This window comes from Actinoplanes sp. NPDC049598, from assembly GCF_040675435.1.
Taxonomy (GTDB): domain Bacteria; phylum Actinomycetota; class Actinomycetes; order Mycobacteriales; family Micromonosporaceae; genus Actinoplanes.
On sequence record NZ_JBFAOX010000042.1, the window covers coordinates 1 to 57276 of the forward strand.

A 57276-nucleotide genomic window follows, 5' to 3' on the forward strand; every position below is an offset into this window, starting at 1 on the left:
TGCAGCAACGTGTTGAACACATCCGGGTGGGCCTTCTCGATCTCATCGAACAGCACCACGCTGAACGGCTTACGCCGCACCTTCTCCGTCAGCTGGCCACCCTCGTCATACCCGACGTAACCGGGAGGGGCACCGACGAGGCGGGACACGGTGTAGCGGTCGTGGAACTCCGACATGTCCAGCTGGATCAGCGCGTCCTCCGACCCGAAGAGGAACTGCGCCAAACTGCGCGACAATTCGGTCTTACCCACCCCTGAGGGCCCCGCGAAGATGAACGAGCCGGCGGGCCGTTTCGGATCCTTCAGGCCGGCCCGCGTACGCCTGATCGCCTTGGAGACGGCCTTGACCGCCTCCTCCTGTCCGATCACGCGCTTGTGCAGCTCGTCCTCCATCCGGAGCAGCCGAGTGGTCTCCTCCTCGGTGAGCCGGTAGACCGGGATGCCGGTCCAGTTGCCCAGCACTTCGGCGATCTGCTCGTCGTCGACTTCAGCGACGACGTCGAGGTCGCCGGCCTTCCACTCCTTCTCCCGCTGCGCCTTCTGGCCCAGCAGCTGCTTCTCCTTGTCGCGCAGCTGTGCGGCCCGCTCGAAGTCCTGCGCGTCGATCGCGGACTCCTTGTCCCGGCGGACCTGAGCGATGCGCTCGTCGAAGTCCCGCAAATCCGGCGGAGCGGTCATCCGGCGGATGCGCATCCGCGCGCCCGCCTCGTCGATCAGGTCGATCGCCTTGTCCGGCAGGAACCGGTCCGAGATGTACCGGTCGGCCAGCGTCGCCGCGGCCACCAGGGCGGCATCGGTGATGGAGACGCGATGATGGGCCTCGTACGCGTCCCGCAGGCCCTTGAGGATCTCGATGGTGTGCGCGAGCGTCGGCTCCCCGACCTGGATCGGCTGGAGGCGGCGCTCCAGGGCCTTGTCCTTCTCGATGAACTTGCGGTACTCGTCGAGGGTGGTCGCGCCGATCAGCTGGAGCTCACCACGGGCCAGCATCGGCTTGAGGATCGAGGCGGCGTCGATCGCGCCCTCGGCCGCCCCGGCCCCGACCAGAGTGTGGATCTCGTCGACGAACAGGATGATGTCACCGCGTACGGCCACTTCTTTAAGGACCTTTTTCAGTCGCTCCTCGAAGTCGCCCCGGTAGCGGGAGCCGGCGACCATGGACGCCATGTCCAGGGTGTAGATCTGCTTGTCCTTCAGCGTCTCGGGCACGTCACCCTTGACCACGGCCTGGGCGAGGCCCTCCACCGCGGCCGTCTTGCCGACGCCCGGCTCGCCCGTGAGCACCGGGTTGTTCTTCATCCGGCGCGACAGCACCTGCATGATCCGCTCGATCTCGTGCTCCCGCCCGATGACCGGGTCGAGCTTGCCGTCGCGGGCCCGCTGCGTCAGATTCGTACCGTATTGGTCGAGGATGGCGGAGGTCACCGGGGCAGCCGGAGTCTCGCTGGGCGTGCTCTCGCCACCGGAGACCCGCTGCAGGACCTCGCGGCGTACCCGGTTGAGGTCGAGCTGGGTCAGGATCTGGGCGGCGACGCCCTCGGTCTCCCGGATCAGGCCGAGCAGGATGTGCTCGGTGCCGATGTAGTTGTGGCCGAGCTGCAGCGCCTCCCGCAGCGACAGCTCCAGTACCTTCTTGGCGCGGGGCGTGAACGGGATGTGCCCGCCCGGCGCCTCCTGGCCCTGGCCGATGACCTGCTCGACCTGCTGCCGCACCCCTTCCAGGGACACGCCCAGACTCTCCAGGGCCTTGGCCGCGGCCCCCTCGCCCTCGTGGATCAGGCCGAGCAGGATGTGCTCGGTCCCGATGTAGTTGTGGTTGAGCATCCGGGCCTCTTCCTGAGCCAGGACGACAACCCGCCGCGCACGGTCGGTGAACCGCTCGAACATGCCACTCACGTCCTCGTGGCGAAGCCCCACGCGCCCCGCCCCAGGAGAAGTGGGCACAGGGAAACGACGTGCGCTGAGTCAGAGCCTCTTGGCGTCGGCGCGTGGCCCGCGTGGGCGGCCTCGCTACGCTCGTGCATGCGCGGTGCGTTTCCCAACGTACAACGGGAGGACCACGATGAGCGACACCCGAAGCCGGCGATCCGTCCCCGACCGAGCCCGCAGGCGGGCCGTCCGCGCCCTGGCCGCCGAGCTGGGCGTGGCCTATTCGGTCGCCGCCCGCCTGCTCGCGGCCCAGGCCACGGTCTCGCCGCCGGCCGCCATGTTGTCCGCGGGCGCCGTCGCGCCGAGCTCCGATGATCACCGGGCCTGGATGTTCGCTGCTCGCGAACACCGCCCCTTCGCCTCCCGGGTCCGCGACGCCCACCTCGCCGCGCAACTCCCGCTGGGCCGGGCCGCGCACCTGGTCACCCGCTTCCCGAGGCTGCGGGCGGCCGCGCTCTACGACGGCGACGGCCGGGAGACCGCCCTGGCCATGCTGTACGCGGTGGTCGAGCACGAGTCGCCCCAGCTGCTCGCGGCCGCCGATGAGCTGACCTGGGCCGCCGAGCTGGGCGAGGACGCCGGCGTGGACATCGCCTGCACGGCCGTCGACCGGGCCGCCCGCCTCCTGCTCGATCAGGACCGGTGGCAGCTCTGGGTGCGGATCGAGGCGGCCTTGACGGCCGGGGAGACCAGTCAGGACCGGCGGGTACGCGACGCCGCCATCACGCTCGGCCGGGAGCTCCGGTCGACCAGCCTGCGGAGCTCGCTGGACGGCGCCCGGCACACCCTGGACGCGTTGCTCGTGGAGGCGTACGGCGGCCTCCCACCCGGAATCAGAACCCAGGCGGAAGGCCGGCCCGGCACGGTCGTCGGTGTCGTCTGGGAGCCGGCCGGCCCGCCCACCGGCTATCAGGTCCGCCTCGACGGCGAGCCCGAGCCCTACTTCTTGAGCCAGTCCAGGATGTCCTGATCGAGCTGCTCCTGGTAGTCGCCCTGGATGCCGTGCGGGGCGCCCGGGTAGACCTTGAGCGTGCCGTCCTTCACCAGCTTGATCGACTTGAGGGCGGCGTCGCCGATGGGGACGATCTGGTCGTCGTCGCCCTGGGCGATCAGGATCGGCACGGTCAGGGCCTGGAGGTCTTCGGTGAAGTCGGTCTCGGAGAACGCCTTCACGCAGTCGTAGGCGGCGGCCAGGTTGACCAGCATGCCCTGACGCCAGAAGTCCTGCTTGTCGCCGGTGGAGACGGCGCGGCCGTGGTTGGCGCCGAAGAAGCTTTCGGACAGGTCGAGCCAGAACTGTGAGCGGTCCTTGAGCACGTTGGCCCGGATGCCGTCGAAGACGTCGATGGGCAGGCCGTCGGGGTTGGCCTCGGTGCGGACCATGAGCGGGGGCACGGCGCCGGCGGTGACGATCCGGGCCACGCGGCCCTGGGCCTGGCCGTGCTGGGCGGCGTACCGGACGACCTCGCCCCCGCCGGTGGAGTGACCGATCAGGATGACGTCGCGCAGGTCCAGCGCCTCGATCACGGCGGCCAGGTCCCGGGCGTACGTGTCCATGTCGTTGCCGTTGTAGGTCTTCTGCGACCGGCCGTGGCCGCGGCGGTCGTGCGCGATGGTCCGGTAGCCGGCGTCGGCGAACTTCTTGAGCTCGACCTGCCAGGCGTCCGAGCTCAGCGGCCAGCCGTGGCTGAGCACGATCGGCTGCCCGCTGCCCTGCTCGGTGTAGTAGATCTCGACGCCGTCGGGGGTGGTGATGTACGGCATGGCCGGCCCTCTTTCCTCGTGGGGTGACGCGCTGCGGATGCTTCTTGGTTGCCCCTCGTGGACTCGGCCCCAACCCTTTCTTGCCCCTCCTCACAATCGCGTTTTGCCTGCTCAACGGTAGGGTTAGCCGCCATGCGGGGTGGGGGACAGCCCTACCCTGGGCTTGGCGAAGCAGTTGGCGCCGGGCAGGCCCACGTACGGGTCGTAGACCGGGATCGGCTGGTAGCCGTGCCGGGTGTACCGGGCGACGGCGTCGGGCTGGCGGTCGCCGGTGTGCAGGATGACGCGGGGCGCCCCGAGCCGCCGGGCCTCGACGTCGACGGCGTCGAGCAGGGCGGTGGCGACACCGCGGCCGCGCCAGGCGGGTGCCACGTACATCCGCTTGAGCTCCAGGTCGGGGCCGTGCCGGCGCAGCAGGGCGTGCCCGATCGCGTCGCCGTCGGCGGTGACGGCGAGGCCCACCCAGACCACGGTGTCACCCGTGACGCCGACGCGCGGCTCGTCGCGGCCGGGTGGCATCCGGTCGGCATAGCGCTCGCGCAGCCCGGCGTCCGCATCGGCGGCCAGCACGCGGACCCTGCCGCCGTAGCCGGCCTCGTCGAGCAACCGGGCGGCGCGGTCGACGACTTCGGCGTCGATGTCCACGCTGACAACGCGGCCTTTCTCGCCGACGATCTCGGCGATCATGGCGGCGTTCAGGCCCCCGCTGCCGATCTCCAACACTGTCGCGCCCGGTTGCAGGTCGGCCTGTTCCAGCATCCTGGCCTGGATGTAGGCCGCCGAGACCGACGAGATCGGTCGCCCGTGCTCGTCGCGTTTGGTGACCACGGAGTTGTCGACGCCGTAGGCAATCTCCAGCGGCGTGTCCGCCGGCAGGAAACGCTCCCTTGCCACCGTCGAGACGGCTGCCTCCACCGCGGCCGTGGTGATCTTCCCGTCGGCGCGGAGCTGGGCGACCAGGTCAGCCCGTAGCCGCGCAGCGCGATCGGCGGTATTCGCGGTGCCGTCTCCGGGCGGTTCCTCCGTCTGGACGGGGCGGGAGAACTCGGCGGTGGAGTCGCTCACGGGTGTTTCCCTTCGTAGAGATCATCAGACGGCGTTAATCCTGGTCAGACTGTCTTGCAGCCGATTCCGACCCAATAGAAGGCGGAATCGAGGTCGCCGGCCGGGACGTCGTCGGGACGCCAGGCGAGTACGGGAGCGAGCCCGGGCTCGATCAGGTCCAGCCCAGCGAAGAAGCGAGCGACCTCGGTCTTGGGGCGCGGCACGAAGGTGAATCCGGCCGCGCTGGTGACCGCGACGATCTGCGCCATCGCGTCGGGGCTCATGTCCGCGGTCGGGTGGCTGATGACGAGATGGCTTCCCCGGGGCATCGCGTCCATCAAGTCGGCGACCTTTGTCCACGGGGCCGCTTCATCGTCGATGAGCATGAGTAGCGAGCCCAGGGTCACTGCCACCGGCTGACTGAGGTCGAGTGTGTCGGCGACCTCATGGCTCGACAGAATCGCCTCGGGATCGCGTAGATCAGCGTCGAGGTAAGCGCACTGGCCTTCCTGGCTGCTGATCAGCAGAGCGCGAGCATGCACCAGCACCAGCGGATCGTTGTCGATTTACACCACCCGCGTCTCGTCGGCGATCTCCTGCGCGATTTCGTGCAGGTTCGGCTGGGTCGGGATACCCGTGCCCACGTCCAGAAACTGCCTGATCTTCGCCTCACCGACCAGGTAACGGATGGCGCGCTGCACGAACGCGCGGTTGGCGCGCGCCATCATCGGCACCTCGGGCACAGCCGCCTCGATCTGCTCCGCGAGCAACCGGTCGGCGGCGAAGTTGTCCTTGCCGCCCAGCCAGTAGTCGTACACACGAGCAGAGTGCGCGACGTCGGTCCGCAGTCTCTGGTCTTGCGCCACCGTCACCTGCGCAGACGCCATGACACCCCTTTAGAGAACGGAGCCCCGCCGATCTCGGCGACGTCGCTCGACTAGGAGTGATCGGCCATCGCGTCAGCGAACGACCCGTTGATCACTCATGCCACCACGATGTCCTAATCGTCTGCCAAGGAGAAGGCCTATATGAGGACTTTAAGAGGACTTTTCCACGATGCAGCCTCGATTGGTTCGAGGAAGTGTCCCAATTAAGTCCTTCATGTTCTACGCTTGCGGACGATCGCCACGCTGGAGGTGTGCCATGTCGCCCGGATCGCCCGGAAATGCTCGGCTCAAGGCGGCTCGGCAGGTCGCGGGTTACGCGTCCCAGCAGGCGTTTGCCAACGCGTTGACGCAAGCCGCACCGCGCATCGGACTGGGGCAGATTGAGGTCAGCGTCCGTCAGATCCGCCGTTGGGAGTCGCCCACGCCGCCCTGGCCTCGGGCCGATCATCAGCGGCTACTCACGCACGTACTCAAGATGCCGATTGAGGAACTCGGATTCACCCCACCGTGGCGAGACGCCGACACATCGGCCTCGGACCCGGCGCAGCGATCCTCTCAGGCCACACCGTCGAGCGGCCTGCCCCTGCCGCAGGCCACCGCGTCCGTGCAGCCGCCCACGATCGGCGCTGACTACACAACCATCACGGTGGCGCATCGACGCCTCTACTGGACGGTCCAGCCCGCGCAACTGCACCCCACGGTCGTCGAGCACACCCGCCTTGGCCTCCACCTGCTTTCCGAAACCAACGGCGTCGCCCGCCGGCTGCTGGCCACCGCGTTGGCCGAGTCGCTCCTGCTCGCCGGCCGGATCGAATTCTTCGACCTTCGCAAACCCGAGGAGGCCGACGCCACCTTTGCCCGCGCACTCCAAGCAGCGGGCGAGGCCGACGACGCCCTCCTCGGTGCCGCGATCCTCGCCCACGCCGCCTTCATCCCTGGCTGGGCGCAACGCCGGACCGAAGCCGCCGAACGCCTCCGAGCCGCTCGTACCTATGCTCGCCGGGGAAGCGCCTCCGCCGACTTCCTCGCCTGGATCGACGCCGTCGAAGCCGAATGCGACACCATCTGCGGCCACCCGAACGACGCGCTCCGCGTCATCGCACACGCGGAAGAGATCCTCGCCGCCAGTTCCGAGCACTACGTGCCGGAGTGGTGCACCTGGTTCTCCGCAGCCCGGCTGGCCGCGTTCAAAGGCAACACCCAACTGAAAGCCGGCCGCTTCGCCCAAGCCCGCGACACGCTCACGACGGCCCTATCCGGGCTGCTCGACGACGAGGGCAAGCAACGCACCGTCATTCTCGCCGACCTTGCGGCGGTCGACGTCGCCCAGGACAAGCCCGAGGACGCCTGCGCGCGCCTTCACGAGGCGCTCGACCAACTGGCCACCACCTGGTACGCCACTGGCATGGAACGCATCCGCGAGGTCCGGCACACCCTGCAACCCTGGGCAGACACCGACTTCGTCCGCGAGATCGACGACCGGCTCTACAGTTGGCGAACCACCCTCAGCGCTCTGCAGCGTTAAGGGCCGAGATCCGCTCCGGCAGTTCCGCCAGCGAGTCGATCCGCAGAGTCGGCACCCGCTCGGCATCGGGCTCATGCTGCTGGATGGTCGCCCACGGTCCGCGCCGGATCAACGCCGTTTTGAAGCCCGCACGGGAAGCCGGGATCACGTCGTTGTCGAGACGGTCGCCGACGTAGATCGTCTCCTCCGGCAATGCGGGCATCTCCTTGGCCAACGCCTCGAAGAAACCTAGATCCGGCTTCGACACGCCCCAGTCGTCCGAGGTCGCGATCAGGTCAGACGGGAGGTCCAGCGACCGTAGGATGCCTCCAGCGCGAACCGTTTGGTTACCCGCGATGCCGACCCAGAAGCCGGCCGTACGCAGAGCGCTCAGGGCCGAACGTACGTCAGGGTAGAGATCGTCCTCGCCGAACCACTCCGGCTTCCCCGCCGCGGCCCGCTTCTCCCGCTCCTCCGTCAATTCGAAGCCCGGCCGGAACACCTGGAACGTCTCGCGATAGTCGCGGCCCTGCGCGATGACCGCGCCGAACATCGCCGAGAAGGTGTGCCGCGGCACGCCAAGCCAGTCAGCCCAAGTCCCATACTCCCGGGTCTCATTGACCAGACACTCACCGACGTCGAACGCTACGGCACGGATCATGGGCTGAGCCTAACCCGACGGCTTCCGATGCCTCGGCCGGCAACCCGGCTTGGTTACCGGCCAAGCGAGTACGGCGCGTTCAACCGCCGGGAGTGATGTGCGGGCAGACACCGCGGACGATAGCCGCCAGGCACGTCAGAGCCGACGGCGTCCCAGAACGCCGAAGAGCCGTTGATATGGCCACCGAGCGTATGCCACGCGAATCCAGGGTGCTCAGACCGCAAAGCAGCGAGACCGGCTGCCGCCAGGCCATGCCGCCTGACGGAAGGTGGCGTGTACGGCTGCTCCACCCAACCGATCCGGCAACGTCCGCAGACTTCGTAGTCCACCGCGAAGGCGTGATCACCCTGGCAGAGCCCTTCACAGCTCTGATCCCGGAGATTCGCCGCGCGTGTGCGCCAGCCTGGTCGCTCCGCCGAGATGGTGCCCTGCCAAGGCGTATCGAGGCGTGGCACGGCCGGCCTTCCGGATCGGCGTCCCCAGCGCCCTCTAGTCAGCCAGATGACCGCATCTCGCCAGGGCTCGCGGCCTGACACCCAGCGCTTCGGGAGGTCGGTCGCGTACGTGCAGGCGGCGTGCAAGAGGAGGTCGGCTCCGGGTCCAACACGCTGGTTCGCCGGAGCAGAAAGGTAGTCGCGGATAGCGGTGAGGTTCTCAGCCGTCAGGTTGAGCGTCGTGCTGGTATACGCGGTCACCTTAAAGTGACGCTGTGACGAGTGTTCGCGAGGTGTGAGGCGTTCATCGGGGTTCCATCGGCCTGGACGGTTGTTGCTTCGCCTCCATTCTCGGCACCCGCCAGGCTGATGTTGACCGTGACAGAAACGTGCACGGCTGTGGACTGCACGAAGACGAGGTTCCCCGGTTCGATCGTGCGACTGCCGAGGACGTACGGGTCCTGACCCGTCCGATCCGCGGAGTACCCGATGGCCACCTCGAAGACCAAGGCCCAGCCCAAGCCGCCCTCCACCGAGCCGCAGTTGTCCACCGCCCGTATGGCGCAGGTCCTCGAAGCGGTCCGCCAGGCGGAGGCCCCGCCCATGGGACCCCAGTGCCTTGAACGGACGGTCCGCCGGTTTGCCGAGTTCGCGTAATCCTGAGCCCAGTGAGCCCCGCACCCACCCGGGGTGCGGGGCTCACTGTGTCTCTCAGTCGGTGCGCCAGATGATGTCGTAGTCGCCGGTGCAGAACTGATTGCCCCGGGATGCCGGCTTCACGATCACGCTCACGATGTGGTCTGCCAGGAACTCCTGACGCCACCCCAGACCATCATGGTCGTCCCACTCGGCGCGGGGATTCTTCGGCAGGATCGTCGGCCGACGTTGGGACAGTGACCACCGGTCACGTTCCAGCCTGGCCTCCCTGACCCGCCGCTCCGCACCTGGCAGGAGAACGCCGTAGAACGTCTCCGCTGCAATCGGACCGCGACCGTCGTCAAACGCTGACAGGAGCGCAGCCCGCGCTGCCAGGGCGGCCTCCAACTCCCCGGCTCCAGGCGATTCGGCCGGCGGCTCCACCGCGCCGGCGTGCTGGCTCGCCAGTTTGGGTGCACGACCATTAAGCCGTCCGATTTATGCGGCGCATCCCGGACATCTTCGGGTTCCGTAACCAGGAGCGAACGGCCGGCAGCCTCCGCTCGCCGCCGGTGCTGGTTTTCACGCCCGCGTTCTGCAACCAGCGGGTGATCGAGCTGAGCGAGTCACCACGGACGGCCCGTTTGATCATCTCCTCGGCGTAGGTCGCTTCCTTGGGATGCTTGTACTTACCATCCTCCCGGTAGCCGAACAGGCGGCGTCCTGGGACAGGCTCCCCGGCGAGAGCACGGCTCATGTGCTCTCGGGCGACGCGGATGCTCGTCTTCTTCGGCTCCCTCTTGTTGCCGACCATCTCCAGGGCACCCATCATTTCGAACCCCTCGCCGTAGGGGTCGAGCAGCGAGGTGGTCTGGATGTACACGCGGTCCGGCACTGACGTGAGGTTGTCAGTGAATCGTTCCCAATGCCAGAACTTCCTGGCAAGACGACTCTGCTCAACGACGATGACGCCGCGGATGACGTGATCGTGGCCCGGCCTGCGGCACTTGCCACCATGCGCGAGCGCCCAGATCAGATCCTCGAACCCTTCGCGGTAATCGTCCTTCGAGGCGCTCTTGTTGTTGTCCGTGATCTCACAGACCACCTGGCACCCGAAGCGCTGGGCGATCTCTCCGTTCTCGCGATGCTGGTTGTTGACGCCCATCTCGAAGTGCCGGAACTTGCCCTTCCGGTTCTTCTTCGCGACGCTGATGCGGGCGTATGAGACCAGGAGGACTGGCTCAGCCGGGATGCCCGCGCCGTGTCTGTCGGTCGCGTGACCGGATGCTGGAGAGAAACCCCTGATCAGACCCGATTTGCTACCTAGTCACACCGTTGGACGTGGTAGCGAGACAATCTGGTCCCAGTTGAACAGGATGTCGGCGCCCAGATCCTCCGCCTCCGCCGCCGCCCGCCGAATGGCCTTTTAGTCCGCATGCTGCGGCTGCAGCTGCACCCCGATACGCACAGGTCGAGAAGTCATGATCAAACCCTAGAAGCCAGCGGCCCTCCTGACCGCGGCCGCGCCAGGCGGGTGCGACGTACATCCGCTTGAGCTCCAGGTCGGGGCCGTGCCGGCGCAGCAGGGCGTGCCCGATCGCGTCGCCGTCGGCGGTGACGGCGAGGCCCACCCAGACCACGGTGTCGCCCGTGACGCCGACCCGCGGCGCGACCGAACGTCTGCCCGCCGACCCGGCCGGGGCCGGCGCGCAGGCAATTGTCCTAGGAGCTCGTTCCTCAGCTCGACCGGAGTCCGTCGCGCCAGGCGATCCAGGCGCGGAGCTCACTGAGGTCGTAGTTGGGGCCGCCGGTGCCTACGGTGAACAGCGTGACGCCCAGGTCGAGCAGGGCCTGACCCTTCTCGGCCGGGTCACCGTCGACACCCGCGGAAAGCTCGATCTCGGCCGGGTCGCGGCCCACGGTGGCGCAGTGCTCCCGCAGGATCCCAGTCTTACGCTCGATCGTCTCGGCGTCGCCGAAGCTGTGCCAGATGTCGGCGTGCTTGGCCACCAGCCGCAGCGTCTTCTTCTCGCCGCCACCCCCGATCAGCACCGGGATCTTGCGGGTCGGCGCCGGGTTCAGCTTGGCGAACCGCGACTCGATCCGCGGCAGCGCCTCGGCCAGGTCGTCCAGCCGCCCGCCGGCGGTGCCGAACTCGTACCCGTACTCCTGGTAGTCCTTCTCGAACCAGCCGGAACCGATGCCCAGAATGAGACGCCCGTCGCTGATGTGGTCGACGGTGCGGGCCATGTCGGCCAGCAACTCCGGATTGCGGTACGTGTTGCAGGTGACCAGCGCCCCGATCTCGGCCCGCGACGTCTGCTCGGCCCACGCGGCCAGCATCGTCCAGCACTCGAAGTGCTGCCCGTCCGGCTCGCCGTACAACGGATAGAAGTGATCCCAGTTTGTTCGTCTACCGCATCCAGTCACACGACAAGTCCCCGAGGGCGAGGGCTCAGTAGCAGATCTTAGCGGTGACGTGGAGTTAGAACCGGCGCGAGACGATGCCCGTGTCGAGCGGGACATGGACGAGCTGGCGCTGTCTTGCCGGCAGAGCGGATTCGTAGTCAGGTTAAGAAAGCGGGCGAGCCGTAGTCGAAGATATTGTCCAGCTCTCCACCTTCAGGGGCGAGCAGATCGACGTCTCCAGTTGCGCACCCGCGGTCGATCAGCGCTGACCTGATGTCTGACCATGGCCGGCGGATGAACCCCAGCGTGCCGCTGAATGCCGACCTGGAGTCGGCCATGTTGTCCATCAAATGGAGCGCCAGGGCCGCCCCGAAGAGAGCGGCGGACTTTTCGGCGACTGCCCATTGGTGGGCGACCACAGCCTGTGAACCGGATGCTACCGCCGCAGCGAGCCCGCGCTGTGAAGGGCTTCCGGAGACGGCCGTGACGCCGGCGTCGCAAGTGTTGACGACCAGCAGCCGTCGGCCTTCCGATGAAGGGCGCTCTTGCAGGTCTCGCGCGTAGATCTTGTCCCCGTTGGGAAGGACTAGGTGAGCATCGCCCGGCCGGAAAACTGGAGCTAAGCCGTGACCCGCTATCCAGATCGCGTCGAACGAGTCGTCACCACAGATTCTCCGCAGAGTGTCCGCGGTGAAATCCGCGGTCGGCACATGCGTGATGTTGCACCCCACCTGCCCAAGAAGTGACGAGACGAGGCGGAACTCGGTACTCGCCAGCCTCGTCTCCCCTTCTAGGAACACCAACCGGTCGATCCATCTGTCCGGACGCGGTGCCATCAGGCTCGACCAGAGGCTCGGTGGATTCCAGCGTTCCCGGATCAACGCCTGATACGGCAGCCAGTGCGGCGACAACGGAAGCAGCAGTGACTTGGACGCGAGAACGCCGAGGGCCTGGTCGGGCAGATTGACGTCGAGGTACTGGCGCGCTGCGGCGGCTAGTGCGAGCCCGGCAGAACGATCCTGATCGCCGGTGGCGACCCGGCGAGAGGGCCTGCCGGCAGAACCTGAAGTGACCAGCGATGAACCCCGCGCGGCGTTGATGACATCGGTGATGGTGGTTAGCGATGACATCTGCGGCATGAGGTGACTGCCGCCCTCCCAGCACCAGCGCATTCCCTCATCCGTGTCGAGCAGGAGCACCGTAGTCTCGACAAGCGCAGCGTCTGGTTCGCCAGGCACTCCAAACCACGCTCGGGCCATCCGTATGCAGTCCCCGGCGTGTCCCGATTCGGCCAAACTCCGCAACGCTGGCGACACCAGGTTGAACATGCGCTCACGCCGAAGCCCGAGCGCAGTGGGATCGAGAAACCGCGCTTCTTCAGCCCACATCGCCTGAATACCGGCGAGCACGTCGGCAAACACCACTGCCAGCCGGATAGGGTCGCCTTCGCATCCGCCGAGCAGAACCTCCAAGCGGATCAGCGGGGGTACGCCCGTCGGTAGCGCCTCGTACAACGAAACGAAAGCCTTGCGCCGCTCTGGACCAGCGGGTAGGGCGAAATACGCCGCGTAGAGCAGCTCGATTCGTAGATCGCCCGACAATGCCCGGGACTTCGCCGCCTGCCAGCACCACTGAGCGGCAACAGCCACTATCGAGTGCTTGCCCTGCTGGCGCATCCACGTTAGTCCCTGAACTACAGCCCACCCAACGGCATCTGAAGGGCTCGCGCGCAGTAGCGCCAGCAACATGGGCTCATCGCATCGCCGCAGGATATCGGTGAGATAGCCAGCATGGACTGCGATGTTGAACCAAGGCGCGGAGAAATACCCGAGGAGGTCTTCTGCCGTAACGTTTCCGGATACAGAATCCTCAAGGAGAACCTGCAGGCCGGTGAGGTCGACCGTGGCGGACGCGCCATCAGCGTCGCCACCCATGCCTGCGACGAGCCAGTACCACACCCCGTCGAAGTCGCCGTGCACTAGCGCAATCTGGGCAGCCTCCTGGACTGCCACTACACGCCACACCGCAAGTAGGCGCGGCGACAACCGAACCCGGTTGGCATCGAGGTCACGAAGGGCTGTACGCGTCAGCTCCTCGATGACCTGCTTTTGGCCGTGGCCTGCCCGTGCGATGGCCATCGCTACTACTACGGCACCCTCAGTAGACAAGGGAACGTCTTGTCCGTCCAGCGGATCGGACACGACCAACGCCAACTGTGGCATCAGCTCTGACAAGGTCGGCACTGCCCCTTCACCCGCCTCCGGCTCGCGCTTGCTCGAACGGCAACGCCGGTCAACCTAGCCGAGTCTGGGCGGCGGAAAGGCCCGGAACCCTTAGGAGGCTTTACTGGACAGCGTCGTGGGCTCGCCTTTACGGCCCGTGAGGGGGCGAACCCGTGGGTTTCGTCGTTCCGCGGGACGGTTGCGTACGCCGTCCGGGTAGGGCTTCGTCCGGCTGCAAACGGCCAGTAAGGTCGCATGAGGGTTAAAACTAGCGAGAGCGAACACGATGGCGAACGATCCTCTGAACCTCGACGAGTCCGCCGAGTGGGCAGGTCTCTGGTGGTTGTCGGACGACCCTGACGAGCAAATTCCCGGTGTGCTCCGGTACGAGCCGGGGAACGGCCTGGTGCTGTCGTTGATCGGCGCGTTCGAGGACCGCATTACTTCGAGCCCTTCGCCTGGCGTCGAGATGGTCCATGAGGGACACCGGACATGGGATGTGATTCATGGTGCGGCCGAGCAACGCGAGATAACCCTTCTGGCCTGTGTCCCGAGCGGCAGCAAGCGAACTTTTGGTGCGCGAGTGAAGAGCCCGAACAAGCAAACCGTGAAGGCGGGGACGGCGCTCATCGGAGCACACGTCAGCGGCGAAGACGACGCAGCGTTTGCTGCGGCCGAGGTGTCGGTCGAGGATCTTGGGATCTGGGGAGCCTCGTCGGTGTTCCAGGGCTTTCTCGGGGCCCCCGATGGCAAACCGGACGGAAGCGGAAACATCTCCGTGAAGCCGCCGGAGGCCCAGTCGGTCATGGTCGATGGCACTGAGTTTCGCCTCTCGCACCGGCACACGCTGCCGTTCTTCGACCAGCGGAGGGGCGAGACCATCGGCCGCATGCGAGATACCACGTTCGTGCGAACCGTACCTGCGGACCCGTTCTCGTTGAAGGGCGCACTGGACGCGGCCAGCCTGGTACAAGATCTGATCGCTCTCGCGACACACCGCGCCGCCGGGGTGCTCTGGCTGCGACTGGAGTTGGCGGAGGCGAGATCTGTGCCGGTTGGCGACCGTCCTGCGCTGCGCCGAGATACCGATGTGCTCTACACGCCCTCTGCGCTCGGTAGCCGCGATGCCAAGGCCATCGACCCCCACCGTGTGTTCTTCACGTGCGCGTCGCTTCCGTTCGAGGAAGTCGTTCCTCGTTGGTGTGAAGCGCATGGGCGGCTGCAGGCGGCGACCAACATGATCTTGGGGCTCCGCTACGCGCCGGCTCGCTATATCGAGAGCAATCTTCTGACGGCGGTGGGCGCGGCCGAGGTGCTGCATCGCCGTCTCGGCATCGAAGAACTCCCGATGCCCGCAAATGAGTTCAAGCAGATCCGCCAAGCGATGTTGACCCAGGTGCCCGAGGGGCATCGGAAGAGATTCAAGGAAGCCATCCGCAACAACGTGACCTTGCGGGACCGGCTGTACGCGCTCGCTGCGCGTCCTGACAGTAAGGCGGTCGACCTACTGGTACCGGACGTGGATCGATGGGCGGAACGGACCACTCGGGCCCGGAACGATCTGGCTCACGAAGGCGGAACCCCGGATCACTCCGTTGAGGAGTTGATCGCCGTCGTAGAGGTAACCACAGCCGTTGTGATCCTCAACGTGCTGCACGAACTCGGATTGCCTGCTGAGCGACAGCGCGAAATCGTGCAGGAGCATCCGCAACTCCGCGCGACGGCCAGGAGCGCGCACGAATGGCTGGTCGTCCCGCGAGCGGACTCCTGAACCTCATTTCTGCCAACGAGGGGGCGGTCGGCGCGAATGGTCCGCAGGGCTGTCTGGGCTGCCGATTCAGGACAGGTCGGAACCACAAGACCACGCCAGGCCAGAGCCGATCCAGGTGTGGACAGGCCCAAGGACGCCCGCCGTCGGTATATCGTCGTTGGGGTGCGTTGCTACCTAATCGCCGAGCATCCGATGGACCTGTCGGCCGCCCGAACAGCACTGTCAGACCTCGGGGTGGAGGTTACAGAACCTGATCGGGTGTTTGACACCACCACCCGAGCAGGCAGGGGCTGGTTGCCCGACGCGGATTTCCTGTGCGTGCTGTTCCCACCCGAATCGGGCTGGGAGACGCCTCCTTCTGTCTACCTAGAGATCGGTCAGGCAGTCGGCGCGAACCTGCCCGTGTTGCTGGTGGCCGAACCTCCGCGCCGTCTGGACCCGGCGTTGTTCTCTCTGCAAGTCGCTCGCGTTCCCGTGACGAGCGCGTTGGCGCTCACCGGCCAGTTCAAGTTGTTCCTGGAGTCAATAGGAGCGCCAGCGCCAACCGGCAGTGTGCCGCAGCCGATTGAACCGGTAGCAGAGACATCGATTGCCGCGATCCGAGGCGAACTGGCGAACCTCCGGGAGGCCGACTACGCCTCTAACACCTCCCGTGTTGCCTGGGCTCTTGAGTCCTTGGCCTTGAAATTGCTACGTACTGCAGGCGCGGAGGCTGAGGAAGCCAGATCTGCGGATGGCACTGGGGACATTGCGGCCTGGGTCCCCGGCACAGAGAAGTACATACCGGGCCCTTTGGTTGTCGAGACGAAGATTGTCCGTAGTTCGGGCCTGCGTAAAGAGACCCTTAACGGGCTGCAACTTTACGCACTAACACGTGATGCTCCGTGGTCTGTTCTGCTTTATTACAGGTGGGATCGCGGTTTGAAAGTTCGGATGCCGCCGGGTGACTGGCCGGCAGTCATGGTTTTCGACATCGAAGAACTGGCGAATCGCCTACAGCGCGCATCCCTGGCACAGGTTCTCAACAACGAGCGTAACGTCCTCGTCCACCGGGTCGGCGATCGCTGATGACGTCGTTCTACCAGGCGCGCGTCGACGCATATCTGCGCCGCGCAGGAGACAAGCGCCACCCGTCGCACCGTCGCGGCCGGTACTACGAAAACTTGCTGACCTACCTCCTGGAGTCGGTCGAAGGATGCCAGGTCCAGCGCAACACACTGAATTCGTATGGCACTGAGGAAGTGGACATAACTGTCGCTAACGAGAAGGCGCTCGGCGGGCTTCGAATGCTGCCGGAGATGTTCCTGATCGAGTGCAAGAACTGGTCACAGCCGGTAGATAGCACCACTCTTGGATACTTCGTCAATGTGGTTGCCGACCGCGGCTGCTCTCTGGGAATTCTCGCCGCGGCCAACGGCATCACCGGCCACCAGGACCATCGCAGCCGGGCTCACGCCATCGGTGCCGCCGCTCTTATCCGCAAGATCCGCATCTTGCTTATCACCGACGAGGACCTCAAGACTCTCCAGACACCTGGCGATCTTGTTACTCTTCTGCACCGTCGGAATTTGCTGCTGACTGCTCACGGAACGATCTACCTGGGCTAACGCGCTCTAGCTGTGCCGTGAGCGCTGTTCTCACGGGCGAGGTGACCTGGATCAGGTGTCCGGAAGGCTGGTCGTCGCTTGAATTTCGAATTCGATGGGACTCCCCAAAGTCTGCCGCATAGGGCGATTCTCTAACTCTGTGATCGTCCAACTCCCGGTGTTCTGCAGCGCACCCGGGTGCACGCTGACAACAGCGACTTGCGCATGCTCGGCGACAGTCTCAAGCCGTTCCAGCATCCTTTCTACGATGGCTCCCTCACTGGCATATCCGAGCGGCTCGTCGAGAAGAAGGATCGTCGGCTCGACACGTGCGTGATGGCGAGCGTGCGCGCTAGCCAATTCGATCAACATCAGTGACTGCCATCCACGGGAGAGCCGGTCGAGTTGGGTGTTTCGGGCGAAGCCTTCGTCGAGTTCTGTCATCCACTCGATGCGGTCACCAATGATGTTCACCTCTTTGACCAGGTCGCATGACTCTGGCAGCGAGCGCAAGAGGGCCTTCGTCGCTACGGCGCTCAGGTCGAGTAGTTGAGCCAGCCCGGCGACGCTGTCGAGAGACGGCAATCTGTCTGCTGGTAGGAAGATCGTCTTGTAGGGGCGCGCGACGTAGGGGACTTCTTCGCCGTCCAGTACGTGCCAGACCTCGCCGGCGCGCCCAGAGGTGGCCACGTCATGGGTGTGCGGGTCGAACCACTTGACGGCAAAGTCTACGTCCCGCCACTTGGACATTTCGGCGACGTGGTCTGGATAGGCGACGCTGGCGATCAAGCGGGCCAGGATGGATTTTCCGCTGGCGTTGGGGCCAGTGATGATGTTGCGCATGCCGAGCGGGAATTTCCGGCCGGCAAGGGCCGCAGGAGCGGATTCAACCGTGATCGACTCCACCAGCCCGTAGTTGTCGGATGTGATGCCGGTGACCTCGGCACCCTTCCTTGCCTCATGCAAACGCTTCCACGCGCGTAGTTGCGCTGCGGAATAGATGCCAGTGGGATCTGAGTCGATTGCCTTGCCGTGGGTGTAACAGCACCATATGCCGTTCTCGGGCGCGCTGCGTTCCTCAGCGGAGAGGCCCCCTGTACCCCGTGGACCGCCGGCCGCAGCAGCGTAGATGTGAGCCGCCATGCCGGTTCTGAGTACGTTCCCACCGTTCGGCGACGGCCCGAGTGTCAGACGACCACAGTTCAGGACCGAGCACTGATAGCCAGCGCGCTCGGCGATGACGGTCCGTACTGATTTCGAGAACTCGGCCCGATTTGTCATCCGCCAACCCCGTCGTCGCAACCCGGCTCTGACGCCCTGAATTGGGCGAAGTTTCACTCGCTCCACACTGTATGGTGCGGGTTTCCGGAGTACCAGGTCGGTAGCGGTGCGACCGCTGCGATGTTGCGTGGCGGGATGCTCTCGGCCATAAGAGGGCATCTGATGCTCTAACTCGCGATCGGGTGCGCCTTCGGTAAAGGCGCTGACGGCGGGGGCTGATCTTGTAACGGGTGATCAGCCCTCGCCCTGTAGATCAGGCGTTGATCTTGTCTCGCCAGGCCAGGAACTCGCGGAGGTCGGTGAGATCGGGTTCGGGGCCGCCGGTGTGGATGGTGAAGAGGCGTGCGCCGAGTTCGTACATCTTGTCGCGGTCCTCGGTCTTGCCCATGACCGAGATTTCGATCTCGGACGGGTCGCGGCCGATGTCGGCGCAGTGCTGCCCGAGGATGCCGAGTTTGCGTTCGAGGGTTTCGGTGTGGGAGAAACTGTGCCAGATGTCGGCGTGCTTGGCGGTGAGGCGGAGGGTCTTCTTCTCGCCGCCGCCGCCGATCAGCACGGGGATCTTGCGGGTCGGCGGCGGGTTGAGTTTGCCCCACCGGGATTCGATGCGCGGGAGCGCGGTGGCGAGGTCGTCGAGGCGGCTGCCGGCGGTGCCGAACTCGTAGCCGTACTCGGTGTAGTCGCGCTCGAACCAGCCGGAGCCGATGCCGAGGATGAGGCGGCCGCCGGAGATGTGGTCGACCGTGCGGGCCATGTCAGCCAGGAGATCCGGGTTACGGTAGCTGTTGCAGGAGACCAGCGCGCCGATCTCGACTCGGGAGGTGGACTCTGCCCAGGCGGCGAGCATGGTCCAGCACTCGAAGTGCAGTCCGTCCGGTTCACCACTGAGTGGGTAGAAGTGATCCCAGTTGAGGAGTAAATCGACGCCGAGGTCCTCGGCGTCGGAGGCGGTGCGGCGAATGGTGGCGTAGTCCATGTGCTGCGGCTGCAACTGCAGCCCGATGCGAACGGGCCTATCGATCATTTGACTGAGCCTACGTCCAGATGGCGTCCGGCTTCTGGATGACGGCGGTGAACCCGCCGCTGCGAGCCATTCGGATCGGCCAAGTGGGTGGATGGAGGCTCGCGCATCCTGATCAGGGCCGGTGCGACTCTCCGGAGATATGAGTCCCGAATGCGCCGCTTCGTCGAGGAGGGCGGCGCACGTCGCTGTCGGTGACCTCTGCGCCAATCGCACACTTGTATCACGGCCCCTTGCTGGTGATCATGGACGGCGGTCACTGGAGGAAGGCTTGGTCGTGCGGTGGATCGGTGTGCCTGGCGGTAGTTTCCAGGTGCCTCCGCCGGAGGATTTGGACGGTCTGGCTGGCCCGGTGTCGGGGCGTCATGCGTTGCCGTCGCCGGTGTGCGGTTGGGTTGCTCCGTACCGGGTGTATGACCTGGGGAGCCGGGTTGACCGGGTCGCCTGGGTGGAGACGGTTCTTCGTCACGCCGCGAGCCCGCAGGACCTCACGGATTTCTTGGCTGCCGATCTGCTGGCGGCTGTGTGGCCGGCGGTCCTGCTGCCGGGGTGGGTTCGCGAGTGGTGGGAGGACGCGCACCCGCACCTGGCCCAGGGATAGGCTGCTCGGATGCCGGTGGTGATGCTCGTGATCGAGGACGCAGACGCGGCGCGGTGGGCGTTGGAGCATCCGGACGAGGTCGCCGGGTGGGCTGCTGCCCGAGCCGCCGAGGAACTCGCTGGCCGGGTCGACGCCGCAACGAGATGGCAGGCGAGCCTCACTTGCGAGGATGACGCCGCTCTCGCTGATTTCGAGGCTGCCGGAGATGCAGACTGGGCTGACAACGACGGAGCAGTCGGCCGGCTCGATGAGAAGACCCGGCTCAAGGCATTTGACGGCATCGAGTGAGCCCGATCTGGCCGGTTAGTCGGTGTGGGTGTCGTGCCAGGTGCGGAGCGCCTCCAGTACCTTGGCATCCTGGTCATCCAGGTGATCCGGACTGCCGTCGAGCAGCGCCAGGTGCCGTGACGCTTCGGTGAGGATCGCCCACGCCGTCCAGAGCGGCAGGGTCTGGTCGGTCTGTCTGGCTGCCCATGGTGCCACCCGAGCTGCCAGCGCGATCGTCGCGGCAGCGTCCTCGTCGATTGCCGCGGCTTCGGCCGCGGCGGCTTGCCAAGCGGCCCGAAACTCCGGGTCGACGAGTTCGCGGCGCAGGTCGTCCCACACCATCCCGGGCTGCGTATAGCCCAAGACCATCTGCACGCGGGTGCCCCGCTCGACGGCGAGACGTTTGCGGCGCGCACGGATGCGCTGCACCAGGTCGACCGCGAGGACACCGAGCGGCCACGACTCGTCAGGTTCCGCGACGGGCACGGGGGTCCGGACCACCGGATGGCCACCCGTCAACGTCGCCCGCAGATCGACCAGCGACTCCAGCGACTGCATCGTGCTCGCGAGGAGGTCATCGATACGGCGCAAAGCCTCGTCGGCAGGACTGTCACTCACAGGGCGACCCTACCTGCGATCAATCAGATCACCCCGGACCACTCGACCAGGTGAAACAGCGTGCAGGCGCTCGGCGAACCGGGAGTCTTGACCGTACGCTCGCCTACGCCGCTGGGTGGCTCGACTGCACCTCGGCGCGCCTGACCGTCATGGGCCGCAAGGAGACCGATGAAACCGTCTCGGCGGCGAACGTGGAATCGATTCGTCCGCGCGTTGCGGACGCAGCCGGTCATCACCGCCCTCGCAACGATCGCGGCCCTCGTCACCGTGGCCCGGCAGGTATTCCTCCCAGTGCCCGAGGTGTGGCCGTACGGAGAGGAACTCGGCGAGTTCCTCTACGACTTCGGGCTCGCCATCCTTGGTGCCTGGATCTTCAATCTGCTCGTGGTGATGCTGCCGCGCTTGCGCGACCAGGAGGCGCTCTACGCCTCGATCAACAAGGACCTTCGAGGCGTGTCCGGCGGCGCGATGGCCGTCATCCGGACGCTCACGCAGTCCGTCGGCGCTCCACCGCTACCGGACCCGCTAACCCAGCCGATCGACCCTGACGACCTGCGCCGATGGTGCGAGGCCGCCAGCGACGAGCAGAACCCGGCTCGCTTCATGATCTCTGACGACGGAGCCTCCGTCCGCCAAGGTTCCTGGAAGGAGTACCTGGACTATGAGCGCCGACGAGTCGCCAACTTCCAGTCACGACTCGAAGCCGCGTACGTCTACCTGCCGGTCGAGCTGATCGCTCTGTTGCGCGAGATCCAGGACGACGGCTACTACCTCATGTTGCCCTACGTGGCCGGTCAGCCGAACCTTGCTTTCCTCGCGGAGCCCCTGCACGACCACATGCTGACGTGCGACCGGTTGCGCGACTACCTCGATCGTCAGGTCGCACCGCTAATCAGCGGGTAGCTCGCAAACGACGATGACCGCGATCGGTGGTCGTCTGGTCACGGAAGTGTCGTCTCGGTTGTCCAGAACAGAGATGGTCCGGCGATGACGGCCCACCTGCCCGACCTGCGTGGAATGCCCATCTCTCAATGCGGCTCCCAATAGATCATCTCGCTAGGTCTGCCAGTCGACAGTCAGAGATAGATGATCTACGGTCGACGCGTGTCAGATCCAGAAATATCTGGAGATACCGCACTCCCCGTACTCCCAGGCGTCCCGACGGTCGTACACACCACCGGCATCCTCATCGGCTACTGGCGAGTGTCGTCACGTTCGCAAGATCCATCCAGACAGCAGTCCGCGCTGCGCGCCGCCGGCGTCAGCGAGCGGTGGACCTTCGGCGACAAAATCACCGGCAAGACGCTGTCACGTGACGGCCTCGACCAAGCACTGGCCGTGGCGCGTCCCGGAGACGCACTTTGCGTCACCAACCTGGACCGTCTCGGACGCAACCTGGTCGAAGTACTTACCTTCGTGCGCGATCTGACCCGCGAGGGCATCGGTCTCGTCACCCTGCTTGACCGGATCAAGATCGACACGCGGACCAACGACCTGACGAGCCAGATGGCCTTGCTCATGCTCGGGTTTCTCGGTGAGATCGAGTTGATGCTCATCGAGGACCGCAAACGGTCCGCCACAGATAACCGGCGCGCCTCGGGCAAGAAGGTCGGCCGCAAGCAGGCCGCAACGGCGGAGCAGCAGGAGTTCGCCCGGCTCTTGCACGCTGCCGGGGACTCGTATAGCGACATCAGCCGAAAGACCGGAATTCCTCGTGGCTCGCTGCACCGATATCTGCTGGCCGAGGGGCAGGCGGATCGCCTCGCCGCATGACGGGTCCGACGGTCACTGGACGCGTAGGGTGCGGGCATGACGAACGTCCGCGCAGACCTGGTCGCCCTGCGGGCGCGAGCGGCTGCCGACGAGCGGCACATATACGAGATGGGCTCCGACGGGCTGAAGACAATCCGGCCTGCCGGTGATCCCGAGCGCTCCCTGGTGTTGAGCAGGCTAACCGTCTGGCTGCTGTCGAACGGGTTCGGCGCTGACCGGGTCGTCATCAACTGCGGTATCGAGACTGGTGGGGCGGCCCGCGTACCGGACCTGACGGTTTGGGCACCCGGCCGGCCACCACGGTCCGCCGGGTCGGGCTACGCCACTACGGACGGGCTCATGCTGACCGTCGATGTGGCCACCGCCAGCTCGGCGATCACCGACGTGGACAGCAGGGCGGCGGAGTACGCCTTGGCGGGCATCCCTCGGTACTGGCTAGTCAGGGCTGATGGCCTGGTGTGCAGGCATACCCTCACCGACTCTGGTGAGTATGGGTTAGTCGCGGCCGGGCCTGTGCCGCTGGACCAACTGCTGGCTGTCCCACCTGAGATTCTCTGACAGCTCGGAGGCATGCCCGACGCTTACGGCTCGTTCACCGGCTGCGTGAGTGCGTCATCCGGCAGGACGGGAAGCGTCCAGTCCGTCGGGATCTCCCAAGACGACCAGTCCGTCGCAAGAGGGCCACCGCGAGTCTCGACGAACGCGACGGCCCGGTCGCGAGCCCGCTCAACACGTTGGTGATCAGCGTCGGTGATCACGCCAAGCCGCCGAGCCTGCTCGTACTCGTCGCTGTCCTTCCATTTCCAGGTGAGATCCTGGTCGAGCGTGATGTCGAGCAGCAGGTCGAACGTGTCGAAGCCGATCCTGGTCTCGTGCACCGGTCGCTCGAAGTCAACGCCCCACTGGACCGGACCGCCGGCGATTGGACGGTAGAGGCGGAGACTGAAGTCCGGGTCGAGGCCGTACCAGGCCAGCATGAGGTTGTCCTGCCAGGCCCACCGGCTCAGCGCCCATTCGCCGCTGGCCATGTTCGGGATGCCGGCCTTGCGCGCCTGGTCCTCCCTGGTCAGCATCCACTGTGCCCAGGTTGCCGGCACCCACGACTCAGCCCCCGGCCAGCAGGCGAGCATCAGTCCGGCGTCGTCGTTGCGGACGACGCGGTATGGGGATGCCGTCCAGACCTGGCCGCGGAGGACGTCGCGTCGGACGACCGTCGAGCCCGCAGAGAACGGTGAAGCGCCCATGCGGAGATTCTGGCCGGTAGCGCGCCGCCGGGGGACTGGTTCGTCACCGGTTCGGGTGAATGGCGCGGATGGAGGTCGGTCAGCCCCGTGCTGGCCGATGCGGCGGTTCGTGCCGAGGCTGCGGTGGCCGACCGGTCGGTCAAGGGCTGTCCGATCATGGCAGACTCAGCCGAGGCCGCTGAGGAACCGGAGGAACCATGATCAGCGAGCAGCAGCGCCGGGCGATGGATCAGCACTATGCGGCGACCGGACAACGGCTCACTGAGGCCGGCATCGAGGCGGCCGGCGCGATCCTCAACGCCGCTCAGCGCCAATTACCGCCCGAAGCGCGAGTGATGCTCCGCCGGGGCCCAGCGGCGTACCGGGAGTTCCTGGTGGACCGCGGAGACCGCACGGCAGGACCGTAGGCCAGGCGACGATCTTCGGACGGGTCGAGTCGTTCAGGCTAGGTCGCGCACGCCGAAGTCGAAGTGACCAAATCGGGCTCCCTCACTGCTTGCCATCTTCAGCACGTCGGCGAGGGCTTCTCGAAGGTCCTCGGGTGTGGTGTCCGGGAACACGCCATCGACGGCCGGATCATCGGTGAGCAGTCGACGGACCATCGGCTGGACACGATGCTCGTAGAGGGCCGCGAAACTGGTGTAGAAGTCGCGGGTGCCGTGCTTGCCGCCGTGTAGGAACGCGACGAGGCACCACAACAGATCGGCCTGGCAGAGCGAGTCCAGCAGCGTGTCGCCGCGTTGTGGTGTTTCGCCGACTGCGAACGCTCCGACCGGTGCGGCTACGTCGCGGCGGAGTGCCGGAACCCGGCTGATGATCTCGCGGGCTTGGGCGATCAGAACCCCGGGAATGGGATGCCCGTCGGCGTTGGTGGGGGCAGTGTTCCACCGGGAGTTCCATACCGTCGCGTGCCGGAGCCAGGAGGCCCGCTCGTACGCGCCAGGCTCTGTGCCGACCGGCCGCAGCGTGAGGGGCCGGACCGCCCACCACGCCTCGATGCGCGCGGCGAGCGCGATGGCCGCAAGTACGCGCGCCACGATGGTGAATTGGACGGTGGCGACTACATCGTTACGGGGCTGATCCACGACCAGCCCATGGACGTAGATCTCGTGCAGCGCACGGGTGAGACGCTCGGCAAGATTCCTGTCGTCGAGGACGATGCCGTAGGCGAGCGCAGAAACAGCCCGGTCCAGGAGATCTTGCAGCCGACCCGGTGCATCGTCGCCGGGGTCGTCGAGCAACGCACAACCATCCCGAGCAATGTCGAAGCCCAGCAGCCGAATCGGTGCCTGATCATGCCTGCGGGACAGTTCGACGATGGCGGTGTCGAAGTCGTCCTGGCCGAGGTGCCAGGTTAGTGCGGTGGCTGGACCGAGCGCGGCCTCCAGGCCGCGGTACTGCTGCCGGACTACTGCCACGATGTCATCGATTCGCGCACGTTCCTCGCGGCGAGCGACTTCGACGTACGGGCTCAGCAGCGACGGGAGATCGGCCGATCGCCAGCGGCGAGTGCTGGTTCCGTCACGGACGTACACGTCACCGGCCCGAAGTGCGGTCCTCTGGGTGCCGCCCGGCTCGGTGTAGGTGAAGTCCGACTTGACGATCGGGAACAGCCCGTCGGTCCGTCGTGCGAGGTAGATCAGCACGACCGGAATGGTGGCGACCTCGTGGACGGCGCTGCGCACGTCGATGCTGCCTTCGAGGTGCTTGGCGAGCATGTCGCGTAGCCGGCTGGAGTCGAAGTCCGCAGCGCGTAGACCGGTGGCGACCGGTTCGCCTCGGTCGTCGACTCCGACGACGAGGTACCCACCGTGCGGACGGCTGAGCATGGCCGCGCAGTCCTTGACGAAGTCGAACCGCGACTTGCCGGCCGTCCCGAGGTCGTACTTCTGCTTGTAGTCCAGCGACGGCAACTCGGTCTGCAGGCCCAGCAGGTAATGCAAACGCTCGTCGTCAACAGCGCCGTCATTCGGCACGGAATCCATCAGGCGGACGTTCCCATCTTGATCTGCGATGTGCTGCGCGGTTCTCCAAGACGAGGGCCCGCCCGGTGCTCGCTGTCGTTGATTGGTTGCCTCGAAACCGTAGGCGGGGCTGGTACGTCGGCTCAACTTGGTTATAGCGAGGCACGGCAGCGTTACTCGAACGGGTGTCCGACACGGTGGTGAAGTAGACCGCCCGGCGCTGCGCCGCTACGGTCGGGCGTCGTGACGGCCCCCATTCAGCCGGTTGACGTGCTTCTCCTGCTCGGTGATGGCGATCGTGTCCTGCTTCGTCTTCGGCAGGGGACCGGATACGTCGACGGTCAGTGGGCGGATGGCACTCCGCTGCGCCTCAGTGGCTGGCTGTAATGGCGACGTCGGCGCGCTGAGGGCGTCGGCGGGCTTGGAGTGAGAGCGTGCGGGCACTCCGAGCGGCGCGAGCCGAGCCCAATGTTCGCCGGTGAGAGCGTTATCCCGGACTGAATGTCGTACCCCAGCGGTACGGTCGGCACCTTCGGTGGGAAGTCGGGAATGGACGGCCCGCCGGCAAGGTTGGTGACCGTGGGTTACCTGGGTGCCAGGCGGGAGTCTATCGATTTGATGTTTTGACCGTATTGGGGAGAGATGGGCGTAGACGAGGCGTTCGACGAGTTCCAGAAGACCGTGGACGCCGAGCGGATGCAGGTCGTGCTGGCACGCGCTCGGCGTGACATGTTCAAGGAGGCGTTCGCGGCCGAGAGCGACGTCGTGGAGGTGTTCGGGTCGGGCTCGCTGCGTCGCAGCACCCAACTCAAACCGATCCACGACGTGGACTTGGTGATCGTGTACGAGGCCGCCGACCATCCCGACTGGGGGAAAACGGGCGACTCCGCCGAGGAGGCGCTGGACTACACCCGTGGCCGGGTGAACACGCTGCTGGGGATCACCCACGGCACTGTCCACCAGTTGGTCCGGCTGGCTCGCTGGCGCAACCACGCGGTGAAGTGCTTCATCGACGACCCGGACGACCCGGAGGCGTTCACGGTCGACGCGATGCCGGCGCTCCGGCAGGCGGACGACACGCTACTGATCCCGGAGGCGCTGTCGGGCACGTGGGTGACCGCCGACCCGGAGGATTTGATCCGACGCGTGGAAGAGCACCAGAAGGACTGGGCGTACTTCCGGCCGATCGTGCGCGTGCTCAAGGAGTGGCGGCGGTCGGTGAAGGTGGACGGAAAGATCAAGTCGCTGGTGATGGAGGTCCTCGCGCTCGAATGCCTGCCCCGCTCCGGTAACCGGGCGGACGCGCTGAAGACGTTCTTCACGGCTGCCGCAGTCCGGGTGAATACGCCGATCGAGGACCCTGCAGGCCACTGCGGCGTGGTTCAACCGGATCTGGACACGGTCGGCCTGCGGACCGCCCTGGAGGAAGCGTCGGAGATCGCCGCGCGGGCGTGCGCTCATGCGGCAGCCGGTGACACGGACGACGCGTTGCGGGCCTGGCAGGAGATCTTCGGCGAGGATTTCCCGGCACCGGAGAAGAAGAAGGTCAGCCCGGCGGTGACCGCCCCGGCGTTCATTCGGCCCCGGCCGATCAAGGACGCCCCGCAGGGCTGAACGATGACTTTCGACGACGGTGGCGCGGTGTCCTGGTGGCAGTGTGAGCCGCGCCGGCTGGCCCTAGACCGGGCCGAGATCAGCGAACGGTTTCCCGGCTTGAAGTGGGTTGATCTTGCTGCGGGCGGATGGGTTGGGCGGCTGCCGAGGTGGCCGTTCGACCGGCCGGAGCCTGCCGGTCTGCGTGCGCTGATCGGCGAGGAGGGGGTCGACGTCACGCTCGTGTACAAGCATGCCTACCCGATGGTCGCGCCGCTGATCTATCCGACGGACCCGGAGCCCGGAATCGTCGAGCGGACGGATCACAAGTGGCACGTCAACGGTGACGGCAGCCTGTGCCTGCTGCAGGACGATGCGACCTGGAACGGCCGTGTCTCGGTGACCGACCTGCTGCTGAAGGCGGCTGCCTGGCGAGTGGAGTACGCGCTGATGAAGGCTGGAGTGATCGAGGCGATGACCCTGCGCGGCATCGTAGACGACGAACAGTCTGATCACCTGGTGGCCGTGGCTGCGGACAGCACCGGTGGTTCCAGCAGCCAACCCGCAAACCTGGACGGGAGCGGCACCGCGTGACCCGGCTCCTGGTCATCGTCCCGAGCGAGGGTGCCGAACTGTTGAAGGCCGCGGGCAGCCACGGCAGCGCGACCTTCAAGGTCTCCGACCCCCAGAACGCTGGCTTCCTGTGCGCCATCTCGGTGAGGGAAGGATCGACCTCTCCGGTGCGGCTGACGCCGCGTACCCACTTCCTCAATTACGGGGATACCCGCCCGAGCGGGTTCTGGTACCGGGTGACAACCGAGCTGCACGTCGCGTGGGAGTACGCACGACGCCGGAGCGCTGCGTTGCCGGTGTCCGTGTTCGCCGAACTGGTGCCGTCGGGGTTCAAGCAGCCGGGCAGCAGAGACTACATCGCGCTGACCTATGCGCCCGACGTCGAAACCGATCATCCGGGGTTCGGGATTGCCGAGTTCGCGGCGTGGCACGTGACCTCCGGCGGCGTCAAGCCCCTTGACGTGGCGTGTGAACCGTGGGTCGTCGGTAACGCGCAACTCGCGCCGCAATGGCCGGTGGAGGCGCTGGCAGCGGCGACGGTGACCGTTGTCGGAGCCGGCAGCATCGGCGGCGCTACGGTGCACGCCCTCGCCGAGTACGGTGTCGGCCGGCTGTTGCTCATCGACCCGGACCGCCTGCTGTGGCACAACCTCGTGCGGCACGTCAGCGGCCCGGCACAGGTCGGCAAGTTAAAGGTCTTCGCCCTCCGCGACGACCTCGAACAACTACGGCCCGGCACGACGATCGAGCCGCACGCCATCGACGTGATCCGTGACGCCGACAAGGCTCGCCCTCTGCTGGCTCGCAGCAATCTGGTCGTGTGCACCGCAGACGGAGTCGCCCCGCGCCGGGTCGTCAGCCACCTGGCCCGCCGCGCCGGGCTGGATGCCGTGCTCGCCTGCGTGCTGGAAGACGGCGGCATCGGTGAGGTCCTGCGGCTACGGCCGTGGCCGGACCGGGGGTGCCTGGTCTGCCAACGCCAGGCGCTCACCGACGCCGGAGCGATCGACCCCGAACCCGCCCTGGATGCCGGCTACGGCACCGGCACCCGCCACCGGCCCATGACCGCCGTCGGCTCGGACCTGCACCTGGTTGGGCGACTCGCCGCGAAGGCCGCCGTTGCCACGCTCCTCGAACGTGCTGGTCACCCGGACCAGCGGCTGCCCGGCGATCACGCCTTGCTCGCGCTGAGGCCGCAGCCAGGCTGGCCGGCACCGTTCGATCTGTCACGCGCTGGAGAACTGCGGTGGCTGGACGGTTACCCGCCTATCCCTGGCTGCCCCACCTGCGAGGAACCGTGACGGCCGGTCCTCCGATCCGACAGGTTCACCTCACGCCCGCCGCCCACGCGGTCATCGGCAGGGAGTGCCGCAGGTCCGAGGACGGTGACGAGACCGGCGGCATCCTGCTTGGTCACGTGCACGACGCCGTTGCGGAAATCCGGGTCGCCGGCGACCCCGGCCCGGGGGCCGTGCGGCAGCCCGACTTCTTCCTTCGGGATCTCGGGCACGCCCAGCAGCTCGCTCACGACGCCTTCACCCGCGACGGCAGCATCTGGATCGGGGAATGGCACACCCACCTCGCCGCAGCCCCGGTCCCCAGCGAACGCGATCTCGCCACGTACGCGCGGTTGCTCGCCGACCCCGAACTCGGCTTCGAGGCCATTGTCTCGATCATCGCCGTCGCAAACCCCCAATGGGATCGGCCAGCGGCGTACGCCTGGACCTGCTTCGGCAACCAGGCGGCCGCCGTCCCCCTGGCCCTGTCCACCGACGACCACTGCATGACCGCACCGGAGGAACTTCGATGACCGCGCCTCGTCCCGCTGCTGGCCCGCTGTCTCGGGTCGGGGCCTTGCAATCCGGGTTTCACTACCAGAACCTCATCGCCTGGACGGCGGCCATGCGCGTCATCCAGCCCGGCAGCCCGTACAACCAACTGGAGATTGAAGTCAACGACGCCGGCAACGTGGACGACGTCATCCTGCGCGCCATCGCCGACCGGCACCGGTATGCGCAGGTGAAGTGGGCGGCCAAGACCGCCGACCTCATCAACGACGCCTACCTGACCGTCCCGCCGAGCAAGACGGGCAAGGCGCTGCTGACCAAGTTCCACGCCAGTTGGAAACTGCTGCGCCGCAGGGACGATGCCCCGCCGATCATGGAACTGACCACCAACCGGGCGCTCGACCCTGGTGACCCGCTGCTGAGCCTCGTCGACGGGCGCACCGACTGCCTCAACCCGTTAGCCCGCCTTGCCGACCCCAGCTCTGAAGCGGGCCGGCGCATCGACGACTGGGCGAAACTTCTGAAGTGCGACCGCGACGAGGTCCTCGCCATGCTCGACGCCCTCTTCTTCAAGGTCGGCCTGACCGTGAGCAGCGAGGAGGACCGGGCACGGACTCTCATGCTCGCCAACGGCCTGCTCTGCGACAAGGACGCCCTTGACCGCGGTGTCGGCCTCGTTGCCGAATGGGTACGCGAAGGCAGGAGAGTCCTCAGCCCCGAGGACATCCGCACGGAGGTGGAGCGAGTGAACCTGCACGCCGACGATCCCCGCGGCGTACTCCTCGTACAGGCGATCAAACATGACCCGCACCCGGAGGACGCCACTGTCGACCTCGACTGGGTCGACCTGTACGAGGGCGACTCACCACCCCTGCGACGCCGCCCCCGTGACCCGGCGGACTGGGCCACCATGAGCAACGACATCGACCAAGCCGTCGAGACCATCGCTCTGCTGGGCCACAAGGACATCGTGCTGCGCGGCTTCATGCGCCAGGCGACCTTCTTCACCGTCGGGGCCCGCTTCGCCCAGGTCAGCGGCACCACGATCACCTACCTGCAGAACGGTGACGCCTGGGCCTCGAACGCGAAGCACGTCGCAGTCCCCGCGCCCACCGGCGTCATCACCACCATCGGCTCGGGCAACGAACTGGCCGTAGCCATCGGTATGAGCATCGACCCGACCACCGCGGTGGCCCGCTACATCACCGATGCGAACCTCCCAGTCGGCAGAATCCTCACGCTCCTGCCCGCGGACGGTGCCCACGACCAATCCGTCGCCGGCTCCGGCGAGGCCGTTGCCTACGCCCAAGCCTTGCGAAACGCTATCCGGCAGGAACTCGAACGCGACCCCGCTACCCGAGTGCATCTCTTCCTCGCCGGACCGGGCGGACTGGCGCTGCTGCTCGGACACCGCTGGAATAGGGTCGCACCCACAGCCGTCTATGAAGATCTCGGCACCGGCCGCGGCTACGTCCAGGCGTTCACCGTCGACGCCTGAGCACAGAGGGCATCACTACCTCAACCGCCCAGGTGATGCGGCTGGGCGAACTTGGCGGCTCGGCTGTCCACAACTGTGAACAGCCGGCCCTGGTGCAGCTCCGTACCGGCTGGAGCGACGCTCGTTCGGAATCCCTGATGCGCTAGTGGCACCAGAGCGGGCACCATGATCCGGGTCTAGTGCCGTGTTCGAGATGAGGCCGTTGTGACCCACAGCGATCCTGCCGCACAGTTTCTTGCCCGCGCGGGCCGGTACTGCGTGGAACAGGCTGATGAGTTGCAGAGCCTGCTTAGCGCGGTGCTGGAGTCGGCTGCGCCGCCGGGTGCCCCGGCCAGCCAAGACTACCGGGCGTTGCTGACCGCGACGCGCAGCGGAGACCGGCACACCCTGGGAAGCCGAGCGGTGGTGTCCAGTCTAAATCTGGCGGTGTCGGTCGCCGATCACGTGCGGTGGCTTGGAGCGTTGCTGGCACGACCGCACGACGCGGTGCCGCTATTTGCGCACGCAAGCCTGGCTCGCTCGGCGGTGGAGGCCGCAGCCCTTGTGGTGCACCTGTTCGCTGACGGGCAACCGTATGACATTCGGCTTGGACGGGGCGTAGCGTTCCTGCTCGCCGACGCCGATGCTGCGGCCAGCGGTGCCGCTGGAATTCCCGGCAACCCCTACATGCCGGCTCCCGGGCCGGGCGTTCAGGCAGACCGAGACCGACTGCTGGCTCTGGTCCGACAGGCGAGGATCGAGACAGTCCCGAACCGGACCGGCAACCGGATTAAGGGGATTCGGGTGCGACCTGGTGGTCCTGAGTTTCCGCTGGTCACCAGGTCCTCGGACCTGGTTGAGGAAGCCTTCCCGGACATGCCGAAGGTGTATGCGCTGCTGTCGGCGACCGTGCACGGGATGCCGTGGGGTCTGGCCGGCAGCGCACGAGTCGGGCAACAGGAGATCGCGTTCGAGCCCGACCCGGTAAACGTCGCAGGTTCCGTACTTCCCGCGCTTGCGGCTGCTGCACGTACCGGCCGGACGGTGGCTCGGTATCGCGGGTTGGAGGAGACGCCCGCGCTTGCAGGACTGCTGCGTCGGCATCAGGCGTTCGACGAGGCGATGCAACGATTCGGCCGTGCGCACGGGGTTCTCGCAAAGGCCCGCCCAACCATCGCGCGCTTCCTGGTTACGCCAGGATCGTCCGGCGGCGCTTAGGCCAGCGGGCCGGCCTTTCTCCAGGTGACCACTTCCTTCGCGACGCTGGACAACGGGAGGTCCCAACCCTGCGGTCTGAAGCGTTCGGTGTGGTCGGTGAGCCAGGCCGCAGCCTCCGGCTTCAACCGCAGCCGACCGACCTCAAGGTCGACCACATCGGCGGGCCCGCGATCCAACTCGTCGTGCGCGGGCGTCTGGACGGTCGGGTTCTCGGTTGGATCAGCGGTCACGGACGGGGACATCGCCGCCAATTGTTGCCACGCCCAGTCGCGGCGGTGGGGCGCTAATCGCGATGATGCATCGTGTGACATCAGCGACCGGACGGCGCATGCGATGGGGCGACCTTCCCAACTGTGTTCGCGCGGGCGTCCAGGAGATCCTCGGCGCGCCGGTGATCGCCGCGGAGTCTCAGCCGGGCGGCTTCTCCAACGGCACGGCCGACCGGGTGTACACGACTGTGGGGAGCACGGCGTTCGTCAAGGCGATCAGCATGTCGATGAATGCCGGCGCTGCCGGACTGCACCGACAGGAGGCGACGGTCGCCGCCGCGCTTCCAGACGACGTCCCGGTACCCCGGCTCTACGGCGTGTGCGACGACGGTGAGTGAGTGGTGCTCGTTCTCGAGTACGTCGCCGGCCGTAACCCGCACGTCCCATGGCAGCCAGAGGACCTCGCGGCTGTCCTAGACGCTTTGGACGGTCTGGCCATCCGGCTGCCCCCGTCACCGATCGCCGACATGCCGTCCGCCGAGGAAGCACTCGCCGATCCATTTTCTGGCTGGCACCGGATCGCCAAATCACCGCCCAGCGACCTCGACGATTGGACGGTCCAGCACCTGCCGATGCTACGCCGACTCGCTGACGACGCGCTCCTCGCGGTCAACGGCGACACACTCGTGCACTACGACATCCGCGCGGACAACATCCTGCTCCGCCCGGACGGCCGCGTGGTCATCATCGACTGGCCGTGGGCCTGCCGCGGGGCCGCCTGGATCGACACGCTCATGTTGCTCACCAGCGTGGCTGCCGACAGCGGCCATGACCTGGATGCGCTGCTCGGCCGCGGAGCAACCGCCCAGGCCGACCCAGCAGCCCTGACCGCGGTGGTCGCCGCCCAAGCCGGCTTCACTCTCGACGCCAGTCGCCAGCCTCCGCCTCCCGGCATGGGCCAACTCCGGCCCCACCAGCGCGCCAAAGCCGAAGCCCTTCTGCGCTGGCTTCGTCGCTACCTACCGATCGGTTGAGTGCGCAATGCGTCCCGGTGTGCGAGCGGTACCGGGTGGGCCCGTGATCCTGGAAGCGAATCACGGGCCGCAGCACAGAGCAGCCGACCTGACCACTGGCACTCGCATCGGTACCGGCGGGACTCTCATCGAGACCATGCCGCCCTCTGCCGCTGGACGGACGGCGAGTCCGAAGCGGCGGCCATGAGACCTAGATCAATCGAGATGTCGGTTTTGGATGCGAAGAGTGTCGTTGCCAAGCGTGATCGTGAAGTGGCGGGAGCCCGGAGTGACGGTCGCGTCCGGCAGGCCGAAGCGCGGGTCGGAGAGCATCGCCGCCACGTCGGCGGCGTAGGGGTAACCGCACCACTCCATCAGCCAATGGCGTCCTCCGGGCATCAGGCGGCGATTTGATCCGTGGCAATCACACGGCCTCCCCTCGCGCTGAAGGGGGTCGTTCCACCAATTGCCCATCGCCCACTGCCGGTGAGGGTCACGGGCGCGCATGCGCACCACGAGCGCGTTGACGATCGTGGCGATGCCGTCCGGGGGTGTGAGGAGATTCATGGACCGGTCGTGCTCTTCGGTTGTTACCGGGATGTCGCTGGTCCACCAAGGGTAGCCGGAGGGGCGGCGTGTTCCATTGGACTGCCGACTCTCGAAGCGGGTACGCCTCTGCTGGGTGACGATCATGCGGGCACCGGTCGGCAGGTGCACCAGGTGGTAGTCCGGTCCGTCGGAGCGGCGAGCGCCGGTGATCTGGTCCAGCCGGAGCCCGGGGATAGAGGAAGAAGGGCCGGGACGTCTGGCCTGCCCGACGGGGACGAGATAGCCGGCCATGTTGGCTGGGGCGTCAGTGATGACGACCAGATTGTCGTACCGCGGGGACATCAGCAACGTGTAGTTCGTCAGGACGTGCACCATCGACGGGTACGGCAGCGCGCTCTTGTCACCGCCGTTGAACAGGTGTAGCCCGAGCAGCGTGCGGAGGCTTCGTTGGGCCGGAGTGCACTCGTCGAGGCCGAGTCCACTTCTGTGGACGCCTTGACGTGCCGTTACCAGGTCTTCCCCGGTGTGTTCGGCGCGAACGCGCGTCAGTAGTCCCCGGTGGGGCATGGCGTGACCTCTCGACCGCCCGGTCGGCGCTGTCACACGATGAGCCATCGAATTCATGAATGATCGCGGTGAATAGGCGCGCCACACCTTCGAGCACGTCGCAGTGGGTACCGGGCCCGGGGCGGCATGCATGCGGCCCTCCACCAGGGCCGACCTGCGGCTCGGGGAATCTAGCACGCGACGCGCGTCGGACCCGGGACCTAGATCGGCTCAGGTCGTGTCGGTTCAGCCGTTCGAGTGAAGGCAAAGAACGACCAACGGCTCGACTTGATCATCCATGTGAACCGTCCGGCCATGCGATGCGTGGGCGATCCGCAGATAGAGACTGGTGGACGGTACGCTCGCCGGTCATGGATGGTCGCTGGCAAGACCCCCAGTGCCCTTGGTGGGTGAAGTTGCGGCACGCCGCAACTCACCTCGGCCTCCTTCGGGTGTCTGTTGAGGCGTACGGCCAGGCGCAGCCGTGGCGGGTTGAGACGGAGCCTGGCCGACAACCGGGAGAGGTCGCCTACCGGCTACGGATCGATCAGCCGATTCCCGCGGAGATTGCGGTGGTTGCCGGCGATGTCGTGCATGCCCTACGGTCGGCGCTCGATACGGTCGTTTATGACCTAGCCCGCAGGCACACGGGAACCCTTACCCGGCGGCAGGAGACGAAGCCGGCGTTCGGTAGCCGCATCGATGAGCAAGCGTTTGAGGAGCTGGAAGCGAAACTGCGCGGGCTGTGCGGTGATAGAGGCGTCGCCGCGGTCAGAGCAGTGCAGCCGTTTTCGTTCGCAGCGGAGGCCAGCAGGCTAGGCGTCGAGATGAATTACGACTCTGCCGGCGAACCGTCCTTCGACGTCCCGTCGAGGCTCAACGTTCTTTGGAATATCGACAAGCATCGGCGGCTATTGCGGCTGGGATGGTATCCGGACCTGCTCTACTGGCAGAACGAAGAATCGAAGTTCGAGCCCGCCCGGGTCCGGCCCGGGGAGTTCATCGACGGCTGCCTTCTCGGCTACTTCCAGGCCGCTGCCAACCACCCGGGCGACACCCCGACGTTCCAGTTTCGGCTGCACCTCAGTGACGACCCGGTTCCCGAACCAGAAGACATCTGCGAGGCTCTGACCTCCTGGCACCAGACGCTCGGCACCTGGGTCGTCCCGCGAATGTTCCTTACCGCCAGCAGCGACGATCCGCCACCGATGCTGATTGCTGGCGACTGGCCATACCGCTGACCCGCTCGGGTGCGTGGCTGCCGGTCATCAGGAGATCCACCTTGCAGGCCGCTGACTACGCCGAGGTCACCTGGTGACCGACAACCACCCGAGGTCTGCACCCGTCCGGTGCTCCCGCGACGGCGGACCAGGCGAGGGACCGCAGACTACTCACGCTCACCGGAGATGGCTACCTTGACCACGCACCTGATCACCATCAGCAGAGGTGAGGAAGTCTTCGCGACCGTTCAGGCCGGCGTGGACCGGCTCGGCATCACGAACGCCGGCATGACGCTGATCGGGGCCGTCCAGACCGCCACGGTCAGTGTCATGCACAAGGATGACCCGCTGGTCGACCGGCTCCGGCACTACGGCCAGCCGCTGGAACTGTCCGGCACCGGTGAGGTCGCAGACGGCAAGGTTCACCTGCACGTCACCCTGTACGGGGAGGGCCTCACCGTCGGCGGACACCTTCACGACGCGACCGTCCAAGACTTCTTCGTCCGGGCCTACATCAGCCCGGTCTCGGGATAGCCACAAGCGAGGGGTTCCGCACCCGGACAGGTGCGGGACCTTGTTCTCGGTGGTCAGGCAGCATCGTTGAGGGGTATGCCCACGAAAGCGCTGGCCGACTCTGCCTGGATCAGTGCGGGCACAGGGACGGCCTGATCGATGACGATCATGGGTGCCGGCCAGGCCGCGGTGGGCGGGGACTTGCGGCGGTTCAGGTAGACGGTGCGCGCTTCGGGGTCGTTGCCGTAGAGGGCCGCGCCGCGTTCGAGGAGCTGCTCGACGGCGGAGCGGGTGATGCCGCACGGCTTGCCCAGGGACTCGGGGCTGCTAGTTCCGGCTCCTTCGCGGAAGGCGTGGTAGCGCTCGCGGGACAGGCGGCTGACGATCGGATCGACTTGTGCCCAACGGCCGTTCTCGAATCGCCGGAGTGCCGAGAGTTGGCGGACGAGGTAGGTCAGTACCTGTCGGCGGTCCTGGCCGCGAAGTTCGTCGTCGGTGGCGACGGTGACGAGCCGCGCGAGCAGGGTGTCGATCTCGCCGATCGCGTCGAGGGCAGTCTCGGACAGGTTGGTCATGCGGCTGGTGCGGGCGGCGGTGTCGCTTATCGGGGATGCTCCTAAATGGGGTACTGGTGGCCCGGCGGCCGCTTCACTCTGTCTGTATCGGCGCTGGGGGCGGGTGTCCTTGACGGTGCATGGCCCAGTTCACTACCGCGTGCCGGCTCTCGTCGGCCGAGGGACCGGCGAGACCCTGAAGGTCAGTTGCTGATCCGCGGTCGGTAGACGTTCACGGAGGCACGGCTGGTGCAGGTGGCTTCCCCGGACCGCCAGGCCGTCCCGGTCGAGGTGGTCAGATCACGGTCGCCGGGTTGAACCGGATCACCCTCACGGCGGGAACCTGGAAGTCGGCGGTGTAGTCCTGGCTCCGGGCCACCTGCCACGGCGGGCCCTCCACCCCTCACACTTTGTTAACGGGCAACGGTGAATCCGACCCTTAGCCCCGACAGCGAACTCTCTCTATATCTATTCGTTCGGCCATCTCGACCGTGCCGACCGGCTTGCCGCACGCACGCATCCGGTCGCGGCGGGTGGGTGCGAGGGGCGGAGCCCCGCAGGGCATTTCTTAGTCCGTCCCCACCCAAGGGACCTCACCGTGAGCAGCGACCATTTTCGATTAGGCCCCCTCATCGCAGCCCCGGCTCTCCGCCCACCCGACGCCGTCGCCTGCAGCCCTCACCTGCAAATTTTCGCCGCCACGAAACTCTCCGCGATCGCCTGTCGAACCGAAACGTCACAGAGCCACATCCGGACCACCGGGGATGCCACGCCCATGATCGTGTCAACGGCGGCCGAATCTGGACCCCTCCTGGGCGGTTGAAAACGAACCCCCCTTGGGTTGGTTGATCTTCTAGTCGTTGGTCTTTGTGGCCGCGGGGACGCGGCCGAGGTCGCGGTCTTTGAGCCGGTAGCTGTCTCCCTTCATGGAGATCACGTCGGCGTGGTGGACGAGCCGGTCGATCATGGCTGCGGCGACGACGTCGTCACCGAAGACTTCACCCCAGCGGCCGAAGGGCTTGTTGCTGGTGACGATCAGGCTGGCGCGTTCGTAGCGGGATGAGACCAGTTGGAAGAACAGGTTCGCGGCTTCGGCTTCGAACGGGATGTAGCCGACCTCGTCGATGATCAGCAGCGGGATCCGGCCGAGTTTGACCAGCTCGGCTTGCAGGGTGCCGGCTTGGTGAGCGTCGGCCAGCCGGGCGACCCATTGGGCGGCGGTTGCGAACGCGACCCGGTGCCCGGCCTGGCAGGCCCGGATGCCCAGGCCGATGGACAGGTGTGTTTTCCCGGTGCCGGGTGGGCCGAGGAACACCACGTTTTCTTTGCCGGTGACGAAGTCGAGGGTGCCCAGATGCGCGATCTGGTCGCGTTTCAGGGAGCGTTGGTGGTCGTAGTCGAACTCCTCCAGACTCTTGCGGGCCGGGAAGCGGGCGGCCCGGATCCGGCCCTCGCCGCCGTGTGATTCGCGGGCGGCGACCTCTCGTTGCAGGCAGGCGGCCAGGAACTCTTCATGCGTCCAGGACTCGGCCCGGGCCCGTTCGGCGAGACGTTCGACCGAGTTCGCCAAAGAGGGGGCTTTCAACGCCCGCGTCAGGAATGCGATCTCCGCAGTCACGTCGCGGCTGGTGGTGGCTTTGGCGGGCATCAGGCCACCTCGCTGTCGAGTCCGAACATCCGGTCGTAGTCAGCCAGGTCGTGTTCGACCTCGGTGCGGATCGGGGTGGCCTTGGCAAGGCGGTGCGCCGCCCGCAACAGCGTGGCGGCGTCGCGGTGCATCGGATCGGTGATGCTTTGATGCGCCGCCCAGCAACGGGCATGGGCGGCAACGCTGCGGCCGTCGCAAGTCACCTCGACCCGGCCGGTGTCGGCCTGGATGTCGACGCGGCGGCCGACCGCCGAGGGGTGCACCGAGTAATCGTTGGCGTCGACGCGGACGTAATGATCGCGGGCCAGGCGGGTCGACAGCCGCCAGCCGACCACCGGCGTGACCGGCGGCAACGAAACCATGGCGGCTCGGTCCGCGTCGACACGATCGGCCGGGCGGGCCTGCAACCGGCGATGCATCCGGTTGTTCGCCAGGACCAGCCACTGCTCGAGCTGAACGTTGAAATCGGCCGGCGAGGCGAACCGGCGACCGGGTATGAACGACGTCTCCAGATAGCCGTTGGCCCGCTCGACCAAGCCCTTGGCCTCAGGATCGGCCGGGCGGCACTGGATCACCCGGATGCCAAGGCTGCCGCGGAACGCGTTCATCGTCTCGGTCAGCTGCGGCTTCCCGGCCCGCCACTGCCCGACCGCGGACTCGTTGTCCCAGACCAGCGCCTTCGGCGCTGCCCCGAGCCGCGACAGCAGCGTCCAGTGCCCGTCAAGCAGATCCGGGGCCTGCCGGGTCGGGATCATCGTCGCCGACAGCCACCGCGAATAGCCGCAAACCATCACCAGCACCGGCGGCCGGCCCACCTGACCGAACCCCAACGGGACATCGGCCGGCGGGAACCACAAGTCGCACTGCGCGAGCTCACCCGGCAGATACTCGGTGCGCTGCGCCGGATCCGGCGCCACAAACAACGGCCGCAACGCCCGGACCCGGTCCTTGAACACCGTCATCGACCGCCGCCAGCCGACCCGCTCCGCGATCACCGTCGTCGGCATCGACGGCCACTCGGCCAGCAACGCCCGGATCTGAGGCTCGACCGCATCCACGATCGACGGCTTCGCCGGCCGCGAATACGCCGGCGGCGTATCCGCCGCCAACGCCCGCCGCACCGTGTTCCGCCCGACCCCAAGCTTGCGGACAATCGCCTTGATCGGCATCCCTTCCGCCCGATGAAGCCGACGGATCTCCGCCCAGTCCTCCACGCTCAACACCCTCCCGATCATGGAAGGGGGGTCCAGGTTCAACCGCCGCCTGGGGGTCAGTTTTCACGCGCCGCCGACAGATCGCGGAGCGGTCTGGCCACCGTTCAGGCGACGGAGTCGGCTGACCCATCCTGTCGGGGACGACGCAGCGACCGCCCCGGACCGTCAGGGGCATTCCTGGTTGGCCGGCAAGCCTGGGGTCTACCGTGGTTACGCCAGCCTTAAAGACATGCTCACGCGTTACTGCGCGCTGCATCGCAGCATCCGGTATGCGTGGACTGTCCGAACCGTCCAGCGGTTCGGGTTCCGGGCTGGCAGGGGCGGAGAACCGCCAGCGACTGCGGCACGAGGCTCTATGCCTGAGCGAGGGTGTGCGGAGCCCCGCGGTCTGACTACCCGGAGAAACAGTGAACCCCCGAACCGTCAGGTCCGGGGGTTCACTGTGCAAGCGCTGATCACCTCAACGTCTCACGTCCCACCACCATTATCGGCGGTAGGTCCGACAGCCTGTACTGGTCAGGCCGCGATCTTTTCGCGGGTCTTCAACCAGCGGCCGACGGCGTTGCCGATGGCCTTGTCGGGCCTCGTGTACGCGGCGAGCCGGTCGTCCTCGGCGAGCAGGTCCCGCCAGTCGGCCGGCGACGCGATCCGCGGCGGCGTCTGGGCGGCCCACCGTTCGCAGATGTCGCGAATGATGCTGGCCCGGCCGACAGGCTCCAGGGTCACGGCCGGGGCCGCGGTCGCGTTGGCCTGCTCGGGGTCGGTGGCCTGGGTCACCGGCTCGGGGTCATGGGCCGTTGGCTGAGGGTCGTGGACCATCGGGTCGCCGGCCTGGGTCACCGGGTCGTTATCGGCCGGCAGCGATGGAACGGCGTAGATCGCCGGGCGGGGCGTCGGCAGCCCCGCGGTCACGGGCGGCTCCGACTCGGGGTCGCGTTCCACCGGCGCTTGGAATGTCGGGGCGGGGTTTTCCATCGACGACCCTTGCAGCCCATGGCTCACCGGGGTCGCCTGGGCCGCCTCAAGAAACGCCGGGGTCGCCTCATGGGTCACGCCCACCGAGGCCGAGGCCGGGGTCGCGGTGGGCGGCTGGCCCACCACCGTCAAAGCCGCGACCTGCTCCGACCGGTTCAGCGTCCGATCCAAGATCCAGAAGAACACGTGCACGGTGACAGCGAGCACACACGGCGTGAGAGCGTGCCAGGCCCGGCCGAGCATCGTCGTGTCCGCAGCGACCGCGTTCGCGAAGGCGCTGAGGATCGTGCCGGTGTAGATGATCGCCCACGGCCACCGGTGCTGGCGGCCCGGAGCGATGTGCGGAGCGGCGGCCAGCGCCACCGTCGCCAGGATCATCAGCCCGTCGAGCATGACGAACAAAACCCACGCGGGGCGGATGTTGATCTGCTCGGCGTACCGGGTCAAGCCGATCCACGAGGCAGACCCGGTAGCAGCGGCAACAGCAAGGGAAAGGGTGGCGGCCAGCCCGATGATGAGGACCTGACCGCGAGTCATATGGGACATGAGGGTGGGGCTCCTTGCAGGGTGGTGCGGCTGCTCAGGCCGCGAGGTCAGAGGCGGCGGGAAGGTGGTCGTCCCGCAGCCACGCACCGGCGGCCTGCTCGTGCAGGTTCAGGGCGATGGGGCTCTCGGGGTCACCTCCGAACTCGACAACCAGGTCGTGGACGATCTCGACGATCGCGTCGTGCGGGGTCAGGCCGAGGCGGACCAGCAGATCAACCTCGGTGGCCAGCCGGGTGGCCATGTCCGTCGCGGCCGAGGCCGCGGGGGTCGACAGGGTCCCGTCCAAGGTGGCGGTGATCAACTGCGACACGCTGCTCATCGGAAACTCCCTCACTCAGCCACACCACGTGGCGTCCTGAGTGGGGTATCGGCGTGTGGCACACCCCGGCTTGCTGGGTTCTCCAGGTACTCCTGGCTGCCCGATCGGCCAACCCACCGATCGATCGACTGGCCCTGATGCATCCATGCGACAGCGGCACCCCGCTGGAAACCCCACCGCTACACCATGTTTAGTCACACTTTTCTCCGACGGAGCGACATCAGGGGGAATAACTGCTCTGACCTGCGGAAACGCGGGTTCGCTGGCTAGCCCAAACGCGGTCTGACCCCTGTTGGTCGGATCAGGCATAAAATGTCTAGTCAAATCAGCCAGTCCGAGACGATCGGGAGCCCGCCAGCATCAGGGGTTGCGGGTCGTTGTGCATCAGGGGTCGACCGGTGTTCCCGGGTCGACTGAGCGGATGACCCAGGCGTTCCATCGACGTTCCTTAAGGCCCACACCGGGGCATGGGTCTCAAGGGTCATCAATTGAACACCTATGGGTCGGACGTGCTGAGCCAGTTCGTGGTCGAGGGCGTTGAGCAGGCTGGCGACCGCGGTGTCCACGTCGAGGCGGAAGCACTGGGTCAGCATCGCCGTGGCGACGCTGGCCCACCGGGTCCGGTGCTCGGCGGGCAGAACATCGTCGCCTTCGGCGAGCCGGATCGCTACGGCGTCGATCTCCTCGTCGGTCGCGGTGTACGGCACGCCGGTGGCGCGGGCGGCGATCTCGATCGTCAGGCGGGCGGACTTGCGGGCGGTGTCGTCGATCTCACCGCCGGCCGGGGTGGTGAGCGCCGTGGTGACTTCGGTGATGCCGGCCTGGGTCGGGTTCACGTCGTCGCCGGCCTCGCTGATGAGGGCGAGGGCCTGAGCCCGGTGAGGTTCGATGACGGGCTCGTCCCAGTCGGGTTCGTCGCCCCAAGCGGCCTCGGTGTCCCAGCCGGGTTCCTCGGTCGGCCAGGGGGCATCGTCGTACGTGTCGGCGGTGGCCGGGATGGCTTCCTCGGCGACCGGCTCGGCCACGGGCTCGTTGATGACCGGCTCAGCGGCCGGCTCAGGGGCGCTGACGGCCTGCTCGGCGACGGGCTCGGGCTCAACGGGAGCGGGAGGGGCCGTTTCCGGGCAGGGAAGGGCCTCTGGCGGCTCTCCGAACAGGTTGGTGGCCTCCGCAGCCTTGCGGGCCGCGTGACGCTCCTGGTTGGCCTTCTGAGCCTTGCGGATGTTCTCGGTACTCTTCGACCGGTTCCGCTCCTCGTAGGGCAGGCCCTGCGACTTCTTCCACCACGCCTTGGCCTTGTAGATGTGGTGCATCTTCGATTCCTGGATCGGCCGCCACTTGGCGATCAGGGCCTCGACCGAGGTGTCGGCCTCGTCGATGCGGGACTCGACGTACTCGGTCATCTCCTCCCAGAGGGCTTCCTCGATCTCTTCGGGCATGCACGCGTGGTTGTCTTCGTAGTATTCGTCCTTTTTCTGTTGCACCTTCTTGATGACGGCGATCTTGCCGAACTGCTCCTTGAGCAGCGGCCGGGCACGGTCCCACATCTCGTCGAGGGTCCAGTTCTCGCGGAGGGCCTCGTCGTCGGACTTCGGCATCGGGACCTCGACGCTGACGTTGACGATCGGCACGCCCCACACCCAGGACCGGTTGCCCCATTCCTTGGTCTCGGCGTGCTGCCGGTTGCCGCCGTCGACGGCGTAGGCGAGAGCGGGCACGGAACCACGCTTCTGCGGGCCGGGGAGCCCCATCAGCGAGCGGGCCCACCGCGACGCGAAGTTCTTCCACTCCTTGCGGCTGCCGAGCGGGTTCACGCGGGCACCGATCGCGGTGTAGGAGATCCAGCCGCCGCCGGTGGAGCCCTTGGCCTTGTGGATCTGGTAGTCGAGGCCGAGGCCGACGCCGTTCTCGATGACCTCGTCGTTGAGATACTTGTCGCGGGCCTTCTTGCGGAGTTTCGGGTCCTCGATGGCGTCGATCTCGGCGGGGTAGGAGACCGGGTCACGCAGTGCAACCTGGCTGCAGATGATGCCGAGGACCATCTTCGCGGTCGGGCTCGCGATGGCCTTGCGGTTGCGGTTCTCTTCGATCAGCGATGCCATGATGTGTGCCTTTCAGGGGGGACGAGGAGCGTCTTGCCCTGGTGGTGTCGGCGCACGGTGCAGGGGTGCTGTACCCCTGCGGCGTCATACTGTCTGTCAAATCTGGGCTGGCTGAGTAGCCGACGCAGCCACATCCGAACGGTCAGCAGCGGCTTCGAGTGTCTCAGCCAGGGCGAGCAGTTCCTCGCGGACGCCGGCCCGCTGAGCGGCGGCACCCTCCGCCACCCGCACACACGCCGGATCAGTCTCGAACGCGGACAGGACCTGCCACGTGAGCACGTTGACGTTCAACTCGGAAGCCATGCGGCGAACCCCCGCCGCCACGCGGTACGCAGCGGCACGGCTGATCGGCGGGCCCAGGCAAGCAGGTCGTTGAGAGTGGCACGGCGAACAGGCAGGGAGGTCATGCAGGTGGTATCGGCATCCGCATCGGTCGCCTAGGGCACTAAACCCTGAGTGGCGTTAACCGCGCCGCGAAGGCCGCAGCCGGGCCCACAACTCGCTCGTCGTCCAAAGCGCCTTAGATCTCCCTGGCCACGACGTGTCGTGACCTGCCTGATCAACGAAGAAGGATCGAGGCGGAGCCGGCGGTGCGACAGCGCCGGGATTCTGTCCCATCTCCTCTCCCACCTGTCACCCCAACATCAAATCCAACTACTTCGGGATGGAATCTTCCATGTCCCCGGCTAGGAGATCTTCCATGTCCCCGGGGATGGAATCCTCCATGTCCCCGGCCAGGGAATCTTCCATGTCCGGCCCGGAATCTTCCCTACGAGATGGTCCGCCGGGAAACCTCACCGACGGCTCAGTGAGTTGTGCGTAAGCCGGTCATTCGGTGGCGGGTTCGCGGGGTCTCGCGGGTGTAGGCGGTGCTGTTCCGCGGGCTCGCTTCGGTAGATCGCTGCGGGCGTGGCCTGCCTGATCCGGTGACATTGGTCCGGGCGCGATTACGGACGGCGGTGAAGTGGCCAGGCGGGCTGCCTCGGCAAATCTGTTGAGCCCGTTGGTAGGAGACGCCGAGGGCCTCGCCGATCTCAGCGAACGAGCGGCCCTCGTCGCGGGGACGGATTGCGGCTGCCTGCCGAACCTTCCGTAGGCGGAAGTTCGCCGGGCTGATCAGCCGCAGCACATCATTGGCGAGACGCGCCCTGCTCGACCTGGTCACCTGCGGCAGCCTGCTATGCCGCGATCGCCTCGGCGAGCAACCTGGCCTGGTCGGCTGGTTTCGGATTGCGCGCTGCGGCCACTACGGCATCCCTAACAGTTGAGGGGTCAGCACGGGACCGTGCTGACCCCTCAACCTAGAAATAAGGCGGATTGTCCCAATCCGCACCGCCGCCTCGCTCTTCGGCCGCGCAACAGGCCAACGGTGATTTTCCTCGGCCCGGCCGCTACAGATGGTTAGGGGTGACAACCCAGCGAGCGGCAGAGCCGGTGGGGCGCGCGCTCGCTTCCCCGCCGGTTGGCCGTCGTCGCTGCCGGGTTATCCGACGACGGCGGCATCCATCGTTACCCGGTCTGGCGGGGAGTCCGCTACGGCCGTTTCCCTGGCGGGCATCAGGATCGCAGCCGCTTCCCGGCCGAGGTGTTCGATGCGGCAGACCAGGGTCTCCAGGAGTTGCTGGTGGCGGGTAGGGTTCTGCTGGTAGATCGGGAACCAGTGATGTGTTGCGTCCGGGGGCGTTATCCCGCCGTCGAGGCGATCGACGCCGACCTGCCGGTATATCGTCTGGTACTCGTGCCGTAGAGCCCATGGGATGTCACGTACGGCGGCTGACATCCATCCCTGCCGCCCAGCCTCCATGGCCGCAGGCACATGGGCCATCACGTCATTGATCTTGTAATGATCCAGCCAAGCAAGAAGGTCAGACGGATCGACCCTCGATGCCTTCGACGGTCTTCATGATGAGTGGTTTTCGCTTCTCGGTCAGGCGCTGGCCGGTGACAAGCAGAGTCTTGTTGCACGTCAGACAGGCAGTCTCCTGGCGCTGCTTGCGCATGCCGAGGCCGAGGCGCGATCTTTCGACATGCCGGGCGTCTTCGCCGTCCCACAGATCGCCGAACACCCGATGGGGAATTTGTTACACCCGACCTGGCAGCAAATCTGCGCTGCCTACGACCAGTACGCCGGCCGGACCTCCATCGCTGCTAGCGACACCGCCATCGCAGACGCCGGGCAAGAAGCAGTCCTCAGGCTCTGGCGACGATTCGGCTTCTGAGCCATAAGTCACCCAGCGGATGGGCGTACTCCGCGCGATCAACCCGATGAGCACTCGGAGCAGTTGTGGGCCGTCGCTCGCCCGGCCGCGCTCCCACGTTGTTGGGCGCGTCGAGGCAGGTCCTACCTGCAACCCGGCGAACCGATTTGCCGGGTAGTAGGTGCTCTGGGCAGCGGAAATATGCCGTTGCCCGATCTGGGTGTGTGGCTGCCGAGAACGAACGGGTCCTGACCCGTCCGAACCCGGGAGTACCCGATGGCCACCACCCCAGAGACGCAGCCCACCGAACCCCAGCTACCGCCGGCTCGGCTGTCGCAGACCCTCGAAGCGGTCAACCAGGCCAAGATCCCACCCATGGGTCCTCAATGCCTGGAGCGGACGGTTCGCCGGTTCGCCGAGTACGCATAACGCCCACCAGCGCGGAGCCCTGCACCCGGTCTCGGGTGCAGGGCTCCGTCGGGTTCGGTACTCAGTCGGTGCGCCAGATGATCTTGTTGCGCCCGCCCAGTCCGCGGGCGGAACGGCTGGCTTGGTCTCCTGCCTGGCCCGTTCCTCGATCCGCTTGAACAGCATTTCGATCACGTACGTGTCCAGGGCAACCCGGCCCCGGCCGATCCCATTGCAACCGCCCTGAGCCTTGCCCGGACACTTGTACTGCCAATGGTTGCCCCCGTTCGTACGGGGAAGACGCGTAACCGAACCAAACCCCATTCGTGCTGTCCGAACCGACCCCCGCCCGTGCGGGGAAGACCACGGGAGCGGCCGAGCCGTCGACTGGATGGGCGAGTCACCCCCGCCCGTGCAGGGAAGACAGGTTCGCGATCCAGTGCTCGGCGTCCGGGTGGGAGCCACCCCCGCCCCTGCGGGGGAAGACTGTCACGGGACCGGCGACGCCGTCCGGTACGACGAGCCACCCCCGCCTGTTGCGCGTGCGGAGAAGTCGTCCGCGCGCTGTACTTGGTGCGCAGCGTCTTGGAGACACCTCCGCGCGTGCGGAGAAGGCGCGGTGATCAACTGGGCCCGGGCCTACAAAGAGGAGACACCCCCGCGCATGCGGAGAGAAGACACCGTACCCGGGGTGAGCCGTGAGAAGTAGTCGGAGCCACCCCGCTCGTGCGGGAAGACATTCCCAGCGTCGTTCTAAACGCCACCCTCAACGAGCCACCCCCGCCCGTGCGGGGAAGACGGCTGCGGGAAGTCGGGGTAGCGGGCAATCCAGGAGCCACCCCCGCCCTTGCAGGGAAGGCACTTGCTGACCTGGCCGGTTATGCGGTTTGGACCGTTTGTGTGATCGGTACGGCGGGGAGCAGGCCGAGTCCGTAGGGTTTGCCGCGGAATCCACCACGGTCACCAGAATGACGCGCACCCGCTGGATTGCCGCGATCGCCGCCCTGGCCATCCTGCTGGCCGCCGTAACCATCATTGTCACCTGGCTTTTGCGCGACACCATCACCGCCGCCGAGAAAGCCGTGCCGGCCTCGCCGCCACCTGGACCGCCGACGGCTCCAACAACATCCTGCACGCCGGACAGGCCCCGACTTCCCCGCCACCCTGACCGGCTGGCAACCGGCAGCGAATGGACGGAAACCACCCACGTTTTCGGTGACCGGACCAGCCTCTGCAACACCGCCACCTGCCCGCACCCTTACCTGGCCACCATGAACGGCTGCGCCAACCAGCGCTTCCTCATCCGCTGGCGCAGCACCGACGCCCAGCAGAAGGTCACCTTTGCTCACGGCACCGTCGCCGGCGACATCGGCACCATCGCTGAAAAACAATTCACCCAGCCGACCGACACCGGCTGGGCCGAACCTAACTGCTGCGGGTGGCCGCTGTGGAAGACCCTCGGCCCCAACGCCATCGCCGACGTGGCCGTCAGCATCCAGCAGTGGACCCCCACCGCCTGAGGATCGCGCCAGGCCGACCTAACGCCCGCCCGGCTTGCGCTGCCGCGCCGTCCTGCGAGTCCTCAACGGCATGTTCGCCCCGTCCGGCAAGACGATGTCCGCCGGCGCGGTCATGTGAAACAACGGCCCGTCCACGAGCACGTCTGCTCTCACGTCCGGTTGGCCCGGGCGCAGGAACATGTTCTGGTAGGCGCTGTGCGCCGCAAGCGTGTTGACCGCCTCGGCCGTCCGGGCGTCCGCCGCAAACCGGGCCGGCACCCCCGGCGTCGGCTCCCGCGCCAGGATGAGCACCATCGACGGGTTCAACGGGAACCACACCTCGTCCGCGTCGGCCAGACCGAACCCATGAACGGGATTGTCCTTGTAGAGCATGACCGGCTCGTCACACGTGACCAGCACCGGCGCGTCGAACACCCCGAGATACCAGTGCCGGCGCATCAGCCTCGGGTAGATGTTCTCCGCCAGCCGGCCCATCATCCGCAGATGCTCGTTCGGGTTTGGCACGAACTCGTACTCGCCGAGGTTCTCGACCATCTCCTGCATCTCGGCGACCTGCTCCGCGGTCGGCTCACCGACCCGGTCCTCCAGGAACGCCTGAACACCTTCACGGCTGAGCCCTGAATACTGGACCTTCATGTAGAGGTCGGTGGTGGCCTCGATCTCACGCCGGCGGCGTTTCCCGCGCACAAACTGAAACGCCAGCAGCGTCGCGATCGCCTCCCGATCATCCGGCGGCGGCGGGAACTGCCCCAACAACGGGTTCACGATCCGGCCGATCGCCGCCGAACCGGACGCCTCGACAGCCCCGAGCATCTGCTCCAGATGCCCGGCCGGCTGCCCGTCAGTGTCGATGAACGTGTAGAAGTCGACCTCCGCGCTGGCCGTCTTCGGCACCGTCGTGTACCGCCGGCCACCTGGCTTCTCGACAACATCGATCCGCCCGGCCGCATCGGCCCAATACTCCAGGTAGAAGCGCGGGACCGTGTGATGACGGGCTCCGACGAAATGATTCGGGTCTCCCGGGAACGGCCAGTCCGCGGTGACGCCAGCCATCTACTACTCCACTCTCACTAGAACCGAAGCCGGAACCAGCCTGCGGCCAGGCCGCACCCGCACCACAGGCGGGCCCAGAACGGCCCCAAGGATGCCGCCCGGGACGCCCCTCAAGCAACCTAATTGGACACACCAGTGCCCAACCCGTGCGCCCGGCCCGCGATACGACGTGCAGTTAGAGCCAACCCGCGTGCGGGGAAGGCTTCGGGGGACTGATACCGACTGGCGGCGGCACGGAGCCACCCCAGAGCGAGCGGTGAAGACCTGGCCGACCACATCTTGGACCCTTACATCCAAGAGATACCCAGCGCGTGTGGCGCAGACCGGCAGAACTATGGCTCCGATTTGTCGTCTGGGGGAGCTACCCCGCGCGTGCGGGGAAGGCCGGACAGACACCATGACCTTAACCCTCGTCCAGGAGCCACCCCCGCGCATGCGGGGAAGACGATGCACTCGTCACCAGTGTTCCAGTTGCCGTAGGAACCACCCCCGCCGCGTGCAAGGAAGACTGACACCTATACCGGAGCCCTCTAACGGCAGCACAACGAGCCACCCCTGCGCGTGCGAGGAAGGCAGCCACGTGTCGGCGGACGGGCAAAGGATCGGAAAGCCACCCCCGCGCGTGCGGGAAGGACGAGCGGTGGGATCACACGGACCCATGCGTTGTGAGCCACCCCCGCACGTGCGGGGAACACTGCGCGGCCTGGGTCACAACGTCCTGGTAGTTCGAGCCACCCCGCGCGTGCGAGAAGACCGGAACCAGTGCGGTTTGCTCGCCCAGTACAGCGAGCCACCCCCGCCCGTGCAGGGAAGGTAGGTTCAGATCCTGTCAAGGGGTGATCAGCTCCGAGCCATCCCCGCCCGTGCGGGGAAGACGACACCACGAACGGCAACACCGCCTGGTACCTGGAGCCACCCCCGCCCGTGCGGGGAAGTCAGGATCGGCCGGCGCGGGGCTGCCCTGCTGTTCGAGCCACCCCCGCCCGCGCGGGGAAGACTTTACGATCACCGGCACCCCGACCGGCGGCACGGAGCCACCCCCGCCCGTGCGGGGAAGACTCCATCGTGTTCCCGATCCTGCCCACGTACCTGGAGCCACCCCCGGCCGTGCGGGGAAGACCGCTCCGGTACCCAGAATTCCGGCCTGGCCCTGGAGCCACCCCCGCCCGGGCGGGGAAGACCAAGAGGGCAAGTCCGAGCGGACGTCACGGCGCGAGCCACCGCCGCCCGTGCGGGGAAGACACCTCCTGAACTGGCCGTTCATGCGGTCCGAGCCTCGTTTTCGATCGGTACGGCGGTGAGGAGGCCGAGACCGTAGGGTTTGCCGCGACCGATGCCAGTGACGATCGCTTGGCGAGTCAGTTCGGGGTCAGTGATGGTGGCGGTTCCTTCGATGGTCACGGCGTGGTGCCGGATGCCAGCGGCGGCGCTATTGCCTCGACCTCCGGTGATCGAGTGCTCGATGTCGATAGCGGTCGGATGGTTCAAGATGTCGAGGCCGGCTTCGGCGGCGCGGCGCTGCCACCAGGTGTAGATGTCATCGAGGTCGGTGAGGGGCACGCGTTTGCCGCGCAATCCGGTTTCCTTGCGTCCGCCGACGGTTTTGATCGGATTGGTGGTTATGGCATAGCGGATTGGGATGCTGGTGGTGAGCCGGTTGAGCAGCGGGGTGAGGTCCACGGTGGCGGTGCTGATGGCGTAAGCGTCGGGGAGCCGGTCGAACGTGATCATGTTGGAGCTGGTTTGGACGAGCAGCCGCGCGCCGGCGTGGGTGCTTTCGAGCCGGTAGAGCGTGTTGGTTTGGGCGCGTGCCGAGTCGCCGAGGTCATCGGGCAGCAGGCTCATGACGCGTTGATGCATCTTGTTGGCGTTGTCGAGGTCACGGTGAACGTCACGCTGGCGTGTGTTGAGCACGAGCTGGGTGAGTGTAGGCATCGTCGGTCCTGTCAGGTCAGGATGGCCAGGGCGTCGCGCATCGTCTTCCATGCGGTGATGCCGGTACCGGCTGCAGCGACGGTGGCGAGGTCCTGGCCGACGGTGCGGTTGCGGTAGGTGCGGTACCCGTTGGTGAAGGCGACGGGGTTGTCGCGAGTGATCGTGTAAGCGTCGGCGGCTGGCACGCCGTCGAGGTATACCACCCGCTCGACAGTGCTGACCTGGTCCTGGTCGTCCTCGCTCGCCTCGTTGGTGGCGGCTGCGATCATGGCGAACCAGTCGGTGCGAGGCGGCCGGGTGGCCCGAGGCATCGGGGTGTAGGCCGGCAGGGAATGCAAAACCTGTTCTCCGGGAGTGGCGCTAGTGCCGAGCAGGACCCGGTAGGCCGGCGGGCAGGATTTCCTGCCGAGATAGAGCGGCCAGCGCGGCTGGGTGAGCGCCGCAGCGAGCCGTGCGGCCAAGGCGTCGTCCTCGACGGTCACGGTTGCGGTGAACGCGGCATCGGCGAGGTAGTGGCGGTATGTGAGGGTGCCGGATGCCTGGCCATGCTTGTTCTTGCGGGGTTTGCCTTCGGCGTTGCGCATGCCGTGGTCGGCGGGGTAGCCGCCGCCGATGGTGTGGAAGTCCTGCATGAGATGGCCCGGGTGGTCGGCGCGCACGTGCACGGTCAGGTTGTCGGCCCAGTCGAGTGCCGTGGTGCGGGGCTGGCCGAGCGCGCAGGCGAGCATGCCGACGATGCCAGAGCGGGTCGGGTAGGCGAGGGTGTCTCGGCGGCTGAACGCGGCGCGTTCACCCCAGGACTGCATGGGCCCGGCGAGCAGGAGGACGAGGGTGTTCACGCCGCAGCGTCTCCGGCCGCCAACAGGTCGGTGTGGCCGATGGCGGCGGCGACGAGCGCCGGGATGCCGCCGCGGATCTGGTCACCGAATGGCAGCGGGTCGCGGGTGACGGCGTTGAGGTGGCCGGTCCACAACGCGTCGTCGCCGTACGCGTCGTTGATCAGAGTGACGTGCTCGGCGAGCTGGCCGACGGCGGACTGCAGGTATCCGTCGCCGTGGTGGCGCACGGGCTTCTCGAACGCGGCGGCGTACGACAGGGGCTGGTCCCCGCGAACTTGGACGATCACCAGGTCGGGGCGGGTGTTCGCGGCGGTGCCGCTGGCCTTGCCGGACGGCAGCGACTGGGCGAACGAGGTCAGGAACTGGGCGGCGAGGTCGCGGGCGACGGCCGTGTCACCGACGTGCTCGGTAAGTGTGTCCAGGTCAATGTTGGCGTACCGGTAGTAGGTGCCGGTGGTGAACTCGGCGGAGGCGAGGTGCCCGGCACCGGACTCGTCGGCGTGGGTGTAGTCGTCCACGGCGGTGAAGTAGTCGAACTCGGGTGCGGACTCGTGCACGGTGAACGCGTGGGCGACCTGGACCGCTGATTCGATGTTTGCCGATGGCATGGCGGCGATCATGCGTCCGAACACGGTGATCAGCCCTCGGGGCTCCCGGACGATGTCGTTGAGGGTCTTGCGGACCGGTTTGAAGTCCTTGTCGTCTTTGTCGATGCCGCCCTTGCGGTCGAGTTTGCGGGCCAGGAACAGCGCCTTGTGTTCGTCAGCGACGGCCGCGAGGTCGGCGTATTGGGAGTCGGTCAGGAAAAGCAGGACGTTGGAGTTGGTGTCGTTGTCCGCGGCGTCGTCGGCTTTCGCCTCGGTCGCCGTGGCGTCGGTGTCGGTGGCGGCGGTGTCGTCGCCGCTGTCAGCCTTGGCGTAGGTGGCGAAGACGATCCGCCCGGCGAGCAGCGCCTGCTCGCGGGCCCAGCCCATTCCGGTGAGCAGGTCGGCGAGGATGGTGACGGGCTTGCGGGTGCGTAGCGCTCTGTCGTAGCCGGGGCTGTCCTTGAGCGCTGCTTCCATGTGTTTGCGGGTGGCGCGTTTCCAGCACTGGCTGGACACGCGGGTCCGGGACCGGCCGCCGTAGGTGACGGTCTTGGGTGCGCCGAGGTCGTCGCGGTTGAGGTTGCTGAACGGAACGGTCTGCAGCAGGTGGATCGTGATGATGCGAGGGCGCATGGAGTTCGCTTTCGTTAAGAGAGACCGGGGGAGGACGAATGATCGCCTGGGGCTATGCGTCGCTGGGTTCGGCGTCGTCGGCGGCTGCGCGCTGTGCTGCGGGCGCGAGCGTCCGGTAGTAATCGCCCATCCACTTCTTGGTGATCTGCGCGGAACGGTTGGGCCAGGCGAGCACGTCTCGAACGAGGTCTGCGAAATCGGGCACGTTGCCGGTGCTGTGCAGCATGGTGAGCAGCCGGGGTATGTGCTCGTAGATCAGGGTGGTCGCGTCGGCGCGGCCGGCGGCGATCAGTCGCGTCTCCATTGTGTTGGCGGCGATTCCTCGGCTCTTGCCACGGCGGACGGCGGCGGCCAGAGCTGCGCCGAAGGGTGGCCGGTCGGCGGTGCGGCCGTTGTCGAACAGGGCGATCCACGCGGCGGCTTGGTAGAGGACGGCTTCACGGTGGCGGCCGGGGTTGGTGCCGGTCCACGTGGCTAGGTAGCGGTGTGCGGTGATCGCGTCTTCGGGTCTGCGCCGGGCCGCGCGGCGCAGCGCAGCGCGGGAGCCCGGGTTGCGGCAGATCGTGCGCATGCTGGTCACGAATCGGTTCTCGAACCGGTCAGGGACGGTCATGGACGAGGTTCTCCGGTTTCTGTCGCGCTGATCCAGGGGCGGGGCCGGTGCTTGATGACCGCAGAGATCCCACGGGCGTCGGCTACGGAGGAGGTCACCTGGTCGTAGATGTCGATGACGGTGCGACGCAGAGCGGCCCGCGCGTCCGGCACGGTCGCGGCGAATGCGGCACCGTCGGCGGCGTCGGTGAGCGCCCGGTCGAATACCGTATGCGCGGCCTGCCAGTAACGCGGCGCTGCCGCTTCCTGCCAGGCGCGCGCCTGGCTGTCCTTACGGCTGAGGTTGCGACCGTTGACTAGCGCCCAGAATGTGGCCCGTCTGAGCACGTCTGCCTCTTGGTCGGCTGCAGTGACCCAGGCGGGAATGGCGGTGCGGAACTGGCGGGCCGTCGGGTCGGCGGGGTCGGCGGCGATCGCCTCGAATACCGGTGGCGTGACCGCGCTGTACCAATCCAAGTTGCTCGGCTGGAAACCGTGCTGGTCGAATCCGTGCGCCGTCATCCGCACCTGCCGCAGCACCGCGGTCGGCAGCCATGCCAACGATCCCATGACGGCCGGCGAGGCGAAGCCGCTGCCGGGTTCGTCAGCAAGCAGCGCCGGCAGGTCACGCCACACGTGCCGTTCCGCGTCGGCCATCTGCGCGATCCGGCCGCGCTTGCTGTCCGTCCGGTACGACAGGTACGGGTCGTAGCCGACCAGGTTCCCGGCGGTCTTGTCCTTGAACCGCCACGACAGATAGGCGTTCACCGCCACCGTCTCGCCGCTGTCGGAGGTGCCGGGCAGGAGCAGCACGGCATGACCCGAGTCGTTGGCCAGCAGGCTCACGATCCCCTTCGGCGAAGGTTTAGGGCCTCTCGGGTCCGGCAGGTTCGGTGTCTCCCACTCGGCAAGGTCAACCGTCGGCGGCTGCGCGAACGGCATCGTTACCGGCGGAACGAGGTGAGCCAGCAATGTGTGCAGCAACGTCGGCCCGACCGGGTGATACGACACGCGAGCGCGTAGCGGACCAAGGTAAGTGAAGTCAGCCTTGCCCTTCTCGCCGGGCAACGTTCGCGTCGAACAGCGGCCCAGTGGTCCGAAGAACTGCACGCTCAGCAGCGCCGCGACGGCCTCACTGATCGTGGCGTCGCCGGGGTTGCCGTCATGGAAGGGGGAGAACCACGTCGCGTTGTTACCCGACGGCCGCTCCGGAAGTAGCGTGTTCAATCCGGCACGGCTCGTGCACTCCTGCGCCAGCCGAGGCTCCTGCCGCCACGGCCGGGGCACGTCGAACAAGTCGAACCGGTGCCCCCACTGGTCGAAGTATGCGCCAACCCGAGCCGGGTCAAACGCACCGGCGGCGAGCACCTGCGCCCGCCGCCGGTGCCAGTCCTCCACGGGCACTGACGGATCGTCCAAACCGGTGATCCGATAGGTCAGCGCGGTGAGGATACGCAGCAGAGCCGCCGTGCCTGCCGGCGCGCCCGCATCGATGCCGGCAATCCGATGCGCGTCAACGAACAACGATCGGAAACCCACATGCCGAGCGGCCCCGTCGACGTACGTGACCGGCAGCCACGCCCCTGTGTCGACCCGAAAGGAAAACGTCACCGCGGGATTATCAGCCCCACATCAACCTGCTCGTCAACCCCACCCCCGCAGATTTCCAACCACTTAGCGGACGCTGCTAGGCTCGTGTCCGACTACTCCCAACCCCGCCACAGACTGCGACTGGCCGATGAAAAGCGACGATGTGGATCTACACCCGGGCAGCTCAGCGAGCGTCCTCCCCGCTCGTGCGGGGGTGTCTCCCCGAACCCGTACGGGTCGGTGTAAATCTCACCGTCTTCCCCGCTCGTGCGGGGGTGTCTCCCCTCCGTACTGGCGTCTGGCGAACCTGCCAGCGTCTTCCCCGCACGCGGGGGTGTCTCGGCCTGGCCCTTCCACCAGTCGAGGTGCTTGCCGTATTCCCCGCACGCGCGGGGGTGTCTCCACGGTAGGGATCGGTTCGCCTGTCTCGCCGCGGTCTTCCCCGCACGCGGGGGTGTCTCGCGGCACGGGCCGAGGGCTTCGAAGAGGGCTATGTCTTCCCCGCACGCGCGGGGGTGTCTCGTCGAACAGGTAGCCGGCGTTCTCGTTGGGCAGGTCCTCCCCGCATACGCGGGGGTGTCTCCACGTGCCACCGGTAGCCGTTGGGCAGGATAACGTCGTCCCGCACGCGCGGGGTGTCTCAAACTTCGCGCCCGCGCACGGTGGTGAAATGGGGTCGTCCCGCACCGCACGCGCGGGGGTGTCTCACTCAGGTACAGCCAAGGCCGCTACCTGGAGAATCTGCCCCGCATGCGTGGCGTGTCTCCTGATCGGGCAGAGCTGGCACGGAGGTGTGTCTTACGTTGCGATACAGGGCGGCCGTTACCTCAACGCTTCTCCGCACATGTTGATGCCCATCGCTCTCCGAGAACACGGTGATGGCTCATCTAGCAACTTTCTCCACACGGCGGAAGTGCTTCCATCGCACAGCGGTTCACGCATCTCAAGGTCATCCTTCTCCGCCTGCGCGGAGGTGTGTCTGACGTGTCGGCACCATAGGAGCTGCACATCACCTCCTCCCCGCCCGCGCGGAGGTGCCTCCTTATGGATGATGGGCCGTCTACCGGCAAGGCTGCGCCCCTTCGCGCACGCGCGGAGGTGATCCGAGACGATCATGTCAGGGACGGCATGGCGGCCATTCCTTCGCACGTGCGGAGGTGTCTCCACGTGGCTGCGCGACCAGAACATCTGGGATATCGCTTCCCTGCACGTGCGTAGGGCGGCCCCTTCTGGCAGCGCCGCATCCGAGGGATAACGTCACGATCTCCGCACGCGCGGAGGTGTATCTGACGTGAGCGCAGCCGAAGAGCTGGACATCACGTCCTCTCCGCAGGTGCGGAGGTGGTTCGTCGTAGTCGACACCGTCGCGTTGTTCTGGATAGACCTTCTCCGCATGCGCGGGGGTGTCTCCATGTGCAACGGCTACCTGATTTAAAACTGCACGCCTTCTCTGCACGTGCGGAGGTGTCAGGCGCGGCGTTCGATGCGCAGTCCCCGCTCGCCGCTGAGCAACAGGATTGTCGTGTCGTTGACGTACGCAAGCGACTCGTCGCCGGCAGTCTGAAATGAGATGACGTGCACGTCGCCGAGCAGGGTCTGGGTCTGCCATGAAGTGGGCCGGTCGGTGTCTTGGCGGTCGCGGACCTGTTCGACCCAGCGGGCGGCGGGGACGCGGATGGTGTGTTCGATGATGGTGCGTAGTTGTTCGCGGGAGTGTCGGCCGTCCGGAAGGCTGCCGGCGGCGGGCAGCGGCAGGGTGTAGTCGCGGTCGAGCCAGCGGCGGCCGCCTGCGTCGGCCCAGGTGGGCAGGATGGTGACGGTGTTGAGGTCATAGCGCGCGGACACGCGACCCAGGAGGTCTTCGGCGCTGGTCACGGACGTTAGTTCGTGAAGGTCTTGCACCGCGGCCGGGGCGGGGATGGCGACGAGGTCGGCGGCGGCGGTTTTGCGGCCGTCGCGGACGGCGGCGGCGGTTTCCCAGGTGCGGCGGGCTTCGTCGTCGCTGGTGAACGACGAGTCATAGACGGCGTCGACGAGTGTTTGCACGTCTTCGGGCACGCGGATGCCCGGCTGGCCGGCGAGATGTTGGGTGAGGACGTCGTAAGTTTTGGCAAGCAGCGATTGGTCGTAGGGGCGTTCGTCGCGGTCGGCGAGGGTGCCGCCGTCGGCGGTGGGGACGAGGACGGCCATAGTGGGGGTGGTGAACCCGGCGGGCCGGATCACCGGCTGCTCGGCTCCTTTAAGTGTGGGC

The 57276-nt window shown here is 66.8% G+C and carries 53 protein-coding genes, 1 pseudogene and 1 CRISPR repeat array (1 of these 55 only partly in view); of the genes and pseudogenes, 23 read left to right on the plus strand and 31 right to left on the minus strand.

Going from position 1 to position 57276, the window contains the following annotated elements; all coding sequences use genetic code 11:
• Nucleotides 1-1886 (minus strand): ATP-dependent Clp protease ATP-binding subunit (locus AB0J66_RS46975; RefSeq protein WP_364675224.1); only part of this gene is annotated, 1886 nt, incomplete at its 3' end.
• A gap of 175 nt (nt 1887-2061) precedes the next feature.
• Between AB0J66_RS46975 and AB0J66_RS46980 the strand changes: the two genes are divergently transcribed.
• Nucleotides 2062-2898: a hypothetical protein gene (locus tag AB0J66_RS46980; RefSeq protein WP_364675226.1), complete on the plus strand. Its 837-nt coding sequence runs from the start codon at nt 2062-2064 to the stop codon at nt 2896-2898.
• Here AB0J66_RS46980 and AB0J66_RS46985 read toward each other — a convergent pair.
• From AB0J66_RS46985 to AB0J66_RS46995, 3 genes and pseudogenes are all read right to left on the minus strand, one after another.
• A complete protein-coding gene (locus AB0J66_RS46985; RefSeq protein ID WP_364675229.1) occupies nt 2868-3692 on the minus strand; it encodes an alpha/beta hydrolase in 825 nt (274 codons plus the stop codon). The genes AB0J66_RS46980 and AB0J66_RS46985 overlap by 31 nt on opposite strands.
• A gap of 123 nt (nt 3693-3815) precedes the next feature.
• Entirely contained in the window at nt 3816-4757 is a 942-nt protein-coding gene (locus tag AB0J66_RS46990) for a bifunctional class I SAM-dependent methyltransferase/GNAT family N-acetyltransferase (RefSeq protein WP_364675231.1), read from the minus strand.
• Between the two features lie 44 nt (nt 4758-4801).
• Nucleotides 4802-5623, minus strand: a pseudogene (locus AB0J66_RS46995) (SAM-dependent methyltransferase).
• A 256-nt stretch (nt 5624-5879) separates the two neighbouring features.
• On the opposite strand from AB0J66_RS46995, the gene AB0J66_RS47000 reads away from it, so the two are divergent.
• Nucleotides 5880-7148 carry a hypothetical protein gene (locus AB0J66_RS47000; protein ID WP_364675234.1) on the plus strand — a complete coding sequence of 423 codons (1269 nt, stop codon included), beginning with the start codon at nt 5880-5882 and terminating at the stop codon, nt 7146-7148.
• Here the strand turns inward: AB0J66_RS47000 and AB0J66_RS47005 are convergent.
• The 5 genes from AB0J66_RS47005 to AB0J66_RS47025 form a co-directional block, all read right to left on the minus strand.
• Nucleotides 7129-7788, minus strand: a complete 660-nt coding sequence (locus tag AB0J66_RS47005) for an HAD family hydrolase (RefSeq protein ID WP_364675237.1) — start codon at nt 7786-7788, stop codon at nt 7129-7131. The two genes, AB0J66_RS47000 and AB0J66_RS47005, sit on opposite strands and share 20 nt — an antisense overlap.
• A gap of 1145 nt (nt 7789-8933) precedes the next feature.
• Nucleotides 8934-9266 (minus strand): hypothetical protein, encoded by a 333-nt coding sequence (locus tag AB0J66_RS47010; RefSeq protein WP_364675240.1) that lies wholly within the window; start codon nt 9264-9266, stop codon nt 8934-8936.
• 76 nt (nt 9267-9342) lie between these two features.
• Nucleotides 9343-10167: a recombinase family protein gene (locus AB0J66_RS47015; protein WP_364675356.1), complete on the minus strand. Its 825-nt coding sequence runs from the start codon at nt 10165-10167 to the stop codon at nt 9343-9345.
• A 428-nt stretch (nt 10168-10595) separates the two neighbouring features.
• Complete coding sequence (locus AB0J66_RS47020) at nt 10596-11384, minus strand: LLM class F420-dependent oxidoreductase (protein ID WP_364675242.1); 789 nt, start codon at nt 11382-11384, stop codon at nt 10596-10598.
• A 41-nt stretch (nt 11385-11425) separates the two neighbouring features.
• A complete protein-coding gene (locus tag AB0J66_RS47025; RefSeq protein ID WP_364675245.1) occupies nt 11426-13501 on the minus strand; it encodes a CHAT domain-containing protein in 2076 nt (691 codons plus the stop codon).
• 274 nt (nt 13502-13775) lie between these two features.
• On the opposite strand from AB0J66_RS47025, the gene AB0J66_RS47030 reads away from it, so the two are divergent.
• From AB0J66_RS47030 to AB0J66_RS47040, 3 genes are all read left to right on the plus strand, one after another.
• Nucleotides 13776-15260: a HEPN domain-containing protein gene (locus tag AB0J66_RS47030; protein ID WP_364675248.1), complete on the plus strand. Its 1485-nt coding sequence runs from the start codon at nt 13776-13778 to the stop codon at nt 15258-15260.
• A gap of 258 nt (nt 15261-15518) precedes the next feature.
• Complete coding sequence (locus AB0J66_RS47035; protein WP_364675250.1) at nt 15519-16328, plus strand: hypothetical protein; 810 nt, start codon at nt 15519-15521, stop codon at nt 16326-16328.
• On the plus strand, nt 16328-16867 hold the full coding sequence (locus AB0J66_RS47040; protein ID WP_364675253.1) for a restriction endonuclease: 540 nt from the start codon (nt 16328-16330) through the stop codon (nt 16865-16867). Before AB0J66_RS47035 ends, AB0J66_RS47040 begins: the two co-directional genes overlap by 1 nt.
• Before the next feature lie 51 nt (nt 16868-16918).
• Here the strand turns inward: AB0J66_RS47040 and AB0J66_RS47045 are convergent, their stop codons facing one another.
• Nucleotides 16919-18127, minus strand: coding sequence for a hypothetical protein (locus AB0J66_RS47045; RefSeq protein ID WP_364675255.1), 1209 nt, complete (start codon nt 18125-18127; stop codon nt 16919-16921).
• Between the two features lie 253 nt (nt 18128-18380).
• Nucleotides 18381-19151: an LLM class F420-dependent oxidoreductase gene (locus tag AB0J66_RS47050; RefSeq protein WP_364675257.1), complete on the minus strand. Its 771-nt coding sequence runs from the start codon at nt 19149-19151 to the stop codon at nt 18381-18383.
• A 607-nt stretch (nt 19152-19758) separates the two neighbouring features.
• Here AB0J66_RS47050 and AB0J66_RS47055 point away from each other — a divergent pair.
• Complete coding sequence (locus tag AB0J66_RS47055; RefSeq protein ID WP_364675260.1) at nt 19759-20037, plus strand: hypothetical protein; 279 nt, start codon at nt 19759-19761, stop codon at nt 20035-20037.
• A gap of 15 nt (nt 20038-20052) precedes the next feature.
• On the opposite strand, the gene AB0J66_RS47060 is transcribed toward AB0J66_RS47055, so the two are convergent.
• Nucleotides 20053-20634 (minus strand): hypothetical protein, encoded by a 582-nt coding sequence (locus AB0J66_RS47060; RefSeq protein ID WP_364675263.1) that lies wholly within the window; start codon nt 20632-20634, stop codon nt 20053-20055.
• Nucleotides 20635-20802: 168 nt separating this feature from the next.
• Between AB0J66_RS47060 and AB0J66_RS47065 the strand changes: the two genes are divergently transcribed.
• The 3 genes from AB0J66_RS47065 to AB0J66_RS47075 all read left to right on the plus strand — a co-directional run bounded on the left by AB0J66_RS47065 (nt 20803) and on the right by AB0J66_RS47075 (nt 22965).
• Nucleotides 20803-21537, plus strand: a complete 735-nt coding sequence (locus tag AB0J66_RS47065; RefSeq protein WP_364675266.1) for a hypothetical protein — start codon at nt 20803-20805, stop codon at nt 21535-21537.
• Nucleotides 21538-21738: 201 nt separating this feature from the next.
• A complete protein-coding gene (locus AB0J66_RS47070; protein WP_364675268.1) occupies nt 21739-22407 on the plus strand; it encodes a recombinase family protein in 669 nt (222 codons plus the stop codon).
• A 36-nt stretch (nt 22408-22443) separates the two neighbouring features.
• Entirely contained in the window at nt 22444-22965 is a 522-nt protein-coding gene (locus tag AB0J66_RS47075; RefSeq protein WP_364675270.1) for a Uma2 family endonuclease, read from the plus strand.
• Nucleotides 22966-22988: 23 nt separating this feature from the next.
• Here AB0J66_RS47075 and AB0J66_RS47080 read toward each other — a convergent pair whose 3' ends face one another.
• Complete coding sequence (locus tag AB0J66_RS47080; protein ID WP_364675273.1) at nt 22989-23651, minus strand: hypothetical protein; 663 nt, start codon at nt 23649-23651, stop codon at nt 22989-22991.
• A 197-nt stretch (nt 23652-23848) separates the two neighbouring features.
• Here AB0J66_RS47080 and AB0J66_RS47085 point away from each other — a divergent pair, with 197 nt between their 5' ends.
• Nucleotides 23849-24058, plus strand: a complete 210-nt coding sequence (locus AB0J66_RS47085; protein ID WP_364675275.1) for a hypothetical protein — start codon at nt 23849-23851, stop codon at nt 24056-24058.
• Nucleotides 24059-24091: 33 nt separating this feature from the next.
• On the opposite strand, the gene AB0J66_RS47090 is transcribed toward AB0J66_RS47085, so the two are convergent.
• Nucleotides 24092-25636, minus strand: a complete 1545-nt coding sequence (locus AB0J66_RS47090) for an ATP-binding protein (RefSeq protein WP_364675278.1) — start codon at nt 25634-25636, stop codon at nt 24092-24094.
• A 660-nt stretch (nt 25637-26296) separates the two neighbouring features.
• On the opposite strand from AB0J66_RS47090, the gene AB0J66_RS47095 reads away from it, so the two are divergent.
• The 6 genes from AB0J66_RS47095 to AB0J66_RS47120 all read left to right on the plus strand — a co-directional run bounded on the left by AB0J66_RS47095 (nt 26297) and on the right by AB0J66_RS47120 (nt 32263).
• On the plus strand, nt 26297-27229 hold the full coding sequence (locus AB0J66_RS47095; RefSeq protein ID WP_364675281.1) for a hypothetical protein: 933 nt from the start codon (nt 26297-26299) through the stop codon (nt 27227-27229).
• A gap of 3 nt (nt 27230-27232) precedes the next feature.
• Nucleotides 27233-27802: a hypothetical protein gene (locus AB0J66_RS47100; protein ID WP_364675284.1), complete on the plus strand. Its 570-nt coding sequence runs from the start codon at nt 27233-27235 to the stop codon at nt 27800-27802.
• Nucleotides 27799-29082: a ThiF family adenylyltransferase gene (locus AB0J66_RS47105; RefSeq protein WP_364675287.1), complete on the plus strand. Its 1284-nt coding sequence runs from the start codon at nt 27799-27801 to the stop codon at nt 29080-29082. Before AB0J66_RS47100 ends, AB0J66_RS47105 begins: the two co-directional genes overlap by 4 nt.
• Nucleotides 29079-29591, plus strand: a complete 513-nt coding sequence (locus tag AB0J66_RS47110; protein ID WP_364675289.1) for a Mov34/MPN/PAD-1 family protein — start codon at nt 29079-29081, stop codon at nt 29589-29591. Before AB0J66_RS47105 ends, AB0J66_RS47110 begins: the two co-directional genes overlap by 4 nt.
• Nucleotides 29588-31066, plus strand: coding sequence for an SAVED domain-containing protein (locus tag AB0J66_RS47115; protein WP_364675292.1), 1479 nt, complete (start codon nt 29588-29590; stop codon nt 31064-31066). The genes AB0J66_RS47110 and AB0J66_RS47115 overlap by 4 nt, the downstream gene beginning before the upstream one ends.
• Nucleotides 31067-31270: 204 nt before the next feature.
• Nucleotides 31271-32263 carry a hypothetical protein gene (locus tag AB0J66_RS47120; protein WP_364675294.1) on the plus strand — a complete coding sequence of 331 codons (993 nt, stop codon included), beginning with the start codon at nt 31271-31273 and terminating at the stop codon, nt 32261-32263.
• Here AB0J66_RS47120 and AB0J66_RS47125 read toward each other — a convergent pair.
• The gene (locus AB0J66_RS47125; RefSeq protein ID WP_364675296.1) at nt 32260-32505 is read right to left on the minus strand and encodes a hypothetical protein; all 246 of its coding nucleotides are present in this window, start codon (nt 32503-32505) and stop codon (nt 32260-32262) included. The two genes, AB0J66_RS47120 and AB0J66_RS47125, sit on opposite strands and share 4 nt — an antisense overlap.
• A 62-nt stretch (nt 32506-32567) precedes the next feature.
• On the opposite strand from AB0J66_RS47125, the gene AB0J66_RS47130 reads away from it, so the two are divergent.
• The gene (locus AB0J66_RS47130; RefSeq protein ID WP_364675299.1) at nt 32568-32870 is read left to right on the plus strand and encodes a hypothetical protein; all 303 of its coding nucleotides are present in this window, start codon (nt 32568-32570) and stop codon (nt 32868-32870) included.
• Complete coding sequence (locus AB0J66_RS47135; RefSeq protein ID WP_364675300.1) at nt 32871-33506, plus strand: phosphotransferase; 636 nt, start codon at nt 32871-32873, stop codon at nt 33504-33506.
• 195 nt (nt 33507-33701) lie between these two features.
• Here AB0J66_RS47135 and AB0J66_RS47140 read toward each other — a convergent pair whose 3' ends face one another.
• Nucleotides 33702-34601, minus strand: a complete 900-nt coding sequence (locus tag AB0J66_RS47140) for a hypothetical protein (RefSeq protein WP_364675303.1) — start codon at nt 34599-34601, stop codon at nt 33702-33704.
• Nucleotides 34602-34990: 389 nt separating this feature from the next.
• On the opposite strand from AB0J66_RS47140, the gene AB0J66_RS47145 reads away from it, so the two are divergent.
• Together AB0J66_RS47145 and AB0J66_RS47150 are read left to right on the plus strand one after the other, a co-directional pair.
• On the plus strand, nt 34991-35821 hold the full coding sequence (locus AB0J66_RS47145) for a hypothetical protein (protein WP_364675305.1): 831 nt from the start codon (nt 34991-34993) through the stop codon (nt 35819-35821).
• A gap of 165 nt (nt 35822-35986) precedes the next feature.
• Nucleotides 35987-36334, plus strand: coding sequence for a DUF296 domain-containing protein (locus tag AB0J66_RS47150; protein ID WP_364675308.1), 348 nt, complete (start codon nt 35987-35989; stop codon nt 36332-36334).
• Nucleotides 36335-36387: 53 nt separating this feature from the next.
• On the opposite strand, the gene AB0J66_RS47155 is transcribed toward AB0J66_RS47150, so the two are convergent.
• The 8 genes from AB0J66_RS47155 to AB0J66_RS47190 all read right to left on the minus strand — a co-directional run bounded on the left by AB0J66_RS47155 (nt 36388) and on the right by AB0J66_RS47190 (nt 45737).
• Nucleotides 36388-36888: a hypothetical protein gene (locus tag AB0J66_RS47155; RefSeq protein WP_364675311.1), complete on the minus strand. Its 501-nt coding sequence runs from the start codon at nt 36886-36888 to the stop codon at nt 36388-36390.
• 832 nt (nt 36889-37720) lie between these two features.
• A complete protein-coding gene (istB, locus tag AB0J66_RS47160) occupies nt 37721-38515 on the minus strand; it encodes an IS21-like element helper ATPase IstB (protein ID WP_364675313.1) in 795 nt (264 codons plus the stop codon).
• Nucleotides 38515-39738, minus strand: a complete 1224-nt coding sequence (gene istA, locus AB0J66_RS47165) for an IS21 family transposase (protein WP_364675358.1) — start codon at nt 39736-39738, stop codon at nt 38515-38517. The genes istB and istA overlap by 1 nt, the downstream gene beginning before the upstream one ends.
• A gap of 507 nt (nt 39739-40245) precedes the next feature.
• On the minus strand, nt 40246-41250 hold the full coding sequence (locus tag AB0J66_RS47170; RefSeq protein ID WP_364675316.1) for a hypothetical protein: 1005 nt from the start codon (nt 41248-41250) through the stop codon (nt 40246-40248).
• A gap of 34 nt (nt 41251-41284) precedes the next feature.
• Nucleotides 41285-41569: a hypothetical protein gene (locus AB0J66_RS47175; protein WP_364675319.1), complete on the minus strand. Its 285-nt coding sequence runs from the start codon at nt 41567-41569 to the stop codon at nt 41285-41287.
• Nucleotides 41570-41889: 320 nt separating this feature from the next.
• Entirely contained in the window at nt 41890-43671 is a 1782-nt protein-coding gene (locus AB0J66_RS47180; protein ID WP_364675320.1) for a hypothetical protein, read from the minus strand.
• A gap of 96 nt (nt 43672-43767) precedes the next feature.
• Complete coding sequence (locus tag AB0J66_RS47185) at nt 43768-43974, minus strand: hypothetical protein (RefSeq protein ID WP_364675322.1); 207 nt, start codon at nt 43972-43974, stop codon at nt 43768-43770.
• 1562 nt (nt 43975-45536) lie between these two features.
• Nucleotides 45537-45737 carry a hypothetical protein gene (locus tag AB0J66_RS47190; protein WP_364675325.1) on the minus strand — a complete coding sequence of 67 codons (201 nt, stop codon included), beginning with the start codon at nt 45735-45737 and terminating at the stop codon, nt 45537-45539.
• A gap of 408 nt (nt 45738-46145) precedes the next feature.
• Here AB0J66_RS47190 and AB0J66_RS47195 point away from each other — a divergent pair, with 408 nt between their 5' ends.
• Together AB0J66_RS47195 and AB0J66_RS47200 are read left to right on the plus strand one after the other, a co-directional pair.
• Nucleotides 46146-46298 (plus strand): hypothetical protein, encoded by a 153-nt coding sequence (locus tag AB0J66_RS47195; RefSeq protein WP_364675328.1) that lies wholly within the window; start codon nt 46146-46148, stop codon nt 46296-46298.
• Nucleotides 46299-47245: 947 nt separating this feature from the next.
• Nucleotides 47246-47797 carry a hypothetical protein gene (locus AB0J66_RS47200; RefSeq protein WP_364675330.1) on the plus strand — a complete coding sequence of 184 codons (552 nt, stop codon included), beginning with the start codon at nt 47246-47248 and terminating at the stop codon, nt 47795-47797.
• Between the two features lie 18 nt (nt 47798-47815).
• On the opposite strand, the gene AB0J66_RS47205 is transcribed toward AB0J66_RS47200, so the two are convergent.
• The 6 genes from AB0J66_RS47205 to casA all read right to left on the minus strand — a co-directional run bounded on the left by AB0J66_RS47205 (nt 47816) and on the right by casA (nt 55046).
• Nucleotides 47816-48850, minus strand: a complete 1035-nt coding sequence (locus AB0J66_RS47205) for a DUF4238 domain-containing protein (protein ID WP_364675332.1) — start codon at nt 48848-48850, stop codon at nt 47816-47818.
• A gap of 296 nt (nt 48851-49146) precedes the next feature.
• Nucleotides 49147-50090: direct repeats of the CRISPR family, unit length 26 nt; unit sequence GAGCCACCCCCGCCCGTGCGGGGAAG.
• A 20-nt stretch (nt 50091-50110) separates the two neighbouring features.
• Nucleotides 50111-50764, minus strand: coding sequence for a type I-E CRISPR-associated protein Cas6/Cse3/CasE (gene cas6e / locus AB0J66_RS47210; protein ID WP_364675334.1), 654 nt, complete (start codon nt 50762-50764; stop codon nt 50111-50113).
• A gap of 32 nt (nt 50765-50796) precedes the next feature.
• The gene (gene cas5e, locus AB0J66_RS47215) at nt 50797-51624 is read right to left on the minus strand and encodes a type I-E CRISPR-associated protein Cas5/CasD (RefSeq protein ID WP_364675337.1); all 828 of its coding nucleotides are present in this window, start codon (nt 51622-51624) and stop codon (nt 50797-50799) included.
• Nucleotides 51621-52844: a type I-E CRISPR-associated protein Cas7/Cse4/CasC gene (gene cas7e / locus AB0J66_RS47220; protein ID WP_364675340.1), complete on the minus strand. Its 1224-nt coding sequence runs from the start codon at nt 52842-52844 to the stop codon at nt 51621-51623. Before cas7e ends, cas5e begins: the two co-directional genes overlap by 4 nt.
• Before the next feature lie 52 nt (nt 52845-52896).
• A complete protein-coding gene (gene casB, locus AB0J66_RS47225) occupies nt 52897-53457 on the minus strand; it encodes a type I-E CRISPR-associated protein Cse2/CasB (RefSeq protein ID WP_364675342.1) in 561 nt (186 codons plus the stop codon).
• Nucleotides 53454-55046 (minus strand): type I-E CRISPR-associated protein Cse1/CasA, encoded by a 1593-nt coding sequence (gene casA / locus AB0J66_RS47230; RefSeq protein WP_364675345.1) that lies wholly within the window; start codon nt 55044-55046, stop codon nt 53454-53456. Before casA ends, casB begins: the two co-directional genes overlap by 4 nt.
• A gap of 1270 nt (nt 55047-56316) precedes the next feature.
• Between casA and AB0J66_RS47235 the strand changes: the two genes are divergently transcribed.
• On the plus strand, nt 56317-56460 hold the full coding sequence (locus AB0J66_RS47235; RefSeq protein WP_364675348.1) for a hypothetical protein: 144 nt from the start codon (nt 56317-56319) through the stop codon (nt 56458-56460).
• 32 nt (nt 56461-56492) lie between these two features.
• Here AB0J66_RS47235 and AB0J66_RS47240 read toward each other — a convergent pair whose 3' ends face one another.
• Nucleotides 56493-57276, minus strand: partial view of a CRISPR-associated endonuclease Cas3'' gene (locus AB0J66_RS47240; protein ID WP_364675361.1) — the 3' end only. It continues 2084 nt past the right edge of the window; 784 of the gene's 2868 nt are visible here — the last part of the coding sequence; its start codon lies beyond the right edge, outside the window — the gene reads right to left on this strand; it ends in the stop codon at nt 56493-56495.

What these genes read in the sequence shown, in the direction of transcription:
- AB0J66_RS46980 (WP_364675226.1), top strand. Translation starts at nt 2,062, where the DNA reads ATGAGCGACACCCGAAGCCGGCGATCCGTCCCCGACCGAGCCCGCAGG.
- AB0J66_RS46985 (WP_364675229.1), bottom strand. Translation starts at nt 3,692, where the DNA reads ATGCCGTACATCACCACCCCCGACGGCGTCGAGATCTACTACACCGAG.
- AB0J66_RS47000 (WP_364675234.1), top strand. Translation starts at nt 5,880, where the DNA reads ATGTCGCCCGGATCGCCCGGAAATGCTCGGCTCAAGGCGGCTCGGCAG.
- AB0J66_RS47005 (WP_364675237.1), bottom strand. Translation starts at nt 7,788, where the DNA reads ATGATCCGTGCCGTAGCGTTCGACGTCGGTGAGTGTCTGGTCAATGAG.
- AB0J66_RS47020 (WP_364675242.1), bottom strand. Translation starts at nt 11,384, where the DNA reads ATGTCCCGCTCGACACGGGCATCGTCTCGCGCCGGTTCTAACTCCACG.
- AB0J66_RS47030 (WP_364675248.1), top strand. Translation starts at nt 13,776, where the DNA reads ATGGCGAACGATCCTCTGAACCTCGACGAGTCCGCCGAGTGGGCAGGT.
- AB0J66_RS47040 (WP_364675253.1), top strand. Translation starts at nt 16,328, where the DNA reads ATGACGTCGTTCTACCAGGCGCGCGTCGACGCATATCTGCGCCGCGCA.
- AB0J66_RS47045 (WP_364675255.1), bottom strand. Translation starts at nt 18,127, where the DNA reads ATGACAAATCGGGCCGAGTTCTCGAAATCAGTACGGACCGTCATCGCC.
- AB0J66_RS47050 (WP_364675257.1), bottom strand. Translation starts at nt 19,151, where the DNA reads ATGATCGATAGGCCCGTTCGCATCGGGCTGCAGTTGCAGCCGCAGCAC.
- AB0J66_RS47055 (WP_364675260.1), top strand. Translation starts at nt 19,759, where the DNA reads ATGCCGGTGGTGATGCTCGTGATCGAGGACGCAGACGCGGCGCGGTGG.
- AB0J66_RS47065 (WP_364675266.1), top strand. Translation starts at nt 20,803, where the DNA reads ATGAAACCGTCTCGGCGGCGAACGTGGAATCGATTCGTCCGCGCGTTG.
- AB0J66_RS47075 (WP_364675270.1), top strand. Translation starts at nt 22,444, where the DNA reads ATGACGAACGTCCGCGCAGACCTGGTCGCCCTGCGGGCGCGAGCGGCT.
- AB0J66_RS47080 (WP_364675273.1), bottom strand. Translation starts at nt 23,651, where the DNA reads ATGGGCGCTTCACCGTTCTCTGCGGGCTCGACGGTCGTCCGACGCGAC.
- AB0J66_RS47085 (WP_364675275.1), top strand. Translation starts at nt 23,849, where the DNA reads ATGATCAGCGAGCAGCAGCGCCGGGCGATGGATCAGCACTATGCGGCG.
- AB0J66_RS47090 (WP_364675278.1), bottom strand. Translation starts at nt 25,636, where the DNA reads ATGGATTCCGTGCCGAATGACGGCGCTGTTGACGACGAGCGTTTGCAT.
- AB0J66_RS47100 (WP_364675284.1), top strand. Translation starts at nt 27,233, where the DNA reads ATGACTTTCGACGACGGTGGCGCGGTGTCCTGGTGGCAGTGTGAGCCG.
- AB0J66_RS47115 (WP_364675292.1), top strand. Translation starts at nt 29,588, where the DNA reads ATGACCGCGCCTCGTCCCGCTGCTGGCCCGCTGTCTCGGGTCGGGGCC.
- AB0J66_RS47125 (WP_364675296.1), bottom strand. Translation starts at nt 32,505, where the DNA reads ATGTCCCCGTCCGTGACCGCTGATCCAACCGAGAACCCGACCGTCCAG.
- AB0J66_RS47140 (WP_364675303.1), bottom strand. Translation starts at nt 34,601, where the DNA reads ATGCCCCACCGGGGACTACTGACGCGCGTTCGCGCCGAACACACCGGG.
- AB0J66_RS47150 (WP_364675308.1), top strand. Translation starts at nt 35,987, where the DNA reads ATGGCTACCTTGACCACGCACCTGATCACCATCAGCAGAGGTGAGGAA.
- AB0J66_RS47155 (WP_364675311.1), bottom strand. Translation starts at nt 36,888, where the DNA reads ATGACCAACCTGTCCGAGACTGCCCTCGACGCGATCGGCGAGATCGAC.
- istB (WP_364675313.1), bottom strand. Translation starts at nt 38,515, where the DNA reads ATGCCCGCCAAAGCCACCACCAGCCGCGACGTGACTGCGGAGATCGCA.
- AB0J66_RS47170 (WP_364675316.1), bottom strand. Translation starts at nt 41,250, where the DNA reads ATGTCCCATATGACTCGCGGTCAGGTCCTCATCATCGGGCTGGCCGCC.
- AB0J66_RS47175 (WP_364675319.1), bottom strand. Translation starts at nt 41,569, where the DNA reads ATGAGCAGCGTGTCGCAGTTGATCACCGCCACCTTGGACGGGACCCTG.
- AB0J66_RS47180 (WP_364675320.1), bottom strand. Translation starts at nt 43,671, where the DNA reads ATGGCATCGCTGATCGAAGAGAACCGCAACCGCAAGGCCATCGCGAGC.
- AB0J66_RS47185 (WP_364675322.1), bottom strand. Translation starts at nt 43,974, where the DNA reads ATGGCTTCCGAGTTGAACGTCAACGTGCTCACGTGGCAGGTCCTGTCC.
- AB0J66_RS47195 (WP_364675328.1), top strand. Translation starts at nt 46,146, where the DNA reads ATGGCCACCACCCCAGAGACGCAGCCCACCGAACCCCAGCTACCGCCG.
- AB0J66_RS47200 (WP_364675330.1), top strand. Translation starts at nt 47,246, where the DNA reads ATGACGCGCACCCGCTGGATTGCCGCGATCGCCGCCCTGGCCATCCTG.
- AB0J66_RS47205 (WP_364675332.1), bottom strand. Translation starts at nt 48,850, where the DNA reads ATGGCTGGCGTCACCGCGGACTGGCCGTTCCCGGGAGACCCGAATCAT.
- cas7e (WP_364675340.1), bottom strand. Translation starts at nt 52,844, where the DNA reads ATGCGCCCTCGCATCATCACGATCCACCTGCTGCAGACCGTTCCGTTC.
- casB (WP_364675342.1), bottom strand. Translation starts at nt 53,457, where the DNA reads ATGACCGTCCCTGACCGGTTCGAGAACCGATTCGTGACCAGCATGCGC.